This window comes from Eubacterium sp. (assembly GCF_057858645.1).
The window spans coordinates 1-57,671 of the sequence record NZ_DBLZZO010000010.1 but is presented as its reverse complement, the minus strand read 5'-3'; the positions used below and the strand labels follow the sequence as shown (position 1 = coordinate 57,671).

General features: G+C 33.4%; 55 protein-coding genes (1 of these 55 running past the window's edge). 53 read left to right on the top strand and 2 right to left on the bottom strand.

The window, feature by feature from the left end:
* The 13 genes from ACZM4J_RS04975 to ACZM4J_RS04915 form a co-directional block, all read left to right on the top strand.
* On the top strand, positions 1-490 hold the 3' end of the coding sequence (locus tag ACZM4J_RS04975) for an ABC transporter ATP-binding protein (protein WP_412336095.1). Its footprint begins 1,289 nt before the window's first position; the window shows 490 of its 1,779 coding nt (coding positions 1,290-1,779); its start codon lies beyond the left edge, outside the window; its stop codon occupies positions 488-490.
* Between the two features lies 1 nt (position 491).
* Positions 492-2,276, top strand: coding sequence for an ABC transporter ATP-binding protein (locus tag ACZM4J_RS04970; protein ID WP_022164917.1), 1,785 nt, complete (start codon positions 492-494; stop codon positions 2,274-2,276).
* 121 nt (positions 2,277-2,397) lie between these two features.
* The gene (locus ACZM4J_RS04965) at positions 2,398-4,380 is read left to right on the top strand and encodes a leucine-rich repeat domain-containing protein (RefSeq protein ID WP_489485702.1); all 1,983 of its coding nucleotides are present in this window, start codon (positions 2,398-2,400) and stop codon (positions 4,378-4,380) included.
* A 103-nt stretch (positions 4,381-4,483) separates the two neighbouring features.
* Positions 4,484-4,654, top strand: a complete 171-nt coding sequence (locus tag ACZM4J_RS04960; protein ID WP_022164919.1) for a hypothetical protein — start codon at positions 4,484-4,486, stop codon at positions 4,652-4,654.
* Positions 4,655-4,978: 324 nt separating this feature from the next.
* Positions 4,979-6,220 carry an ammonium transporter gene (locus ACZM4J_RS04955; RefSeq protein ID WP_022164920.1) on the top strand — a complete coding sequence of 414 codons (1,242 nt, stop codon included), beginning with the start codon at positions 4,979-4,981 and terminating at the stop codon, positions 6,218-6,220.
* Between the two features lie 56 nt (positions 6,221-6,276).
* Positions 6,277-6,633, top strand: a complete 357-nt coding sequence (locus ACZM4J_RS04950) for a P-II family nitrogen regulator (RefSeq protein ID WP_117999935.1) — start codon at positions 6,277-6,279, stop codon at positions 6,631-6,633.
* 20 nt (positions 6,634-6,653) lie between these two features.
* Complete coding sequence (locus ACZM4J_RS04945; protein ID WP_022164922.1) at positions 6,654-7,010, top strand: P-II family nitrogen regulator; 357 nt, start codon at positions 6,654-6,656, stop codon at positions 7,008-7,010.
* 375 nt (positions 7,011-7,385) lie between these two features.
* Positions 7,386-9,035 (top strand): fibronectin type III domain-containing protein, encoded by a 1,650-nt coding sequence (locus ACZM4J_RS04940; RefSeq protein WP_489485700.1) that lies wholly within the window; start codon positions 7,386-7,388, stop codon positions 9,033-9,035.
* Positions 9,036-9,144: 109 nt separating this feature from the next.
* Positions 9,145-10,032 carry a DegV family protein gene (locus ACZM4J_RS04935; protein WP_022165240.1) on the top strand — a complete coding sequence of 296 codons (888 nt, stop codon included), beginning with the start codon at positions 9,145-9,147 and terminating at the stop codon, positions 10,030-10,032.
* A 33-nt stretch (positions 10,033-10,065) separates the two neighbouring features.
* On the top strand, positions 10,066-10,941 hold the full coding sequence (locus ACZM4J_RS04930; RefSeq protein WP_412336105.1) for a DegV family protein: 876 nt from the start codon (positions 10,066-10,068) through the stop codon (positions 10,939-10,941).
* A 2-nt stretch (positions 10,942-10,943) separates the two neighbouring features.
* Positions 10,944-11,177, top strand: coding sequence for a cysteine-rich small domain-containing protein (locus tag ACZM4J_RS04925; RefSeq protein ID WP_022165243.1), 234 nt, complete (start codon positions 10,944-10,946; stop codon positions 11,175-11,177).
* A gap of 241 nt (positions 11,178-11,418) precedes the next feature.
* On the top strand, positions 11,419-12,129 hold the full coding sequence (locus tag ACZM4J_RS04920) for an ABC transporter ATP-binding protein (RefSeq protein WP_022165244.1): 711 nt from the start codon (positions 11,419-11,421) through the stop codon (positions 12,127-12,129).
* A 47-nt stretch (positions 12,130-12,176) separates the two neighbouring features.
* Positions 12,177-13,724: a hypothetical protein gene (locus ACZM4J_RS04915; protein WP_489485699.1), complete on the top strand. Its 1,548-nt coding sequence runs from the start codon at positions 12,177-12,179 to the stop codon at positions 13,722-13,724.
* 127 nt (positions 13,725-13,851) lie between these two features.
* On the opposite strand, the gene ACZM4J_RS04910 is transcribed toward ACZM4J_RS04915, so the two are convergent.
* The gene (locus ACZM4J_RS04910; RefSeq protein ID WP_428245104.1) at positions 13,852-15,513 is read right to left on the bottom strand and encodes a ComEC/Rec2 family competence protein; all 1,662 of its coding nucleotides are present in this window, start codon (positions 15,511-15,513) and stop codon (positions 13,852-13,854) included.
* Positions 15,514-15,636: 123 nt separating this feature from the next.
* A complete protein-coding gene (locus ACZM4J_RS04905; RefSeq protein WP_022165247.1) occupies positions 15,637-16,440 on the bottom strand; it encodes a hypothetical protein in 804 nt (267 codons plus the stop codon).
* A 194-nt stretch (positions 16,441-16,634) separates the two neighbouring features.
* Between ACZM4J_RS04905 and ACZM4J_RS04900 the strand changes: the two genes are divergently transcribed.
* The 40 genes from ACZM4J_RS04900 to ACZM4J_RS04705 all read left to right on the top strand — a co-directional run bounded on the left by ACZM4J_RS04900 (position 16,635) and on the right by ACZM4J_RS04705 (position 57,624).
* Positions 16,635-18,068 carry a L,D-transpeptidase family protein gene (locus ACZM4J_RS04900; RefSeq protein WP_412622925.1) on the top strand — a complete coding sequence of 478 codons (1,434 nt, stop codon included), beginning with the start codon at positions 16,635-16,637 and terminating at the stop codon, positions 18,066-18,068.
* A gap of 16 nt (positions 18,069-18,084) precedes the next feature.
* A complete protein-coding gene (locus ACZM4J_RS04895; protein WP_022165250.1) occupies positions 18,085-18,792 on the top strand; it encodes an acyl-[acyl-carrier-protein] thioesterase in 708 nt (235 codons plus the stop codon).
* Positions 18,793-18,850: 58 nt separating this feature from the next.
* Positions 18,851-19,675 carry a CvfB family protein gene (locus ACZM4J_RS04890; RefSeq protein WP_022165251.1) on the top strand — a complete coding sequence of 275 codons (825 nt, stop codon included), beginning with the start codon at positions 18,851-18,853 and terminating at the stop codon, positions 19,673-19,675.
* 134 nt (positions 19,676-19,809) lie between these two features.
* A complete protein-coding gene (locus tag ACZM4J_RS04885) occupies positions 19,810-20,928 on the top strand; it encodes an ABC transporter ATP-binding protein (RefSeq protein WP_022165252.1) in 1,119 nt (372 codons plus the stop codon).
* Between the two features lie 152 nt (positions 20,929-21,080).
* The gene (locus ACZM4J_RS04880; RefSeq protein ID WP_022165253.1) at positions 21,081-22,169 is read left to right on the top strand and encodes a PucR family transcriptional regulator; all 1,089 of its coding nucleotides are present in this window, start codon (positions 21,081-21,083) and stop codon (positions 22,167-22,169) included.
* 433 nt (positions 22,170-22,602) lie between these two features.
* On the top strand, positions 22,603-23,274 hold the full coding sequence (ftsE, locus tag ACZM4J_RS04875; protein ID WP_117999921.1) for a cell division ATP-binding protein FtsE: 672 nt from the start codon (positions 22,603-22,605) through the stop codon (positions 23,272-23,274).
* On the top strand, positions 23,275-24,183 hold the full coding sequence (gene ftsX, locus ACZM4J_RS04870; RefSeq protein WP_022165255.1) for a permease-like cell division protein FtsX: 909 nt from the start codon (positions 23,275-23,277) through the stop codon (positions 24,181-24,183).
* A gap of 16 nt (positions 24,184-24,199) precedes the next feature.
* A complete protein-coding gene (locus ACZM4J_RS04865; protein ID WP_022165256.1) occupies positions 24,200-25,456 on the top strand; it encodes a murein hydrolase activator EnvC family protein in 1,257 nt (418 codons plus the stop codon).
* Between the two features lie 241 nt (positions 25,457-25,697).
* On the top strand, positions 25,698-26,915 hold the full coding sequence (locus ACZM4J_RS04860) for a S41 family peptidase (RefSeq protein WP_489485695.1): 1,218 nt from the start codon (positions 25,698-25,700) through the stop codon (positions 26,913-26,915).
* Between the two features lie 562 nt (positions 26,916-27,477).
* Positions 27,478-29,457 (top strand): excinuclease ABC subunit UvrB, encoded by a 1,980-nt coding sequence (gene uvrB / locus ACZM4J_RS04855; protein ID WP_117999917.1) that lies wholly within the window; start codon positions 27,478-27,480, stop codon positions 29,455-29,457.
* A gap of 25 nt (positions 29,458-29,482) precedes the next feature.
* Complete coding sequence (gene uvrA / locus ACZM4J_RS04850) at positions 29,483-32,323, top strand: excinuclease ABC subunit UvrA (RefSeq protein WP_022165160.1); 2,841 nt, start codon at positions 29,483-29,485, stop codon at positions 32,321-32,323.
* An 864-nt stretch (positions 32,324-33,187) separates the two neighbouring features.
* Positions 33,188-34,732 carry a glutamine-hydrolyzing GMP synthase gene (gene guaA / locus ACZM4J_RS04845; protein WP_022165159.1) on the top strand — a complete coding sequence of 515 codons (1,545 nt, stop codon included), beginning with the start codon at positions 33,188-33,190 and terminating at the stop codon, positions 34,730-34,732.
* Positions 34,733-35,076: 344 nt separating this feature from the next.
* Positions 35,077-35,259 (top strand): hypothetical protein, encoded by a 183-nt coding sequence (locus tag ACZM4J_RS04840; protein ID WP_489485694.1) that lies wholly within the window; start codon positions 35,077-35,079, stop codon positions 35,257-35,259.
* A gap of 9 nt (positions 35,260-35,268) precedes the next feature.
* Positions 35,269-36,354 carry a site-specific integrase gene (locus ACZM4J_RS04835; RefSeq protein ID WP_489485693.1) on the top strand — a complete coding sequence of 362 codons (1,086 nt, stop codon included), beginning with the start codon at positions 35,269-35,271 and terminating at the stop codon, positions 36,352-36,354.
* Positions 36,347-36,799 (top strand): plasmid mobilization protein, encoded by a 453-nt coding sequence (locus tag ACZM4J_RS04830; protein ID WP_302668945.1) that lies wholly within the window; start codon positions 36,347-36,349, stop codon positions 36,797-36,799. Before ACZM4J_RS04835 ends, ACZM4J_RS04830 begins: the two co-directional genes overlap by 8 nt.
* On the top strand, positions 36,792-37,589 hold the full coding sequence (locus tag ACZM4J_RS04825; RefSeq protein ID WP_489485692.1) for a ParA family protein: 798 nt from the start codon (positions 36,792-36,794) through the stop codon (positions 37,587-37,589). The genes ACZM4J_RS04830 and ACZM4J_RS04825 overlap by 8 nt, the downstream gene beginning before the upstream one ends.
* A complete protein-coding gene (locus ACZM4J_RS04820) occupies positions 37,567-38,430 on the top strand; it encodes a ParB/RepB/Spo0J family partition protein (protein WP_489485691.1) in 864 nt (287 codons plus the stop codon). The genes ACZM4J_RS04825 and ACZM4J_RS04820 overlap by 23 nt, the downstream gene beginning before the upstream one ends.
* A 3-nt stretch (positions 38,431-38,433) precedes the next feature.
* Positions 38,434-39,531: a DUF6017 domain-containing protein gene (locus ACZM4J_RS04815; RefSeq protein ID WP_178516034.1), complete on the top strand. Its 1,098-nt coding sequence runs from the start codon at positions 38,434-38,436 to the stop codon at positions 39,529-39,531.
* 4 nt (positions 39,532-39,535) lie between these two features.
* On the top strand, positions 39,536-39,700 hold the full coding sequence (locus ACZM4J_RS04810; RefSeq protein ID WP_178516037.1) for a hypothetical protein: 165 nt from the start codon (positions 39,536-39,538) through the stop codon (positions 39,698-39,700).
* A gap of 33 nt (positions 39,701-39,733) precedes the next feature.
* Positions 39,734-40,660 (top strand): CAP domain-containing protein, encoded by a 927-nt coding sequence (locus ACZM4J_RS04805; RefSeq protein WP_489485688.1) that lies wholly within the window; start codon positions 39,734-39,736, stop codon positions 40,658-40,660.
* 236 nt (positions 40,661-40,896) lie between these two features.
* A complete protein-coding gene (locus ACZM4J_RS04800) occupies positions 40,897-45,210 on the top strand; it encodes a SpaA isopeptide-forming pilin-related protein (RefSeq protein ID WP_489485687.1) in 4,314 nt (1,437 codons plus the stop codon).
* Entirely contained in the window at positions 45,194-45,904 is a 711-nt protein-coding gene (locus ACZM4J_RS04795) for a class B sortase (RefSeq protein ID WP_489485686.1), read from the top strand. Before ACZM4J_RS04800 ends, ACZM4J_RS04795 begins: the two co-directional genes overlap by 17 nt.
* A gap of 106 nt (positions 45,905-46,010) precedes the next feature.
* A complete protein-coding gene (locus ACZM4J_RS04790; protein WP_489485685.1) occupies positions 46,011-46,481 on the top strand; it encodes a helix-turn-helix domain-containing protein in 471 nt (156 codons plus the stop codon).
* Between the two features lie 88 nt (positions 46,482-46,569).
* Positions 46,570-47,484, top strand: coding sequence for an HD domain-containing protein (locus ACZM4J_RS04785; RefSeq protein ID WP_296963559.1), 915 nt, complete (start codon positions 46,570-46,572; stop codon positions 47,482-47,484).
* 157 nt (positions 47,485-47,641) lie between these two features.
* Positions 47,642-47,974 (top strand): inorganic pyrophosphatase, encoded by a 333-nt coding sequence (locus ACZM4J_RS04780; protein ID WP_301956127.1) that lies wholly within the window; start codon positions 47,642-47,644, stop codon positions 47,972-47,974.
* Positions 47,959-48,168: a hypothetical protein gene (locus ACZM4J_RS04775; protein WP_412189952.1), complete on the top strand. Its 210-nt coding sequence runs from the start codon at positions 47,959-47,961 to the stop codon at positions 48,166-48,168. Before ACZM4J_RS04780 ends, ACZM4J_RS04775 begins: the two co-directional genes overlap by 16 nt.
* A complete protein-coding gene (locus ACZM4J_RS04770) occupies positions 48,128-48,619 on the top strand; it encodes an NUDIX hydrolase (RefSeq protein WP_321192293.1) in 492 nt (163 codons plus the stop codon). Before ACZM4J_RS04775 ends, ACZM4J_RS04770 begins: the two co-directional genes overlap by 41 nt.
* Before the next feature lie 69 nt (positions 48,620-48,688).
* The gene (locus ACZM4J_RS04765; protein WP_428245123.1) at positions 48,689-49,105 is read left to right on the top strand and encodes a GNAT family N-acetyltransferase; all 417 of its coding nucleotides are present in this window, start codon (positions 48,689-48,691) and stop codon (positions 49,103-49,105) included.
* Positions 49,106-49,134: 29 nt separating this feature from the next.
* Positions 49,135-50,010, top strand: coding sequence for an NAD-dependent epimerase/dehydratase family protein (locus ACZM4J_RS04760; RefSeq protein WP_117814307.1), 876 nt, complete (start codon positions 49,135-49,137; stop codon positions 50,008-50,010).
* Between the two features lie 35 nt (positions 50,011-50,045).
* Positions 50,046-50,525, top strand: coding sequence for a dihydrofolate reductase (locus ACZM4J_RS04755; RefSeq protein WP_117814305.1), 480 nt, complete (start codon positions 50,046-50,048; stop codon positions 50,523-50,525).
* A gap of 52 nt (positions 50,526-50,577) precedes the next feature.
* The gene (locus tag ACZM4J_RS04750; RefSeq protein WP_301956126.1) at positions 50,578-51,042 is read left to right on the top strand and encodes a hypothetical protein; all 465 of its coding nucleotides are present in this window, start codon (positions 50,578-50,580) and stop codon (positions 51,040-51,042) included.
* Positions 51,036-51,635 (top strand): AAA family ATPase, encoded by a 600-nt coding sequence (locus ACZM4J_RS04745; RefSeq protein ID WP_296963549.1) that lies wholly within the window; start codon positions 51,036-51,038, stop codon positions 51,633-51,635. Before ACZM4J_RS04750 ends, ACZM4J_RS04745 begins: the two co-directional genes overlap by 7 nt.
* A gap of 497 nt (positions 51,636-52,132) precedes the next feature.
* Positions 52,133-53,149 (top strand): DUF5688 family protein, encoded by a 1,017-nt coding sequence (locus tag ACZM4J_RS04740; protein WP_489485684.1) that lies wholly within the window; start codon positions 52,133-52,135, stop codon positions 53,147-53,149.
* Between the two features lie 4 nt (positions 53,150-53,153).
* Positions 53,154-53,291: a hypothetical protein gene (locus tag ACZM4J_RS04735; RefSeq protein WP_158574472.1), complete on the top strand. Its 138-nt coding sequence runs from the start codon at positions 53,154-53,156 to the stop codon at positions 53,289-53,291.
* A complete protein-coding gene (locus ACZM4J_RS04730; RefSeq protein ID WP_118024851.1) occupies positions 53,269-53,817 on the top strand; it encodes a JAB domain-containing protein in 549 nt (182 codons plus the stop codon). Before ACZM4J_RS04735 ends, ACZM4J_RS04730 begins: the two co-directional genes overlap by 23 nt.
* Positions 53,818-54,009: 192 nt before the next feature.
* On the top strand, positions 54,010-54,357 hold the full coding sequence (locus ACZM4J_RS04725) for a plasmid mobilization protein (protein ID WP_178516053.1): 348 nt from the start codon (positions 54,010-54,012) through the stop codon (positions 54,355-54,357).
* The gene (locus ACZM4J_RS04720; protein WP_489485683.1) at positions 54,329-55,756 is read left to right on the top strand and encodes a relaxase/mobilization nuclease domain-containing protein; all 1,428 of its coding nucleotides are present in this window, start codon (positions 54,329-54,331) and stop codon (positions 55,754-55,756) included. The genes ACZM4J_RS04725 and ACZM4J_RS04720 overlap by 29 nt, the downstream gene beginning before the upstream one ends.
* A gap of 50 nt (positions 55,757-55,806) precedes the next feature.
* Positions 55,807-56,148 (top strand): hypothetical protein, encoded by a 342-nt coding sequence (locus ACZM4J_RS04715; RefSeq protein ID WP_489485682.1) that lies wholly within the window; start codon positions 55,807-55,809, stop codon positions 56,146-56,148.
* Positions 56,148-57,074, top strand: coding sequence for a PcfB family protein (locus ACZM4J_RS04710; protein WP_489485681.1), 927 nt, complete (start codon positions 56,148-56,150; stop codon positions 57,072-57,074). The genes ACZM4J_RS04715 and ACZM4J_RS04710 overlap by 1 nt, the downstream gene beginning before the upstream one ends.
* Positions 57,075-57,078: 4 nt before the next feature.
* Entirely contained in the window at positions 57,079-57,624 is a 546-nt protein-coding gene (locus ACZM4J_RS04705; protein WP_215715517.1) for a type IV secretory system conjugative DNA transfer family protein, read from the top strand.
* The last annotated feature ends 47 nt before the right edge of the window (positions 57,625-57,671 follow it).

Below are 57,671 nucleotides of genomic sequence, written 5' to 3'. Positions count from 1 at the left end.
TTTGTTCTCAGGAACAATTGAGAGCAACGTAGGTTACGGTGAAGCAGAAGTTAATATGGATGATATAGAAAAGGCTGTTGAAATAGCCCAGGCAAAAGAATTTGTGGAAAATCAGCCGGGTGAATATGACGGTATGGTTGCTCAGGGAGGTAGAAACTTCTCTGGTGGTCAGAAACAGCGTTTATCAATAGCAAGAGCAATTGCAAAGCAACCTGAAATTCTTGTATTTGACGATTCATTTTCAGCTCTTGATTATAAAACTGACAGAGTTCTAAGAGAAACAATTAAGAAGGAAATTGCAGATACAACAAATATTATTGTTGCTCAGAGAATTGGTACAATAAAAGACGCAGACAGAATTTTAGTTATAGAAGATGGAGCAATTGTTGGCAACGGAACTCACAGTGAATTAATGAAGAATTGTCCACTTTATCAGGAAATAGCGTACTCACAGTTATCAAAAGAAGAATTGGAAAAGGAGGAAGTGTAAAATGCATGGTAGAAGAATGACTTATGAAAAACCAACAGGTAACACCTTCCAATCTCTTGGAAAATTAGTGAAATATTGTAAACCATATTGGGCAGTAATGATTATTGCGGTTATATGCGACATGTTAGGTGTAGTTACAAAATTAATCGGCCCAAACAAAATAAGCGACATTACAAATAAAATCTCAGCAGGCCTAACAGGAAAAATGGACATTGACGGTATAGTGTCAATTTGTGTTTTCTTGATAGTTTTGTATTTAGTGGGAACAGTTCTAAGTTATATTACATCGCTGATAATGACTATTGTCACCCAGAAATTAAACAAGGGACTTAGAACAAATATTTCTAAAAAAATTAACAATCTGCCAATTGGTTATTTTCATAAAACCACAACAGGTGACGTGTTATCAAGAGTAACAAATGATGTGGATACAATTGGTACAACAATGCAAAGTAGTATTACCACACTGGTTTCTGCAGTTACCATGTTTGTAGGTTCAATTGTGATGATGGTATATACTAATGTGGTTATGGCAATAACAGCAATTCTTGCATCAGTAATTGGATTTATTTTAATGTTCTTAATAATGGGCCATTCACAGAAATACTTTGCAGCTAAGCAAAAATGGTTAGGGGCAATGAATGGTCACATTGAGGAGGTTTACTCAGGTCATAACATTGTAAAATTATTTAATGGAGAAGCAAAGGAAAAAGAGAAGTTTATTAAATTAAATGAAAAAATGTGCGAAAGCGATTGGAAGTCACAGTTTTTCTCAGGCTTAATGCAACCAATTATGGCATTTATAGGAAATTTTGCTTATGTTGCAGTTTGTGTAATGGGTGCATATTTGGTAATGAACGACTATACAACTTTCGGTACAATTGTTGCCTTCATGATTTATGTAAGATTATTTACAAATCCTTTGGCGCAAATGGCACAGGCGGCTACACAGCTTCAGTCCACAGCAGCAGCTTCAGGAAGAGTTTTCGAATTTCTTGAGTCTGAAGAAATGGAAGATGAAAGCCATAAGGTTGAAAGTCTGCCAAAAAGCATTAAAGGTGATGTGGAATTTGACCATGTTAAGTTTGGCTATACAAAGGATAAAGTTATCATACATGATTTTAATGAACATGTTAAACCGGGACAGAAGGTTGCCATTGTAGGCCCTACAGGTGCAGGAAAGAGTACATTAGTAAATCTTTTAATGAGATTTTATGAAGTTGATTCAGGCGACATAAAAATCGATGGCATTTCAACTAAGGATTTAACAAGAGAGAATATACATGATTTATTTGGCATGGTATTACAGGATACATGGACTTTTGAGGGAACTATCAGAGAAAATCTTGCTTATGGAAAAGAAAATGTTACTGATGAACAGCTTGATAAAGTATGTAAGGCAGCAGGGTTAAGTCATTTTATTAAGTCCTTACCAAAAGGTTATGACACAATACTTGATGAAAAGTTAAATATGTCAGCGGGACAAAAGCAGCTTCTTACAATTGCAAGGGCAATGGTTGAGGATGCTCCAATGATGATTTTGGATGAGGCTACAAGCTCTGTTGATACAAGAACAGAAATTAAAATACAGGAAGCAATGGACAAATTAACAAAAGGCAGAACTTCTTTTGTTATAGCTCACAGACTTTCAACAATTAAGAACGCTGATATAATTCTTGTTTTAAAAGACGGCGATATAATTGAAAGTGGAAATCATCAGCAGTTAATGGAGCAAAAAGGATTCTATGCTGACCTGTATAATAGCCAGTTTGAACAGGTGTCATAAGAAATATATTGTACAAAATTAGTATAATTTTATAGGATAGCAGAAAAGGGCTATTTTTCATCATAATTTTAGGGTAGAATGGGTATGTTTGGAAAATTGGGAACATAAGAAGGGAAAAACTATGACTAAAAAAATGATAAGGAAAATAGCCCTTGTTTTGGCTATTGCAATGATTACACAATGTGGGTTTGGCTTAAAATTATTTTCTATAGATGTAAAAGCTTCCACAGGGACAGCTAATACGGTAACAGAAATAGAAGCCGGTAGCATTGAAGTTACTACAGGTCAAAATGAAAATACAGGTAGCGGTGACTTAGGAGAAGTGGTCCCTACAGGAAGTGGCGGAGAGACAGTTGAAACAGCTACAGATGAAACATCATCTGATTTACCTGCAGAGACACCAACGGAAACACCATCAGAAACAGAAACACCAACAGAGCCTGTTACAACACAAAGTAGTGAAATAATTGACGGTTTATATAGAGTAAAAAAGGGTGTGCTTGTAGAGTATGTGGGAGACAAAGAGGACAAGACAATAACAACTCTTACAATTCCTGCAAAAGTAACAACTATTAATGAATATGTATTTGAAGACTGCAAGTATATTAAAACATTAAAATTTGCAGACAACAGCAAAATTGCAACAATTTATCAATATGCATTTAAGGGTTGTGATGCTTTAAAAACAGTTACATTACCAGGCACATTGAAGACAATAGGTTACAAGGCATTTGCATCATGTTCGGCACTTAAAAAACTGACAATTCCAAGTTCCGTTACATATGGAAATCAGATTTTAGGTTCAAAATCTAATGTTACCTCAGTTACTTTTAAGAAGGGTATGAAAACAATTCCTTCAAATATTTTAAAGAACGCTAACAGCGTTGAGACTGTTTCAATATCATCAACAACAGTAACAGTTGGCGCAAGAGCTTTTTATGGTTGCTCATCTTTAAAAAAAGTATCGCTTCCAAGCACTACAACAACTATTAATACATACGCGTTTTATGGCTGTAAAAACATGACAAGTTTTACAATGTCAAGTAACATTAAAACCATTGGTAAATACGCATTTAAAAATTGCTCAAAGGTTAAAAAGATAACACTTTACAAAACTATTGTTTCAATTGGTGACGGTGCTTTTACAAATGACAGTAAATTAACACTGCTTGTATATGCAAACTCAAAAGGAAAGGCTTATGCAAGAGCAAAGAAGTTAAAGTGGGATTACACTAATTCAGAAAAGAAAAGAAGAGCAGCAAATCAGACAATTTACGACAATTATCTGGCAAAAGTAACTGCCGGTGACAAGAATAAATACAAATTAAAATATTTATCAGACTATGTACCCCAGGGGACCTGTGTTCTTGGAAAATATGTAATAGTTTCCATGTATCATAAGCATTTGGCAAAGCGTTCAATACTGGTTGTTTACAGTAAGTACACCGGAAAATTTGTAAAAAATATTGTCTTGCCTAATTATGATCATGTTGGCGCAATTACCAATGTAAAAGGAAGACTTGTTGTTTCCTTAAATAACATATCAACACCTGATTATGGAGCTGTGTACAGTTACAGCAAGATAAAGAAAGCAAAGCATGGAAAAGTATTAAAACCTGGCTATCGTGTGAGATTCTCAGGAGATGCAGACTTTGCAATTTTTGACGGGACTTATTTTTGGGCAGGTAAAAGTGCTAATACAAACTATGCAACAATGCAGGGCTACAAAGTTAAAATTAAAAAGAAAAAATTAACGTTCACAAGAAAGTTCAGTTATTATGTTCCGGCTAACAGTCAGGGACTAATTGTTCAGAAAATAAGTAAAACAAATAGAAGATTTATATTTGCTCAGTCTTATGGCAGATTAAAGAACTCATCCTTAATTACATACAAGAAAAAAGTAAGCAAGGCTGGTGGACTTGGCAGTCCTGTAAAAACAGAAACCTTGCCATGTATGCTTGAGGGAATTTGTATGAGCAGGAATAAGTACATATTCTTCACATTTGAATCAGGTGCATCGCTATATTGCGGAAATCCTGACAATACAAGTGAATTACAGATAAAATTTGTTTGTAGAATAAGTAAAAGCAAAATGGGATTTTAAAATTATAATCAATAAACATGGAACTCCTTTGATTAGTAGGTTAGAACTATTAATCGAAGGAGTTTTTTTTTGCCTGCCGTGTAAAACGTCATTGACATCAGCAATGGCATCATCAACAATTACAGTTGACGGTACACCTGTATCAAAGGATACAAATATTGCTTTAGGTAAAAATGTTCAGGTTTCATCAGCGGAAAATGCAACTGTTGGTGGAGACAAGATTGTAGATAATGATACAAGCACAAGATGGTCTTCAAAATCCTCAGATGATTAGTGGTTTGTAGTTGATTTAGGAAAGAGTTATACAATTAACAAGGTTACATTTAACTGGGAAGCAGCCTACGCAAAATAAGCAAAACTTATAAAATATTGTAAATGTTTAATAAATAAAGAAAAAAGTTAATAAAATTAACAAAACACTAAATTTACTTGTGTTTTTTACATTCAAATGATAAACTTTGCAATGAACAAGGACGTTCGACAATTATTTGTCGCACGTCCTTGTTTTGCTTTTTGGGACATTTTAACCCCCCCTTTTTAAGTAAAATGTCTTAATTGGAGATTAGGAAAATATGTATAGGAAATGGAGGTACTTGTTATGAACTCAGGAGACACAGGGTTTATACTCATTTGCTCTGCGTTGGTGTTTTTTATGACACCGGGGCTGGCATTCTTTTATGGAGGTTTAGTTAGGAGAAAAAATGTGGTCAACACCATGATGGCAATTGTTATGATTATGGGACTGGCAACAGTTATGTGGGCTTTGTTCGGTTATTCATTGGCATTTGGCGGAAATCATGGAGGCATTATTGGTGACTTTAGATGGTTTGGATTAGAAGGTATAGGTTGGAATGTAGGACCGTATGCAGATTCAATACCAAATCTTGTATTTTGTGCATTTCAGATGATGTTTGCCATTATTACACCAGCTCTTATAACAGGAGCAGTAGTAGGCAGAATGAGATTCAAGGCTTTGTTTATTTTTATAGCATTATGGTCTTTGGTGATTTATTATCCATTGGCTCATATGGTATGGGGCCAGGGCGGACTTCTTGCTGAATTAGGTTCAGTAGACTTTGCAGGAGGTGACGTTGTACATATTAGTTCAGGTGTAACAGCCCTTGTACTCGCAATTGTTCTTGGAAGAAGAAAAGGTTACGAGCGAATGACATATAGAATCCACAACATACCGTTTGTTGTATTAGGAGCTACAATTCTTTGGTTTGGATGGTTTGGATTCAATGCAGGTAGTGCTTTAAAAGCAGATGGGCTTGCAGCCCATGCATTTATGACTTCGGCAATATCATCGGCAGCAGCCCTTTTGTCATGGATGTTTATTGATATGGTAAATGATAAGAAAACAACTTTGGTTGGTGCATCAACAGGTTTGGTACTTGGTTTGGTTGCCATTACACCGGGAGCTGGATTTGTACCAATTTGGGCATCATTTATTATTGGAGCATTAGTTAGCCCAATATGTTATTATGGCGTTATTTTAGTAAAGAAAAAATTAAAAATTGACGATGCACTTGATGCATTTGGATGCCATGGCATTGGTGGTATCTGGGGCGGCATCGCAACAGGAATTTTCGGTAAAAGTTCTATTAATTCAGTAGCAAAATGGGATGGCCTTGTATATGGCGAGTGGAGATTGTTTGCAGCACAGATTGAAGGAATTCTCATTACAATAGCAATAGCTGTAGTGGGTACACTTATATGTGTTGGAATTGTAAGAATATTTACACCTCTTAGAGTAACAGACCGTGAAGAAAAATTAGGACTTGATATTTCCCAGCATGGAGAAAGTGCATATCCAAGTTTCAACGGTATGGACCAGTAAATTGTGGAGTAGAAATATTTATATTGGAAATAGTTGATTATTAGGAGGATTAAATCATGATAATGAAAATAGATGCCATTGTCAGAGAAGAAAAGTTTGAAGATGTAAAAAACGCTTTGATGGACATAGAAGTAAATGGTCTTACTGTTTCACAGGTTATGGGCTGTGGATTACAGCGAGGCTACAAAGAAATTGTAAGAGGTATGGAAGTTGAACCTCAAATGCAACCTAAAATTAAATTTGAAATAGTTGTTTCATCTGAAGAGTGGGCAGATAAAACTATAGATGCCATAAAAAAAGCTGCTTACACAGGAGAGTACGGAGACGGTAAGATTTTCTGCTATCCTGTAGAAAAAGCTGTAAAAATAAGAACAGGTGAAACCGGCTATGACGCCATTCAGCGTCAGGAATAAAAAGTAAGGAGATGTGTAAAATGATTATTAAGGTAGAAGCAATTGTCAGAGAAGAAAAAGCAGAGGACGTTATTGCAGCATTAGATAACATTCAGGTAAATGGTGTTACAGTAACAAAAGTTGAAGGTTACGGCGCACAGAGAGGTGCTGATAACTGGGTTAAAGGCATGAAACTTGAAACAAAAGTAAGACCTAAAGTTAAAGTCGATGTAATTGTATCATCTGAAGATTGGGCAGACTTAACAGTAAGAGCCATTCAGAAAGCTGCCTACACAGGAGACTATGGAGATGGAAAGATTTTTACTTATGAAGTAAGAAGCGCACAGAAAATCCGTACAGGTGAGACAGGTTATGATGCAATACAGCAGCAGGAATAATTTAGGTATATAAATAAATAAAAGCACAGTAGCTTTATTGAAAAGCAGACAATGAAACTCATTAAAAAATGGACTATATATGTAATTGATCGTGGTAATATGAAATTCGTATAAGTATTACGACAAACTTTAAAGTCTTACATTTAGTGAGAAAGATTGTCTGCTTTTTATATGTAATTTCTTATTACATATAAACGTTCTACTGGAGATACATTCTGGCACGAAAGGAAAAATATTGCTAAAGAAACACGTGCTTAGGGCGTAAATATAAATAAAAAATATTTTTATACAAAAAGTGCATTGACTAAAACATAATAAAATGTTACAAAATATATGAGAAAGGCGAAAGCCGTAAAAAGAAGGAGATTATATAAAATGAGAAAACTTAAGGACAAACTATTAGAATTAAGCCACAATAAAGGTTTAATCAAAGTAAGAAACTACAAAAAAGGATATGTGAGAAAAGGAATAACTGCCTTATTTTTAGCATTAACCCTTACAGTATCATCTTTGGGAGGTGGAGATTTGTATGCTGTAAAAGCAGGTAGCAGTTGGCTTGATAGTAATATTTATGATGACGAAGATGAAAATCAGGAAATTACTATTGTAAATAAGGGTGAACTTAAAGAAGATATGGAAGTGAAGCTTATAGGACCGGAAAACTGTATGTACAGATATTCTTTTGTCCCAAAGGAAACAGCCATATACACTTTCTATACAGTAGGTAGTTCAGCTACTTATGTTCGTTTGTATGACTCAAATGGAACACAAATACAAAGTGGCGGGAATAGTAGCAAGGTATTTCGTTTAAACTGTTGCATAAGTAAGAAGTTAATTGGAGGGGAGATGTGTTATTTTGATTTACAGGAGAGTAATTTTCACTCAATTGCATGTAATGTAATAGTTAAACAAATGGATATGGATGAGACATATGGCTGTACCAAAGATATTGATAACTATGGATTACATGATCAGGAAATACAGTTTGAACCGGTGCTATATAATATTATTGGTGAGGAAATAAAAAATCCAAAAAACATGACATATTTATGGTATAAAGGGGACGTTGATGAGGATGAAAAAGACGACAATATATGTTTAGGCACAGATAAGAAATTTAAGACAAAATGTGATGGATATGCCGATTGCCGTGAATATTCAGCATTGGTGTATAAAAATGAAAAGTTCTTTGAAAAAGTATATTGCCAGACAAAGGTAATAGAGTACAAATATACAATGAACCAAGGAGAAAAGTTGGAAGATTTAGACGAGTATACAACATTATTAGAGTTTACTCCCGAAAAATCAGGTTATTATAAGCTATATACAACAGGACTTAATACAGGAACCTTGCGTTTGTACAAAGACAAAGACTACACAAAAAATTGCAAAAATTACGTTGCAATGGCAGAAGAAAATGCAGAAGACTGTAAAAATGTCACCATAGAATATTATTTAAAAGCAGGGGAAACATATTCTTTTATAATGGAATATTTTTATTATAATGTAAGGATGTCAGTAGCCATTAATTTTGTAGGAGATGAAACCTCAACTACAGAAAAGAATTCAGAAGAAGATGTAATAACAAGTAATGAAATAACAACAAATGCAACTCAAACAACAGATAATGGAGTTTTAGACAATTCTCAAACATCAAAAAATGAAACTGGCATTTCAGAGAGAACAGATTCTCAGGCTTGTCCTACAACCGGAAACGTAACAGTAAAAGCACCGGTAAAAGTGAAAATCAAAAAAGCATATAAAAAGAAAAATAAAAATAAAAATAAAACTAAAATTTGTTTACTATTTAATAAAGTAGGAAATGCAAATAAATATGAGATTAAAATAAGCGACAACAAGAAATTTAAAAAGAAAAAAACTAAAACAAAATTAAGTAGGAAAACAAGTTACACATTTAGCGGATTGGCAAAAAGTAAAAAGTATTACATAAAAGTAAGAGCTGTTAAAGTAGTAGGTAAAAATAAAAAATATGGCAAGTGGAGTAAAGTTTATATTGTAAAATAATACAAATTATTAATATCCATTATTTATGGCGGATTGCTTAAAAATTCTATAAATGTTATAATGTCTAAAATATGGCTTAGTGTTTGCTAGTTTGAAAGGAAAGTATGATATGAAGGATTATATTATTAGTTGTTGTTCAACTGCGGATTTAACAGAAGAGCATTTTAAGGACAGGGATATTGAGTGTGTTTTCTTTCATTATGAACTTGATGGAAAAGAATATTTAGATGATTTGGGAAAATCAATGAGTTTAGATGATTTTTATCAGGCAATGGTTGATGGAGCAGAAACCAAAACATCTCAGGTAAATGCAGAAGAATACGAGGCACATTTTAGGAAATTTTTAGAACAGGGACTTGATGTATTGCATGTAACATTGTCATCAGGAATTTCAGGCACAATTAACTCTGCATTAGTTGCGAAGGCTAATTTGGAAGAAGAATTTCCTAACAGAAAAATTTATGTTGTTGATTCATTGGCAGCATCATCCGGGTTCGGTTTATTAATGGACAAGTTGGCTGATTTAAGAGATCAGGGAAAAACAATAGATGAAGTATATCAGTGGGCTGAAGAAAACAAAAGAAGAGTAAATCATTGGTTCTTTTCTACTGATTTAACATTCTACATTAAAGGTGGAAGGGTTTCAAAAACTTCCGGTATTGTAGGCGGTATACTTGGTATATGTCCATTGCTTAATGTGAATTCCGAAGGAAAATTAATTCCAAGAGCAAAGATTAAGGGCAAGAAAAAAGTATACAAGGCTATTGTGAAAAAGATGGAAGAATTTGCTGACAATAGATTAGAATATAATGATAAAGTTTATATAAGTAACTCAGCTTGTATGGAAGATGCTAAGGCTGTTGCAAACTTAATAGAAGAGAAATTTCCGAATACAAAAGGGAAAATTGAAATATACAATATAGGAACAACAATTGGCAGTCATACAGGTCCGGGAACAGTAGCATTGTTCTTCTGGGGCGACGAAAGAGTTGATTAAGTGCATTTATAGATTTTAAGAATGGAGAAAATAATGAAGATAGCAATTTTAACAGATAGTAATGCTGGAATTGATATAAATGAGGCAAAGGAACTTGGTGTACATTTAGCTTACACACCAATAGTTATCGAAGAGGAAACTTTTTATCAGGAAGATGGTTTGACTAAGGAAAAATTTTACGCAGAATTGAAATCAGATAAAAACATAACAACATCTATGCCTTCTCCAGGGGATATAATGGATAGATGGGATAAGTTATTAGATGAAGGTTATGAGCAGATAGTTTATATTCCACTATCAAGTGGCTTGAGCAATTCATGCCATGCGGCAATTCAGTTATCTGAGGAATATGATGGCAAAGTTCAGGTAGTGGATAACCATAGAATTTCTGTTACTATGCGTCAGGCTGTTTTAGATGCAATCTGGATGGCTGATAATGGAAAAGATGCAAAGGAAATCAAAGAAGCACTTGAGGCAAATGCCTTTGATTCAATAATATATCTTACTGTTGATGATTTAAAATATTTAAAGAAAGGTGGACGAGTTACACCGGCAGCGGCAGCTCTTGGAGCAGTTTTAAATATTAAACCTGTCTTAAGAACTGTTGGAGAAAATTTTGACGCAGTAGATAAGGTTAGAGGTAGCAAGCGTGCAATTTCAAAAATGCTTGATTATACAGAAGAATATGTAAACAAACTTTTAGAAAATAATGATACATCTAAGATTCGAATTGGTGCAGCAGGAACTTTTGAAAAAGAAGAAGACGCTAACAACTGGCTTGAACAGGTAAAAGAAAGATTTCCTAACATACCTGATATTTATTATGATCCGTTATCACTTGTTGTTGGGGTTCATACAGGTCCTGAAGCAGCAGGAATTGGCGTAAGTTTAATTTTGAGAGAAGAATAATAATGAGTTATAAATTTTTTTCAAACAAAGAGTGTGAGTATTATCCATGTCACAAAATAGCAGAAGGAGAAGAATTTAACTGCTTATTTTGTTTTTGCCCGTTGTACTCAATGGGAGAAAAGTGTGGCGGAAACTTTACAATTCTTAGCAACAACATAAAGGATTGCAGTAATTGTACTTTCCCACATAGAAAAGATAATTATGACAAGGTAATTGAAAAATTATCAGGCAATTAATTACAGGAAATATAATACGAAAAACATAAATAAATGTTTCACTAGGAATACACCCTGGTGCAAAAAGAATATAGTTGCGTGGCAACACGCACTCAGTACTTAGAATGTCGCTTGCGACATTCTTTTCTTTTAATAAAAATGACAAAATTTCAATAATGTATAAAAATATATATTTTATACATAAAATAGAGTATACTAATAAACAGTGACAAATTAATAATAATACAAAGGGGAGGGGAAAATGTTAAGAATTGAAAATTTAACAAAGAAGTTTGGAGACAAGAAGGCAGTTGATAGTCTTTCTTTACATATTGAGCCTGGTGAGATTTATGGCTTTATTGGTCATAATGGTGCAGGTAAAACAACAACTATTAAGTCGATAGTAGGAATTTTGAAATTTGATGAAGGTGAAATTCTTGTGGATGGTATGTCTGTGAAAGAGAGCCCAATTGAATGCAAGAAAAAAATAGCGTACATACCTGATAATCCGGATTTATATGAATTTATGACAGGTATCAGTTATTTGAATTTTATTGCAGATATTTATAATGTAAGTTCACAAGACAGAACTGAAAGAATTAAGAAATATGGTGATTTGTTAGAATTAACTGATGATTTAGCACAGCCTATTAGTGCCTATTCTCATGGAATGAAACAAAAACTGGCAATTATTTCAGCCTGGATTCACAATCCAAAACTAATAATAATGGATGAACCATTTGTAGGTTTAGATCCAAAATCTTCTCATATTTTAAAAGAAATGATGAGGGATGTGTGTGACAAAGGTGGGGCAATTTTCTTTTCAACTCATGTGTTGGAAGTGGCTGAAAAATTGTGCGATAAAATTGCAATTATAAAAAATGGCCAGTTAATTAAATCCGGCACAATGGAAGAAGTGAAGGGTGACGAATCTTTAGAGGCAGTATTCCTAGAAATGGAGGCTGAACAATAATGATAAAAGCCCTATTAAAAAAGCAACTTAGGGAAGTTATATCTCTAATGTTTCGAAATAAGAGAAATGAACAGAAAATGTCAAAAACAAAAATGGCATCATACATAATTGTATACACAGTTTTGTTTGCAATTGTAGCTGTAGTGTTTTTTAGTATGGCAAATATATTCTGCAAGCCATTTTTACAGGTAGGATTAGATTGGCTGTACTTTGTTATAATGGGAATGGTGGCGATTACATTTGGAGTAATTGGAAGTGTATTTAACACTTATGCAAGCTTGTATCAGGCAAAAGACAATGATTTGCTAATGTCACTTCCAATCCCGGCACCATATATATTGCTAATTAGAGTTGCCGGAGTGTATATTGTAGGTTTGTTTTATCAGTTGTTAGTAATGATACCAACGGCAATAGTATACTTTTTTAATGCAGACATAACTGTGGGAAGAATTATCGGTTGTATTGTAATTACAATAATGAATTCACTGTTTTTACTGGCAATGTCATGTATATTAGGCTGGATAGTGGCAGAGGTTAGTTCAAGATTGAAATTCAAAAATCTGGTGACAATAATCGTGTCCGTGGCATTCTTCGGAATTTACTATTATATATCGTATAAAGCTTATGATGTAATGCAGGGGGTAATTGCTCAGGCGGCAGTTGTTGGAGAAAAAATAAAAGGGGCAGCATATCCGTTGTATGCAATGGGTAAGGGAGCTACCGGTAATGTGAAATATATGGCAATATTTTCGCTAATGGTTCTAATTTTGCTGGCAGTTGTAATTTTTGTTTTGGCAAAAAGTTTTTTCAACATAGCTACTGAAAACAAAGGCGAAAAGAAAAAGGTTTATAAAATAAAAACTGAAAAGCAAAAAAGCGTCTCCAAAGCATTACTGTTTAGGGAGTTAAAAAGATTTACTTCAAGCGCAGTGTATATGTTAAATTGCGCACTAGGCTGTTTATTTATAATAGTCATAACAGTAGCAGTAGTAATAAAAATAGATGAAATAAACAGGCTCATAAGCCTTACAGGCATCAGAAGTGTATATCTTAGTTTTGGCATAACTTTGATGATTTGTGCAGTTATGTCAATGAACGATATTACCGCACCATCAATTTCTCTAGAAGGAAAAAATATATGGATTGCGAAAACATTGCCTGTGGACACTTGGCAGATTTTGAGAGCAAAATTAAAACTTCATAATATAATAACAATCACACCTATGGTTATATGTAGTGTGATACTGGGCATTGCATTTAAACTATCAATATTGCAGATAATATTAGTTACAGTTGTTCCCGTTATTTTCGTAATGCTTAATGGTGCGTTGGGCCTGGTAATTAATTTGAAAATGCCAAATTTAAACTGGGTTACTGAGGCGGCAGCTGTAAAACAAAGCTTTGGTGTATTTCTTGCAATACTTTTAGCATGGGCAATGATTGCAGTAATGGCAGTGGTGTATTTGAAAGTATGTGTAGATTGGATAGGTGCGGATACATATTTAGGCATTCTAGTATTAGTGCTGCTATGCTTACTACTTATTGCATATAAGTGGTTAAAAGATAAGGGGACAGAAATATTTAGAAATCTTTAGTTTACATAGAAATATTATTAAAAAAGAACCTGTATACAATTTTATGTTAAGTCTTTACCGGATTACAAAAATCAGTAAGGAGAGTAGTATATAAAAATTGTATACAGGTTCTTTAATATTTAAATAATTAATCAGCAAATTTTACTTTTTTAACTTTGCTCCACTTGCCGTCGCAGTATTTATTGTAGCCTTTTACTCTAATGTAGTAGTCTTTTGTTTTTGGTTTCTTCTTCAATTTAAAAGAATTTTTTGAAGCTTTCTTAATAGTTACAGTTTCAACATCATCCTTAAATTTTTTGTCAGGTGAATATTGAATCATATAGCCTGCGTTATATTTGGAAGATTGTTTTTTCCACTGTAATTTTATGCTCTTTGTCTTTTCAATTATCTCAGTAAAAAATCCTTTTGTAGGAATCGGTAATTTTTCTGTTTTAAGAGAAATTGTTTTACTCCACTTGCCGTCTCCAATATTGCTTTTAAAAGCACGAACAGAGAAATAATATTTCTTATTAAAAGAAAGACCTTTTATCGTAGTGTTTAAATTCTTTTCGTTATTAAAAATTTTGTATTTAACATTTTTCTTAAAACTTTTACTAGTTGAGTATTTCAAATAATAACCGGTAACATTTTTTTGACCTTCCCAGCCAAGTTTGATTTTGTTAAGTTTAACAGTCTTAGTTTTTATGGTTTCCTTTTTAGGAAGAATCATAAATGTGGTTGTGCAGGTACCGACAAACTTTTTATCTAATCCCGTAAGTTTAACTTTGGCAACACCGGGATTTTTATTTGAAGAATATTTAATCTTATATTCGGAAGGGAAAACTACCTTGCCATTTACAACTAAAGAAACACTAGGAGTAATTGCTTTTCCCTTTGATCTGAAGACCTTGGAAGATAAAGCAATGGTTCCGTTCTTTATACATGTGTACTTGATACTTTCCTTATTAGGTGTTGAAATTTTTCCGTCTATAAAATTAAATACAACATCCTTATCGGTTGTTCTGTAAACCTTAACGAACTGCAAAGCAAGTCTTTTTAAAACAGAAGCTCTTGGAAGTCTTGCTGTTGAAGCTCTTGAAGAAGAAATTATTGCGTATTGCGGCTGAACGGCCCTTATAAAAGCGGTACAGGATGATGAACCGGCACCATGGTGACCAACTTTTAAGACGTCAGCCTTAAAATTATACCCTTTAGCAAGTAACTGCTTTTCCATTGTTGAAGGCAAATCGCCTGTAAGCAAAAGGGATTTACCACCACAGGTTACTCTTAGAACAATACTGCATTCATTGTAAGTTGTTCCCTGAAAACCATCATAAACAACAGTTACAGTCGCATCTCCAAGCTTCCAAGATTCTCCATCAATAGGATTTCTGTAAGGACAGCCCTTTTCCTTTACGCTATTAATGAATTTTGAATAAGTTTTGTTACCTTTAACGCAAGGCGAATAGAAAACCTGTCCAACTTCATATTTCTCAAAAATTTTATTGAAGTTACCAACATGGTCTCCGTCAGGATGAGTGGCAACTACATAATCTATTTTATTATCAGGTATATTTAATTTGCTAATATAATTGGCAACTAACTTAGATGCACTTGGTGGACCTGAATCAACAATCATGTAATGTCCCTTGCTCTCAACTACAAGGGCATCACCTGAGCCAACATAAATAGAATGAAATGTCATTTCGTTGTCGTTAGCCGATACGTGCATAGCGTAAAAACATGTTGAACATAATAATATGGCTAACACAAATAAAAGTTTTTTTAAAGTTACATAAGCTGTTTTCATTTTTCTTTTTTATTACCATTTAATAAGTAAGAAAATCTTATAAAAGCATTTCATCAGAAAAATACCATAAGTATAAATCAAATATTCATGACCATTAAAATTGAAAAATCAATTTAACATAAATTATGCATTAACGGTTTTTTCATAAGATTGTTCTAAATAGTAATATACCCTCCTTAAAATTATCCAAAAAATTAGAATATCAATTACTAAAAGTCCTTCAGAAAATTTGCCTAAAGACTGTAAAGCACTATAGTCTGAACCAATCCAAAATACAAAAGTATTTAGGACTATAAGTACCATAGACACAAACCATGTGATTTTTCCCCATTTTCTTTCGTCTCTGCAACATACATCAGGACACATTGCAAATAACCCGCCTGTAAATAAAAAGGTGGTTAAAATAATTGAACACATATAAGCTATTCCAATAAACATGGCTAAATTACATAATAACAAACCATTGAAAACAAAAGGAAGTGCTTTTAATAGTATGTGCAATATTAAGCCACAAAATGTACTTAAAGAACCATAACTGAATTTTTTATTTACTTTTTTTAATAAAAAACATGCAATAAAAATTAAGATAAATCCAAGTCCATCATTGAAAATGTCAATATGTACAGCTCCAAAATATACTTTGTCGATTACCTTTGTCTGGGTTGTGCCTGTAGAATCCGTAGTGCCGGAAACCAAAGGTGTTTTTTCTAAGGCTGAACCAGAAGAACCTGAAGTATCAATAAGCTTATAAGTACATTTAGCACCATAGTTTGATGCAATATTGTAGTATTGAAATTCTCCAATAACATTATTGGAATTACTATAGTCATGTGGATACTTGACGCCTGTAGATACATCCACATCAAGTGCTAACAAAATAAATCCTATAGCCAATAGTATAAAGGCTAATTTAAACTTTGATTTCATTAATAATACCTCCGCCGTAGTATTTTAATTACAAAAAACGTTCCAAAACTCTAATGTATGTAATTATATATTAAATATAGGTAGAAAAGCAACATTATTACATTGTAAAAAAGGAAGAATGTAGTATAATTAAGAAGATTTTAAGTAAAAAACTAGCTTTAAAAATTAAAATGCAATGAGCAGGAGGAAATGAAATGAAGAAAATAATGACAAAAAGTTTATCATTATTCTTAGCAGTAGTTATGGTACTTAGTTGCATAACTATAACAAAACCTAACAAGGTTAGCGCTGACAGTACAGCCTATACAATTAAAGTTAATTTGGGAACAAACTGTACAACAGTTTACAAAAACGGAAAAGCCATCAAGGCAATGATTTGTTCTCCAAGTAATGAAACACCAACAGGAACATTCTATGTACCTGTAAAATACAGATGGCATGAAATGATTGGAAACTGCTATGCACAGTATTGTACAAGAATCACAACTTCAATTTTATTCCATTCAGTATGGTATTACAAAAATGGTGACAAGTCTTCAATGTCTGTTAAGGCTTACAATGTAATGGGTCAGAAGGCTTCTCATGGATGCGTAAGACTTTTATGCAAAGACTCAAAATGGATTTATGACCATTGTGCAGTTGGAACAAAAGTAGTAATTTTCTGGGGCAAAAAAAGTGATGATCCAATAAAACGTCCATCATTTACACCAATTACAAACGGAAAATTCACAGATTGGGATCCAACTGATCCAGATCCAAAGAACCCATACAAGAAAAAAGTTCCTACGGTCAAAGCTAATAAGACTAAAATCGAATTTGGTACAAAAGTAAAATTAAAGAATTTAGTATCAGCAAAAGACAGTGCAGGAAATGCAATTGCCAAGAAGAAAATTAAGACAAAAGGAAAAATAAACACAAACAAGCTTGGTACATACAAAGTTAAATATACTGTAAAAGATTCTCTTGGAAACAAGGTTACAAAAACATTTAAGTTTAAGGTTGTAGATACAAAGGCACCTGTAATTAGCGGTGCAGCAGATAATAAAGACGTTGCTCAGGGTAGCAAAGCTAACGTTTTAACCGGTGTTACAGCAAAGAGTGTACCGGGAAAAAATTTAACATCAAAGATTAAAGTTTCTGTTAAATATAAGAACAAAAAAGTTTCTGTAAAGAAAGGTAGCGTAAAATTCTCAAATACAGGAACATATAATATTACATATAGTGTAAAAGGCAGAAACAAAAAAGAAGCTAAGAAAACTGTTAAATATAAAGTAAAAAGTCATAAAGTTAAGCTTACATTAACAGCTTCAAAGGTAACTTTAGTTCAGGGTACAAATGCAGAATTTGGTTATACTTATGTTAAGAGCTTAAAGACTTATGATAACAAAGATTTGAAAATCAAGAAATATGTTACATACACAGGAAAAGTTGACATGAACAAGCCTGGTAAATATGTAATTACATACAAGGCTCAGTACAAAAATCAGACTTACACAGCAGTAACAAAGAAGCTTACAGTCACAGTTAAGGCAAAACCGGCAACACCTGAACAGCCAACAACACCGGAACAGCCAACAACACCTGAAACAACAACTACAGCTCCTGAAACAACAACTCAGGCAAAGTAGGCGTAAAGAGGTAAATATGTATTCTTATAAAAAAAGAGTAAGTTTTAGTGAAATTGGAAAAGACGGTATAGTTCCTTATTATGGAATATTGTATAATTTGCAAGATTGTAGCACATTTCAGTCAGAGGATTTAGGAATTGGCATTAGCTACTTAAAAAAACACCACAGGGCATGGGTACTTTTAGCTTACAAAATACAGATTTTTAAGGATTTAAGATTTGGTGAAGAAGTTGAAGTTGGCACAAGTCCGTTAAATTTTGACAAGGTAATGGCAACAAGACAGTTCTGGATTAAGGATGCAAATGGCGGGTACATTGTAAAGGCTGAATCTATTTGGAGTCTGCTTGATACAGAAAAGCGCATGCCCGTAAGAATAACTGAAGTTGACATTTCCAAGTACCAATTAGGTGAGGCTTTTGACTCACTTAAAGTGTCAAGAAAATTAAAGTTTCAGGGAGAAAGAGAAGTTCTTGGAACAACAAAGGTTTTCAAAAGTTTCATAGACACAAATGGTCATTTAAACAATGCAGACTATATGCGGATTGTTGAACAGTTTCTGCCAAAGGGAAAAAAATACAATCAGATTGAAATTGTATACAAAAAGGAAGCTTTAATAGATGAAGAAATAGTGTGTGTGGCTTACAATAATCAGGATTATCTTGGCATAAATCTTGAAAGTGCTGACGGTCAAATACATGGACAAATAAAATTAAAAAATATTTAGGTAAGAAACAGTTTGCAGATGTCTGTAAACTGTTTCCTGCCCCTTGGAGGAGAATCTAATGGAATTAGGAAAGACATTAAAATTAAAAGTGGTAAAGAAAACAGATTTTGGTATTTATTTAGGAACTGAGTATGATAAGGTTCTTTTACCAAAAAACGAGGTGCCACAGGGAACGGAGCTTGGAGATACTGTAGAAGTTTTTATTTGCAGGGACTCAAAAGACCGATTGATTGCTACAATTCATAAGCCGGTAGCAGAAGTTGGAGAAACTGCTTATGTTGAAGTAAAGGAAATAACTAAGTTTGGGGCGTTTCTTGACTGGGGCCTTGGAAAAGATTTGTTTCTGCCTTATAAGGAACAGACAACAAACATTAAAGCAGGCGACAAAATTTTAGTGGGCATCTATACAGATAAAAGTGACAGATTATGCGCCACAATGAAAGTGTACAACTACCTAAGCTGCAATTCCACATACCAGGAAGAAGATATTGTAAAAGGCGTTGTATATAATTACAATCCAAACTATGGAGCCTTTGTTGCGGTTAATAATAAATACCACGGTCTGATTCAGACAAAAGAACTTACAATGAAAGTTCATGTAGGAATGGAAGTGGAAGCCAGAGTTAAAAGTGTTCGTCCTGATGGCAAGCTGGATTTGGCTCTTAGAAAAAAATCATATTTACAAATAGAAGAAGATGCTGAAAAAATATTGCAGTTTATGAAAGAAAATGGCGGAAAAATTGACTACACAGACAAGGCATCTCCAGAGGTTATTAAGCGTGATTTTAACATGAGCAAAAGTGAATTTAAGAGAGCTATTGGCAGATTGCTCAAAGAACACCAAGTAATTATTGGTGAAAATAACATATTTATAGAGAAATAGCAGTAGCCATATGCAAAATATACAAAGATTTTTTTGTTATTTTGTTTATTTGCCATATAGTATTTTCCTACGATGTGATTTAGAATATCAACATACAAAAGGTAGTGAGAACTATTTCTAGGAGGAAAAGATATATGGCAAGTTTATCATTAAGAAATATCTGCAAAGTTTATCCAAACGGATTTGCAGCAGTTAAGGATTTTAACCTTGAAATTAAGGACAAGGAATTCATCATCTTCGTAGGACCATCAGGTTGTGGTAAGTCTACAACACTTAGAATGATCGCAGGTCTTGAAGAAATTTCATCAGGGGAATTATACATTGGGGATAAGTTAGTAAATGACGTAGAACCTAAAGATAGAGATATCGCAATGGTATTCCAGAACTACGCATTATATCCACATATGACAGTATATGATAACATGGCATTTGGTCTTAAGTTAAGAAAAGTACCAAAGGCTGAACAGGAAAGATTAGTTAAAGATGCAGCTAAGATTCTTGACCTTGAACAGTTACTTGACAGAAAGCCAAAGGCTTTATCAGGTGGTCAGAGACAGAGAGTTGCTATGGGACGTGCAATCGTTCGTAATCCTAAGGTATTCCTTATGGACGAACCTCTTTCAAACTTGGATGCTAAGTTAAGAGTTCAGATGCGTGTTGAAATTGCAAAGATCCATAAGAGATTAGGTGCTACAATCATCTACGTAACACATGACCAGACAGAAGCTATGACACTTGGTACAAGAATCGTAGTTATGAAAGATGGTGTTGTACAGCAGGTTGATTCACCTAAGAACTTATATGACAAGCCAGTAAACTTATTTGTAGCAGGATTCATGGGTTCTCCACAGATGAACTTCATCGATGCTGAAGTTGAAAAGGTTGGAACAGATATCAAGTTACATGTTGGCCAGGCTAGAACATACATTACAGTTCCAGCTGAACAGGCTAAGAAGCTTGAAGAAGGCGGTTATGTTGGTAAGACAGTTGTTATGGGTATCAGACCAGAAGATATTCATGATGAAGAAAGCTTCATTGCAAAATCACCTGAAAGTGTATTTACAACAACTATCAGAATTTACGAATTACTTGGTGCAGAAGTTTACTTATACTTCGATGTTGAAGGATTTGATTGTACTGCAAGAGTAAATGCCCGTACAGAAGCAAGAGTTGGTGATGAAGTTAAATTCGCTATGGACTTATCAAAATTACACATCTTCGATAAGGACACAGAAAAGGTAATTACAAACTAATTAGATTAGATAAATAAAATTATGAAAAAGCACTTTGTTTGGAAACAAACAGGGTGCTTTTTCACTTGTATTTTACAGTAAACTGGTTTAAAATATAACTTGAATAATTGTTTATATACACAAATGCAGTTAAAAAAAGCAAGGAGAATTATATGATTTCAAATCAAATTTTACAGAACACAATTGAAGGAATTAAGAGTATCTCAAGAGTAGATTTACATGTGACAGATACAGATGGAAAGGTTGTAGCCTCAACATCACATACAAGTGAACAGTTTGAAAATTCAGTTTTGGCATTTGTAGCATCCCCAGCAGACAGCCAGTCAGTACAGGATTACCAGTTTTTTAAGGTATATGATGAAAATCAGTTAGAGTTGATTTTGATTGCTCAGGGAACAAGCGATGATGTGTTTATGGTTGGAAAGATGGCTGCTTTTCAGATTCAAAACTTACTTGTTGCATACAAAGAAAGATATGATAAGGACAATTTTATTAAGAATCTTCTTTTAGACAATCTCCTCCTTGTAGATATATATAATAGAGCAAAGAAATTACATGTAGATGTGGATGCAAGAAGATGTGTCTGCATTATTGAAACAAAAAATGAAAAAGACAGTGTTGCACTTGAAACAGTTAGAACATTGTTTGCAGGTAGCAAAAAAGATTTTATTACAGCAGTAGATGAAAAGAGTATTATCCTTGTAAAAAAAGTTGATGACAATCAGGGATATGAAGAAGTTGAACATATTGCCAACACAATAGTTGATATGTTGAATACAGAAGCTATGGTTAGGGCAAACGTAGCTTATGGAACAATCGTTAAGGAAATCAAAGAAGTTTCACGTTCATACAAGGAAGCAAGAATGGCACTTGATGTTGGAAAGATTTTCTTTAGTACAAAGAATGTTGTTGCATATAACAATCTTGGAATTGGTCGTTTGATTTATCAGTTACCTATTCCACTATGTAAGATGTTTATTAATGAAATTTTTGATGGCAAGTCACCAGATGAATTCGATGATGAAACATTAACAACAATTAACAAGTTCTTTGAAAATAGTTTAAATGTTTCAGAAACATCAAGACAGTTATATATTCATAGAAACACATTAGTATATAGATTAGACAAGCTTCAGAAGACAACAGGTTTGGACATTAGAGTGTTTGAAGATGCCATTACATTTAAGATTGCATTAATGGTTGTTAAATATATGAAGTACATGGGTAATACTGAATTTTAGTAATATTGAATTTTGATCTATTTATTAAAGACTTAATATGATATTTAATAGAAGGACATTCATACATTGTTTAAGTGCTGCTTTAAGTACAGAAATTTAAATATTTCTAAATATTACATATAAAAAGGACACAGAATTTTAACAAATTGCTATTTTAATATATAAGTGGACAGGCTGGGTAAGCATTGGTGCTGATTCAGTGATGTTGGGACTTATATTAATGAACTAATATAATAATCATATTTAAATAATAATCATATTTTACTTTTATGGAAGAAATAGAACATAAAAGAAATTAAAAAATTATATTCGACAAATTTTTATTACATTTGCGTAATATAATTTTTTGGTGTGTAAAAAAATAAGATTGCGATAATGTATAACATTTAATGTGAAAGATTAGTTCATTACACATATGTTAAGGAGTAGACAAATGATTAGTATAAAAGGTGTAAGTAAATCTTATGGAAACGGCGCACCTGCTCTTAGCAATTTAAATTTAGAAATTGAAGATGGCGAGTTTGTATTCGTTGTTGGAGCCAGTGGTTCAGGAAAATCTACTTTTATTAAATTGCTTTTGAAGGAACTTAATCCAACAGAAGGAATGATAACAGTAGGTAACATTAAATTATCTAAATTAAAATCAAGAGGAGTGGCTAAGTATCGTAGAAAACTTGGCGTAGTTTTCCAGGATTTTAGATTACTACAGGACAGAGATGTATATTCAAACATTGCTTTCGCACAGCATGTTATTGGAGCGTCTCCAAGAGAAATAAAGAAGAATGTTGCAAGGGTACTTTCCTTGGTAGGTTTATCAGAAAAGTATCGTTCAAATCCTAATGAGCTATCAGGTGGTGAGCAGCAGAGAGTTGCTTTGGCAAGAGCGTTGGTAAACAAGCCTGACATATTACTTGCCGATGAACCTACAGGAAACCTTGATCCTGAAAACTCATGGGAAATTATGAAATTATTAGATAAAGTAAACAAACAGGGAACTACCGTTATTGTTGTTACGCACAACCTTGAAATTGTAGAGGCAATGAACAAGAGAGTAATTACAATGAAGAAAGGTGTAAAAGTCAGCGATAGCAAGGTGGTGGAATAAATGAATGGAAGAACAGTAGGATACTGCTTTAAACAGGGTGTCGTTAATATTAAGAGAAATAAGTTGTTCTCAATTGCATCAATTTGTACAATTGCTGCCTGTATTTTTCTTATTGGAATTATACTTTCTATTATTATTAACGTTAATTCTGTGGAGAAGCAGGTAGAGCAAAACGTTGGTGTTACTGTATTTTTTGATAAAGGTTTAAAAAAGGAACAGATTGATGCTATTGGTGCAACAATAAAAGCTGATAAGCATGTTGAAAAATACAAATACACATCAGCAGAGGAAGCTTGGAAGGAATTCCAGGGAGATTACTTCGCAGAAGATCCTGAATTGGCAAAGGCATTTGCAAATGATAATCCATTAGCTGATTCAGCATCATATACAGTTTTCCTGAAAAACATTGATGAACAGGATGCTTTTGTAAATAGCATCTCAAAAGTTCAGGGTGTTAGAAAGGTTAAACATTCAGAGCAGGCAAAAGAAACATTAAGTAAGTTTTCAAAACTTTTAGGATATGTATCAATAGCTTTGATAGTAATTTTATTAGGCGTGGGAATTTTCTTAATCAGTAATACAGTTATGATTGGTATAACCGTTAGAAGACATGAAATTAAAATCATGAAATTGATTGGTTCAACAAACGGCTTTGTTAGAGCACCGTTTATTATAGAAGGTGTTATAATCGGTCTTGTTGGTTCAGCTATACCTCTTGTTATTTTAAGAGTGATTTATGAAAGATTAATATCTTTTGTAATGTCAAAGGTAGGAGTTATGGCAAGTTCAATTTCTTTTGCAACAGTAGGTGAAATATTTGGAGTGCTTGTTCCATTAGGACTTGGAATTGGAGCCGGAATTGGTTTAGTTGGTTCATTCCTTTCAATTAGAAAGCACTTAAAAGTTTAATGGAGGAGATAAACAGATGAAAAAGAATTTTTCGAGAATATTAAGTTTATTACTTTCCGCAACATTAGTTTTATCAATGGCAGGAACATCATTTGCCAGCGTTTCAAGTGAGAAAAGCAAGCTGTCAGATTTAAATAGCCAGAAAATTAAGAAAAATGCAGAAAAGAAAAAACTTCAGGCTTCAAAAAGTGAAGTCGAAGCTTATATTGAAGAAGTTGATAAAAAATTAACTGATTTATCAACACAGATATATAAAACACAGCAGGAATTAGATAAGACAGAAGTTAATATTAAGAAAACAGAGAAGAAATTAAAAGCAGCAGAAGAAAGCATTAAGGCTCAGTATGCTGACATGAAGTTAAGAATTAAGTATATGTACGAAAATGGTGATACAGAATTACTTGACTTAATTTTAAATTCAAAGAGCATTACAGAATTCTTAAACAAAGCTGAATATATTACAGAATTATCTCAGTATGATAGAAAAATGCTTAACAAGTTAAAGCAGACAAGAAAGACAATTTCTGATTCAAAAACTTCTTTGGAGAAAGATAAGAAGAACCTTGTAACAATGCAGACAAAGCAGAAGACAGATAAGTCACAGCTTGAAAGTACAGTTGCATCAAAGCAGTCAGAATTATCTGAATATGAAGATTTGCTTGAGCAGAATGAGGCTTCTTCAGATGCACTTGATCGGGAAATTAAGGCACAGGAAGAAAAAGTAGCCCAGGCTAAGATCGCAGCACAGGCAACACAGGCTCCAACTCAGGCAGCTACAAAAGCACAGACAAATACAAACAATAATACAAATAACAACACAAATAATAATACTAATAACAATACTAATACAAATACAAACCCAACACCAAGCAAATCCAGCGGTTGGATTTATCCGGTACCGGGACACACATCAGTTTCATCAGATTATGGATACAGAAAAGATCCATTCTCAGGTAGTAGCACATTCCACAACGGAATTGACTTCCCTGCACCAGGTGGAACTCCTGTAGTAGCAGTAGCAGACGGTACTGTAGTTTGGGCAAATTATAATGCCACAGCAGGAAACTGGACAGGTATTAAACACTCAAATGGTGTAACATCAGTTTACATGCATCAGTCATCAATTTTAGTAAGTGTTGGTCAGCATGTAAGTCAGGGACAGACAATTGGTTTAGTTGGTACAACAGGTTCATCAACAGGTAACCATTTACATCTTGGAGCAACAAGTGGAACAACACCAGGTAACTGGGTAAATCCATGGAGTTACTTCTAAACAGAATGAAACATAATATTTTATAAATAGTAAAGAATGAAAAATTAATTATTTAGTTTTTCATTCTTTATTGTTATAAAAGAAAAAATAGTTTAATATACATAAGTAGTATGATTCGCAAGGAGAAAGTTCTGTTAAAAAGTTCATAAAAGTGATTATGTTATTATGCAAATTTGAACTATAATTTATTTGAACATACTTAAATGAAAAGGTTATAGTGTAAAGCGAGGAAGAGATTGATATGGAAAAAATAAATGTAAAGAAAATTAATAAAAAAATCGAGAAAAAGAAAACTAAAACAAAATTTGTACCTGGCTTTCTTTTAGGTATGTTTGCAATGTTGGTTTTGGGAGTAGCAGTTGGCGTTGGACTGCATTTTTCTCAGGATAGCGTAAAAACAGATGCTACATATGCTGTGGACAAGGCAGAATCAAAGATCAAATCTTTAGAGGCATTAATCAACTTAAAATATTTGAAGAATGTGGATCAGGAAGATTTGGAAAACGGTTTATATAAGGGACTTTTAGAAGGATTGGGAGATCCTTATTCAGTTTATTACACGAAAGAAGAGTACACAAAGTTAATAGAAAGCACTTCCGGTGAATATTGCGGGATTGGAGCTTATGTTTCACAGAACACAGAAACAAAAGTAATAACAATAACAAAAGCTTTTAAGAATGGCCCGGCAGACAAAGCCGGAGTAAAAGATGGTGACGTTATTACAAAGGTTGATGGAAAAGATGTATCTTCAGAAGATGTTGATAAAGTGGTTAGCATGATGAAAGGGGATAAAGGAACAAAAGTTAAGTTAACAGTATATCGTCAATCGGTTAAGAAATATGTGGACGTTACAATTACAAGAGGAGAAGTAAAAGTACCTACTGTAGCACACAAAATGCTTGATAAGAAGAACAAAATCGGTTACATACAGATTTCTGAATTTGATACGGTAACCGCTGATCAGTTTTCATCAGCTTTAAGTTCTTTGAAAAAGCAGGGCATGAAAAAAGTAATTTTTGACTTAAGAAATAATCCAGGTGGTTCTTATGAAGGCGCTTGCAAAATATTAGATGAAATCTTACCGGAAGGAACGATTGTTTATACTAAAGACAAATACGGAAACGAGGAAAAGCAGACTTCTGACGCAAAATGTTTAGATATGCTGATTGTCGTTTTACAAAATAAAAACAGTGCCAGCGCATCTGAAATTTTTGCCGGAGCCATACAGGACTTTGGTGTAGGAACAATTGTAGGAACACAGTCTTTTGGCAAAGGAATCGTACAACAAATTATTCCATTAACAGACGGTTCAGCAGTTAAAATTACAATTGAAGACTACTATACACCAAGTGGCAAAAACATTCATGGAAAAGGAATTACACCAGATGTAAAGATTGAGGCAAACGGAAAAACAGATGTACAGCTAAATAAAGCATTAGAAGTTTTAAAGAAAAAATAGATTATAAAAATAAATTAGAAGCAATGTGACGTTTAAAAACTCAAAGTAATATTTTTTTAAAAACAGAAAATCCATTACGGAAATTGTAGTCTATTAAAAAATATATTAGGAAGGTTTATATTATCAATTTTTATGAGGAAAATAAAACTATGATAATAGGTTTGAATTAGATATGTAGTAATAGGTAAAATATAAAGCAGGATGCTAAAGGATAAATGTAATCCAAAGGCACCTGCTTTTATGCTGAGAGAAACAGAAAATGTAAGTTAGAAAACGCATAGGTGAGCTGGAAATAGTTTGATTTTAAAAATATATGATATATAAAGTAATAATGAGTATAAATAAAAAAGTGTAGAGTAAAAAAGACATATATACAAATAAAAAGAACATAAGTTCGAAAATGCTATATACTTTTTTCAGGCTTTTTGTTATAATTTGTTTATGCAGTTGTCGAAAAGAAATGAGACATTTATATGTTGCTGAAAAGAAAACAAATATTATGTGTCATTGGAATTAGTTAAGTATTTATAGATGGTTAGAAATAGATTTATAGGAGATTTGTATGGATCATTTTGAATTACATTCAGAATATCAGCCAACCGGGGATCAACCTCAGGCTATTAAGCAGTTGGTTGAAGGTTTTAAGAAAGGAAATCAGTTTGAAACATTGCTTGGTGTAACAGGTTCTGGAAAGACTTTTACTATGGCAAATGTTATTGCACAAATGAATAAACCAACGTTAATTATTGCTCATAATAAGACTTTGGCGGCACAGCTTTATGGGGAGTTTAAAGAATTTTTTCCTAATAACGCTGTGGAATACTTTGTTTCTTATTATGATTATTATCAGCCGGAAGCTTATGTGCCAAGTACAGACACATATATTGAGAAGGATTCTGCAATAAATGATGAAATAGATAAATTACGACATTCGGCTACTATGGCGTTAATAGAGCGAAAGGATGTTATTATTATATCTTCGGTTTCGTGTATTTACGGTTTAGGTGATCCAATAGATTACAAAAACATGGTAGTGTCCCTTAGACCGGGAACTATTAGAGATAGAGACGATATTATTCATAAGCTAATAGAGATTCAGTATGACAGAAATGATATGGATTTTAAACGAGGAACTTTTAGGGTAAGAGGGGAGAATCTGGAAGTATTTCCTGCATCATACACAGATAGTGCCATACGAGTTGAATTTTTTGATGATGAAATAGAAAGAATAACAGAGATTGATTCTTTGACAGGCGAAGTGCGTCACGAATTAGAACATGTGGCTATTTTCCCCAATTCACATTATGTAGTTAATCCGGAGAAATTAGAGAGAGCTATTAAGGATATAGAAGCAGAGTTGGCAGAACAGGTGGCTTATTTTAAATCAGAGGATAAGCTGATTGAGGCACAGCGAATAGCAGAGAGAACTAATTTCGATATGGAAATGCTTAGGGAAACAGGGATATGTTCAGGAATCGAGAACTATTCCCGCCATATGGCAGGACTGGCTCCCGGAGCAACACCACATACGTTAATGGAGTATTTTGGTGATGAATTCCTTATAATGATTGATGAAAGCCATATTACAATACCGCAAATTCGTGGAATGTATAATGGGGATCAGGCAAGAAAAAGCACATTGGTGGATTATGGTTTTAGACTGCCATCGGCAAAAGATAACAGACCGCTTAGGTTTGATGAATTTGAGGGGATGATTGACCAGATGCTTTTTGTTTCAGCTACACCTAATACTTATGAAGAGGAACATGAGTTACTTAGAGCTGAACAAATTATCAGACCAACAGGTTTGCTGGATCCTGAAATTAGTGTAAGACCAATTGAAGGTCAGATAGATGACCTTATTACTGAAATCAATAAAGAAGTTGAGAAGAAAAATAAAGTTCTGGTTACTACTTTAACAAAGAGAATGGCAGAAGATTTGACGGATTATATGAGAGATGTAGGAATTAGGGTTAAGTACCTTCACTCTGATATTGATACATTAGAGAGAACAGAAATTATCAGGGATATGCGTTTGGATGTTTTTGATGTTTTAGTAGGTATTAATCTTTTAAGAGAGGGACTTGATATACCGGAAATCAGTCTGGTTGCAATTTTAGATGCAGACAAGGAAGGATTCCTCCGTTCAGAGACATCTTTGATACAGACTATAGGTCGTGCGGCCAGAAACTCAGAAGGTCACGTAATAATGTATGCTGACAATATTACTGAGTCAATGGATAAGGCTATTACTGAAACTAACAGACGTAGAAAACTTCAGCAGGAATATAATAAGGAACATGGAATTACTCCAACTACAATTAAAAAGGCTGTTAGAGAACTTATTAGTATTTCTAAAGAAGTTGACAGAAAAATTAATGATATTGAGAAAGATCCTGAGTCAATGGATTCAAAAGAATTGAAGAAGTTAATTGACAAGGTTGAAAAGAGAATGCAGAAAGCAGCAGCAGAACTTGATTTTGAGACTGCTATTGAAATGCGTGAAAAACTGGCAGAACTTAAGAAAAAATATAGAGAATAATGATAATTAATGGAGAGTGAAAGTAATGTCGGACAAGAAAAAGTACATTAAAATAAAAGGGGCTAATGAGCATAACTTGAAGAATATTGATATTGAAATTCCAAGAGACGAATTTACAGTAGTTACAGGTTTAAGTGGTTCGGGAAAATCGTCTTTGGCATTTGATACAATTTATGCAGAAGGACAGAGAAGGTATATGGAATCTTTGTCATCCTATGCTAGACAATTCTTGGGACAAATGGAGAAACCCCAGGTGGAAAGTATTGAAGGTTTACCACCGGCAATTTCAATAGACCAGAAATCTACAAACAGAAACCCACGTTCAACAGTTGGAACAGTTACAGAAATATATGATTATATGAGATTACTATATGCCAGAGCAGGTGTACCTCACTGTCCAAAATGTGGCAAAGAAATCAAGAAACAGTCAGTAGATGAAATTGTTGACAGAATTTTAGAATTACCGGAACGCACTAAGTTCCAAATACTTGCTCCTATTGTAAGAGGCAAGAAAGGTCGTCACGAGAAGGTTTTTGAAAGTGCAAAGAAAAGTGGTTATGTACGTGTAATTGTTGATGGAAACATGTATCAGCTAACAGAGGAAATAACTCTTGATAAGAATATAAAACATAATATAGAAATTGTTGTAGACAGATTAAGTATAAGAGAAGGAATTGAGAAACGTCTTACAGATTCCATAGAGAATGCGTTGAAGTTAGGTAACGGTTTGATGAATCTGGATGTAATTGGTGGAGAGACAATAACATTTAGTCAGAACTTTGCATGTACTGATTGTGGAATTAGTATAGACGAAATTCAGCCACGAAGCTTCTCATTTAATAATCCTTTTGGTGCATGTCCAGATTGTTACGGTTTAGGATATAAGATGGAATTTGACGTTGACTTAATGATTCCTAATCAAAGTCTTAGCATAAATCAGGGGGCAATTGTAGTTTTAGGCTGGCAAAGTGCTAAGGATAAAAAGAGCTTTACCAATGCTATTTTACAGGCACTATGTAAGAAATATAAGTTTGATTTGGATACTCCGTTTGAAAAATATCCTAAGAAAATTAAAGATATTCTGATTTATGGAACTAATGGTGAAAGTGTGCCTGTACATTATACAGGCCAGCGTGGACAAGGGATATATGATATTGCCTTTGAAGGTTTGATTCGTAACGTAGAAAGACGTTACAGAGAAACAAGTGCCGAATCTACCAAGGCAGAGTATGAGTCATATATGAGAATAACACCTTGTAGCACATGTCATGGTCAGAGACTTAAGAAAGAATCTTTAGCTGTAACAATTGGCGATAAAAATATTATTGATATGACAGAAATGTCAGTTAGAGACTTGAGAAAGTTTTTAGATGAAGTTCAATTAACAACTACACAGATGGCTATAGGTAAAGAAATTCTGAAAGAAATAAAAGGTCGTCTTCAGTTTTTAATTGATGTAGGTTTGGATTATTTAAGCTTATCACGAGCAACAGGTACCTTGTCAGGTGGTGAAGCTCAGCGTATTAGGCTTGCTACCCAAATAGGTTCAGGTCTTGTTGGGGTTGCCTATATAATGGATGAACCTAGTATCGGTTTACATCAGAATGATAATGAAAAGTTATTAAAGACATTGAAGCATCTTAGAGATTTAGGTAATACTTTAGTAGTTGTTGAACATGACGAAGACACTATGCTTGCAGCAGATTACGTGGTAGACATTGGCCCCGGTGCAGGTGAACATGGTGGAGAAGTAGTGGCAAAGGGTACTGCTAAGGAAATAATGAAGAACAAAAACTCTATTACAGGAAAATATCTAAGTGGCAAATTGAGAGTCCCTGTTCCTGAAAAAAGAAGAAAGCCAACAGGTTATCTTAAGGTAAAAGGAGCAAAGGAAAACAATTTAAAGAATATTAATGTAAAAATTCCACTTGGTGTATTTACATGTGTAACAGGTGTTTCAGGCTCAGGAAAGAGTTCTTTAGTTAATGAAATAATTTATAAAAGCCTAGCAAGAGAGTTGAATAGAGCTAGAACAATTCCCGGAAAATTTAAAGAAATCCAAGGAATTGAACAGTTAGATAAAGTTATAAACATTGATCAGTCACCAATAGGAAGAACTCCTAGAAGTAATCCTGCAACCTACACAGGTATGTTTGATATTATTAGAGATTTATTTGCAGCCACAATGGATGCAAAGGAGCGTGGATACAAGAAAGGAAGATTCAGCTTTAATGTAAAAGGTGGACGTTGCGAAGCATGTTCAGGTGATGGAATACTTAAGGTTGAAATGCATTTCCTGCCGGATGTGTATGTGCCTTGCGAAGTATGTGGAGGAAAGCGATATAACAGAGAGACTTTAGAAGTTAAATATAAGGGCAAAAATATTTATGACGTTCTTGAGATGACGGTGGAAGAAGCTATGGAATTCTTTAAGAATGTTCCAAGAATATATAATAAGGTTAAGACGCTTTATGATGTGGGCTTAGGATACATCAGATTAGGTCAGCCAAGTACACAGTTGTCAGGTGGTGAAGCTCAACGAATTAAACTGGCAACTGAGCTAAGTAAAAGAAGTACAGGTAAGACAATCTATGTTTTAGACGAACCTACAACAGGGCTTCATTTTGCCGATGTTCACAAACTTGTGGAAATTCTTCAGAGATTAACTGATGAGGGAAATACAGTTTTAGTTATTGAACACAATTTGGATGTAATAAAGGCTGCAGATTATATTATTGATATGGGACCTGACGGCGGAGACCGAGGTGGTACGGTAGTAGTTGCAGGAACACCGGAACAGGTGGCAGAACATCCTACAAGTTACACAGCCAAGTTTGTAAAACAGAAGTTGGAAGAGGCAAAATAGAAGAAAAATAGTCATTTTTAATAAGAAAACGATTCATAAAAATGTTTAAATAAAAACACTTTTATGCAACACTTACAAACTTAAAAAAGTATAAGAAAAATGCTTTTAATTTGTGTAAAAATATGCTACATTAGAGTTACAAAATAAATAAGCATTAAGCACCTGGAACGACTTATACAGTGCATTTAACAACCACCTTGTTATTAGATGTCAACCTAATAGCAACAGTATCTAAGATAAGAGGTGAAAGAAATTTTACCCAATGATATCTGCTGACATGGCAATCAACGGAAGATTGTTTTAGTAGTAATTATTGGATAAGATGTTACATTGAAACGGAAAGGATAGGAAGTATTCAAAACGAAGAATCAATGGGCAATAACATCTTATGGTTAGAGTAGATAAGGAAGTTAAAGCAGGACAAATGAGAGGAATGATACACATAATATTGTAAATAATTACAATAAGTATAGTAGTAGATTCAAAGAAGATTTGTGAAGGAGAAAAGTACCTGCGGTTGAGAATGTAGTTGTAAAGTTAAGGTGTTGAAATAGTGAAGCATCTGTTATATGAAATGTAGCAGGTGCTTCTTTTAATATGTAATAAAAAAATCTTCCAGAATTTTAATTTAGTCTTAAATAGTTTACTATGAATGAAAACTCGCGCAAAAAATCAGTTGCGAATAGGCATGCACTTGAAGTAAAAAATGTGGTAAGCCGTTCTTTGCTCTGGAAGAGAGAATTATGTGGAAATCTTTGTTGAAGGATTACATATAACTTCCTTGTACATTTAAGAAAAATAGAGTAAAATAACAGAAGTGCAGGTTTTTTATTGTTCCTGCAATACGGATATACAGGAGGAAACATGGATAGAGAGTTAGTTATCGTAATAGATTTCGGCGGACAGTACAACCAGCTTGTTGCCAGACGAGTTCGTGAATGTAATGTTTACTGTGAAATTTATTCATATAAAACAGATATCGAAAAGATAAAAGAAATGAATCCAAAAGGAATTATTTTAACAGGTGGACCAAACAGTTGTTACGAAGAAGGCGCACCAACTTATACTAAAGAGTTATTTGAACTTGGAATTCCTGTACTTGGATTATGTTATGGAGCTCAATTAATGCAGCACATTCTTGGTGGTAAAGTTGAAAAAGCTCCTGTAAGAGAATATGGAAAGACAGAAGTACATGTAGATACAACTTCAAAATTATTTACAGGTATTGAAGAAGATACAGTTTGTTGGATGAGCCATTTTGACTACATTTCACAGGCTGCACCAGGATTCAAAATTACAGGTCACACAAGCGATTGCCCTGTAGCCGTTGCAGAATGTGAAGAAAAGAAGCTTTATGCAATTCAGTTCCATCCGGAAGTGTTACATACAGTTCGCGGAAAAGAAATTTTAAGCAACTATGTATATAAGGTATGTGGTTGTGCCGGTGACTGGAAGATGGACTCATTCGTTGAAAATTCAATAAAAGCAATTCGTGAAAAAGTAGGCGATGGAAAGGTGCTTTGTGCTTTGTCAGGTGGTGTTGATTCATCAGTGGCAGCTGTACTTTTGGCAAAGGCAATTGGAAACCAGCTTACATGCGTATTTGTAGACCACGGTCTTTTAAGAAAGAATGAAGGCGACGAAGTTGAAGCTGTATTTGGCCCTAATGGTGATTATGACTTAAACTTTATTCGTGTAAATGCACAGGATAGATTTTACGAAAAACTTGCAGGAGTTGAAGAACCTGAAGCAAAACGTAAAATAATCGGAGAAGAATTCATCCGCGTATTTGAGGAAGAGGCAAAGAAAATCGGAGCAGTTGACTATTTGGTTCAGGGAACGATTTACCCTGACGTTGTAGAAAGCGGTCTGGGCGGAGAATCAGCAGTAATCAAATCTCACCACAATGTAGGTGGATTGCCTGACTATGTTGATTTCAAGGAAATCATCGAACCACTTCGCGACCTTTTCAAAGATGAAGTTCGTAAGGCAGGACTTGAACTTGGAATACCGGAATATTTAGTATTCCGTCAGCCATTTCCAGGTCCGGGACTTGGAATCAGAATCATCGGTGAAGTAACAGCCGAAAAAGTGAAAATTGTTCAGGATGCAGATGCAATCTATCGTGAAGAAATTGCAAACGCAGGTCTTGATAAAGAAATAAACCAGTATTTCGCAGCATTAACAAATATGCGCTCAGTAGGTGTTATGGGAGACGAGAGAACATACGACTACGCAGTAGCCCTCAGAGCCGTAAAGACAATCGACTTTATGACAGCCGAATCTGCTGAAATACCATACGAAGTATTGAACAAGGTAATGAACAGAATAATAAACGAGGTGAAAGGAGTCAATCGAGTAATGTACGATTTGACAAGTAAGCCACCTGGAACTATAGAGTTTGAATAAGTGAACACACGTTCGAATACCTTGTAAACAAAGGGAAAGCACCGAATATAAGTCTCTTATGAGAACATTTTGAGAACAAAATCAAGAATAAGAAGAGTTATTTTGACTAATAAGTTGAAATAGCTCTTCTTTTTTTGCTTGAAAAGCCGATAAATAAAGGGAATTGGAACTTTAAGCCTGATAAAAAAACAAATTTGTTTAACGTTGGTTACAAGAGAAAGAAGAAGTTGATTAAAGGAAAAGGTATAGTGCCACTAACTCCTATTTGGAAAGTAAAAGGACTAAAGTAGAACTACGGTCAAACAAGAATAATTTAATCAAAAGAGAGAAAGGAGATTACAAATATGACAGACAAGATGTTTATGGAAGTTCATGATGTAACAGAGATGCTAAATGTTTCAGAAGGAAAGGCATATGAAATCATAAGAATGCTTAATGCTGAACTAAAAGAAAAAGGATATATCGTAGTTCGAGGAAAAGTAAACACAAAGTATTTTTTTAAGAAACTTATTTACAACGAGGAGTAGGAGGAAAAAATGTCAGTTTACAAAGATGAAAAAAGAAACAGTTGGTATGTAAAGTTTCGTTATGTTGATTATTACGGAGTAAAGAAACAGACAACTAAACGTGGATTTGCAACAAAGAGAGAAGCAAGTGAATGGGAAACTGCTGAAAAGATGAAAAGAAATTTTAATCTTGATATGACATTTTTAAATTTTTATGAAATCTACGAGGCCGATGTAAGGCATAGGGTTAAGGAGACAACCTGGGAAAACAAGGAAACAATGGTAAAAACAAAAATCATACCATTCTTTGGAGAAAGAAAAATGATAGATATATCTGCAAAGGATGTAAGACATTGGCAGAAAGAAATGATTGAGTATAGGGATGAAAAAGGAAAGTCATATTCCCAGTCATATCTTGCAACATTACACGCACAGTTAAGCGCAATATTCAACCATGCTGTAAAATTTTATGATTTGAAAAACAATCCTGCAAAGATTGCCGGCAGTATGGGAAGTAAAAGAGGAGGCAACATAATGTTTTGGACACAGGAACAATATAAAGCATTTATTGAATGTGTGATGGACAAGCCATTATCATTTTATGGATTTGAAATGCTTTATTGGTGTGGATTAAGAATTGGAGAATTATTAGCACTAACTCCGGAAGATTTTGACTTTGAAAAGAAGACGGTTTCCATTACTAAAAATTATCAGGTGGTAAGAGGTGAAAAGCTAATATTAACTCCTAAAACTGCAAAAAGTGTAAGAACAATATATATGCCGGAGTTTTTAAATGAAGAAATGGAAGACCTGATTAATAGTATGTATGAGCCTGATGGAAAAGAAAGAATATTTCCATTATCAAAAAGATATTTTCAACATGAAATGGAAAGAGGCAGTGAAATGTCAGGAGTACCAAAAATCAGATTGCATGATTTAAGACACAGTCATGTTTCACTTCTTATAAATATGGGATTTTCAGCACTGGAGATTGCAGAACGAATGGGGCATGAAAGTGTAAGAATTACATATCACTATGCGCATTTGTTCCCATCAAAGCAGTTGGAGATGATTAATAAACTAGATGAAATTAAAGGAGAATTAGGAGATGTCTGATAGAAAATTGGATAGCAAAGGAAGATGGCGCAGCAGAGTAGTTGCATTTAGAGTTTCTGATGAAGAAGCAGAGTTATTAAACAGACTTGTAGACATATCAGGACTTACAAAGCAGGATTATTTAATAAAGAGAACAACAGACCATAAAGTAGTTGTAAAGGGTTCCATTCGCGTGTTTGGAGCCCTTAAGGCGCAACTTACATATGTATATGAAGAATTAAAAAGGCTGGATAAAGTTACACCTAAAAATGATGAATTAATGGAATTGATTAAAGTAATTTCAATGATTCTTTTAAAGATAGAAGAAAATGAGAATCTAAAAGAGCAGCAGAGGGTGGAGAACTTTGAAAAGAAAATGGCAGAACAAAAAAGGCTTAAAAACAGCAGTATGGGAAACAGAAAGTTAAAAAGTTTTAGAGACGAAGGAGAGAAAACAAATGAGTAAAATAATAGCAATAGCAAATCAAAAGGGTGGAGTAGGAAAGACTACAACAACATTAAATTTGGGAGTGGGTTTGGCAAGAGAAGGGAAGAAGGTCCTTTTAATAGATGCGGATCCTCAGGGAAGTTTGACAATTAGTGTGGGAATAAATGAACCGGATCAGTTAGATTATACCCTTGCAAATGTGCTTATGGATATAGTAAACGAAGAAGAATTGCCAGAAAATAGAGGAATAGTTAAACACGAAGAAGGAATAGACATATTGCCATCAAATATTGAATTATCAGGAATAGAAGTTTCTTTGGTAAATGTTATGAGTAGAGAACTGTTAATGAGAGAGTTTATAGAAAAGGTAGAAGATGATTACGATTATATTTTAATTGACTGTATGCCTAGTCTTGGAATCATTACAATCAATGCCCTTGCGTGTGCAGATACAGTATTAATACCGGTGCAGGTTTCATATTTACCGGTAAAAGGCTTGCAGCAGTTAATAAAGACAATCGCAAGAGTAAAAAGACAGATTAATCCTAAATTGGAGATTGAAGGAATTTTACTTACAATGGTGGACAATAGGACAAATTACGCAAAGGATATTTCAACAGCAATCTATGAAACATATGCATCAGATATTCCAATGTTTAATAGTAAAGTGCCAATGTCTGTAAGAGCAGCGGAAACATCAATTAAAGGTACAAGTATATTTAAACATGATCCTAAAGGAAAGGTAGCACAAAGCTATATGAAAGTTACAGAGGAGGTTTTAGAACATGGCAACAAGAGAGAAAATTAAATTAACAAGTTACAATGAATTACTTGGTGTAAACAACGATATGATTAGTGAAATAGATATAAACAAATTACATCAATTTAAAAATCACCCATTCAGTGTGGTTGATAACGAAAAAATGTTAGAGCTGGCTAAATCAATAGAGAACAATGGAATATTATCACCTTTATTGGTAAGACCTTTGGGCAATGGTGAATATGAAATAATTTCAGGGCACAGAAGAAAGAGAGCCTGTGAAATTACAGGAAAGGAAAAAGTTTCGGCAATTATAAAAGATATAAGTCATGAAGAGGCAATACCACTTATGGTTGATGCAAACTTTCAAAGAGAAGATACATTACCAAGTGAAAAAGCAAAAGCTTATAAAATGAAAATGGAAGCCTTAGCACATCAGGGAAAAAGTTCAGATGAAATGTCATCGGCAAAACAGATAGGACAGTTGGCAGGAATTTCAGACAGACAGGTTCAAAGATATATAAGACTTACGGAACTAATACCAGAGTTAAGCAAATTGGTGGATGATAAACAAATAACATTTGTACTAGGTGTAGAGATTTCATTTTTGAAAACAGAATATCAACAATTAATTTATGAAAACATTTGTAAAGGTAAAAAGGTAAGTAAAGACAATGTACGGATAATTAGAGAAAATCAGGAAAATTTGTCATTCGAAGAGGTAAGTCAAATACTCTTTGCTGACAAGGCAAAGGTACAAAAAAAGATATGCAATGTGACGCTTAAAGAAAACAAGTTGTCTGAATTTTTTGATTCGACTTACACGAAAAAAGAAATGGAGAAAGTAATCTATTCATTGCTAAAGGAATGGAAGAAAGGAAAGGATTAGTGTATGGCATTTGAATATTATTATGGAAAACAAGCCGACCAATATAGTTTCATAAAAGTACCTAAATTGTTAGTACATGATAAGGCTTTCATTGGATTATCAGTGGACGCTAAGATGCTATATGGTTTGCTTTTAGACAGAATGAGTTTATCTATGAAAAATGGATGGCTGGATGAAGAAAATAGGGTTTATATTATTTATCAGATAAAAGATATTATGAGCGATATGAATATGGCAAGAGCAACAGCTGTGAAATATCTGCAGGAGCTGGTAGATTTTGGATTAGTTGAAAAAAAGAAAAGAGGTTTGGGGCTTCCAAACATATTATATGTTAAAAGTTTTCTTGTGGAAAAAGAAAGCACAGAACAAGAAAAAACTTTGGGTGGAAGGTATACAAATACACCAGAAACACCGAAGAATACACAGAAGTTCAACAATTATACTTCAAGAAGTTCAAAAATTGAAACTCAGGAAGTTCAGAAATTGAACTACAAGGAGTTCAATAATTATACTTCCGGCAGTTCAGAAAATGAAATTCAAGAGGTTCAAGAATTAGACCCTAATAATACTAATATAAATAATACTAAAAATATTAATACTAATATCTTATCTTATCCGCTAACAGAAGGCGAAGAGCCAGATATGACAGGTGCAGATAATTGGACGCATAAAAAAGGGCTTAGTATAACTATGCCTAAAGCAGATAGGATGGGATGCGATAAGAAAAAATCTGAATATGAACTTTATATGGATTTAATCAAAGACAATATTGAATACGATGCATTAAAAGAACGTTATCCACTTGATGCAGAACTTATAGATGGAATAGTTGAAATGATGACAGAAGTTACAGTTAGCACGAATGATTATATTGTCATAGCGAGCAATTCGTTTCCGAAGGAAGTTGTAAAATCAAGATTTCTTAAACTTAATTTTTCACATTTAGAGTATGTTATGAGTTGCTTTAAATCAAATACAACTAAAGTGAAAAATATCAAAAAATATTTGCTGGCATCATTGTTTAATGCACCATCAACAATGAATGGGTATTATACAGCAGAAGTAAATCATGATATGCCACAGTATGCATCTAGGAGGTAAGGCTATGGATAGAGCAAAAAGTTTAGTGAAATACATAATAGCAATTATAATGTTTATATGCAGAGTGACAATTGCGGTACTGGGAAGTTTACTAAAGATATTTTTAGTATTGACTATAGCAGTATTTAAAATTGTGTTTTCTTTAATAAGAGTTGTAGAGTATAATTAAAGACAGTTATTTATAACTTGGGAGGTTTGCCAAATGATAAAAAAATTAAAAAGAACGCTTATAATTGTGGAAATATTTGTATTGATGATGGGAATTGGCACAAATATTCAGGTAAAGGCTGATACTTTGGGACAAGTAAAATCAATAAAAACAAAAACTAATTATAAGTATTATAAAGGCATAGTTAGTGCCAAGGATATGAGAAAAAAGAAAATTAAATACAAATATGGAATTAAAGCTTCATGGAAAAAGGTGAAGAATGCAAATGGATATGAGATATATGTTTACGGTGTTGCATCAAAGAAGTGGAGAAAAATTAAAGATACAAAAAAGACAAGTTATGTATTCACCAATTTATTAGAAAAGGACAAATTTAAATTTAAAGTACGGGCTTATAGGAAAATAAATGGAGAAAGAGTTTACGGTAACTGGTCAAAAAAGAAGACAATAAAAACAAATTCGGCACTTTATAAGATAAATAACAACTTTAAATTGCCGGGAAAATATTATGATAGATATGCAGCAGAACAGGCTTTTGTATTGCAGAATGAATATAGAAAAAGTGCTGGAAAACAAAGTATTGTTTGGTCAGATGTTTTATATGAAATATGTAAAGTAAGGGCAAAGGAACTTGTTAATGATTTCAGTCATAATAAATTTATAAGTACATCGACAGAGTTATTAGAAAAAAAGTATGGACTAAAAGATGGTGGAATACCATATGAGGGAGACGATGGTTATATACATTATCATATGTATGCAAATGCAGAAAATATTGCAATGGGGTATTACACATATAAGTCTGCTATGGAAGGATGGAAAAGTAGTCCGGGACATTATAGAAACCTCATAGACGAAGAACATAGAGCAGGTGCCATTGCTTGCTATAAACAAGGTGGAAAAACATATTGGGTAGCAATATTTGGTGGAGTGGATTTAGATAAGGAAATAAAAAAGTAATTAAAAATAACTTTGCGACATAATGTCGTGAAGTTATTTTTTGCTTTTACACTCCTGCTGAAATATAAATTTAATTTTAACAGCATGACTTTTAGGTAAAGTAGATAATCAATGTTAAAATATAATTGTCAGTAACCGGGAATGACAAAAAACAAATTAATAGATTAACGCCAAGATGAACTCATTATATGTGAGTTTTAGTCTTGGCGTTTTTTATTTTATCAGGAGGAAAGTAAATGTTAGGTAAATTAAAAAGAATTACAGCAACAATATTAGCAATTGCAACGGTAGTAACATCAATTCCTATAATTAATGTTGCAGCAGCAGGCAATGGAGAGAAGAAGCAGGCAGGTATAGTAACTCTTGGGAAACTTGGAACAGTAAATATCGGATCAAAAAGTGAAAGTGGAACATGGGTAAAAACATTAGTGGATGGAAATGATGTGTTTTGCTTAGATTTAGGAAAGGCATGTCATACCGGATACACCTACATTGCATCCAACAGTACAATATCAAGTGATAGTTCTAATAAGAAAAATGCTTTGGAGGCTAAAATAGGATATTGGTATGATCAAACAAAAACGCGTTCAAACAAGGCATGGGTGTATGCACAGTGTCTTATATGGGCTGTTGAAGAAGGCATTACAAGTGAAACCGGATTAAAGGATATCATTAAACAAGTTAAAAACAATACAGGATATTATGCAAATGATAGCCTTTATGCTGATATTTTTGAAGGGACAAGCGTAGTTAAGTGTACAATTACAAAATGGAAATATAGTGGAAAAACTGATAGTGATGAAGTTCAGGAACTAATGGAAATTGTAGGAAATACAAAAGAATACAAGTATACACCTATTAGTAAAAAAGATTACTACCGTCAGAGAATTACATTACAAAAGTGTGATGAAGATGGAAAAGAACTTCCACAGGTCACTTTTAGATTTACAGCAAAGAATATAAAACAGTTATATTCTTATCAGTACAATGGCTGGGGAGATTCTGTTAAGGAAGATGTAGATGATGATGCTAACAAATTTAGTCAGGAAGTAAAAACAGATTCCAAAGGAAAAATCGTATTTCGTTTTACATACGAACTAAATTCTAAGAGTTATTATTATGTGGCAGATGAAGAGTTAAAGGATATGTCATCAAGTGATAAAAAACAAATTAAGGACGAATTAGATGATAAGGGATATGATTATGCATCAGATTTGTCAAAAGCAGGAGCAGAAAAGTTAATAAAGAATGACATCAATGATCAGATGGATGATATCTCAAACAATTACGTAATAGAAGAAATCTCATCAGGCAATGACAACATCTTAAATTCATTTGTTGTTGATTCAGGTTCAAACAAGATTACAAGCCAGTCATCAAACAAGGTTACAGTAACACTTACAAAGGCTGATTCATGGAAGAAGAACAGTGATGGAAAGTGGCCCGAGACTGCAGAAGAGTCATACAGTAATTACAAGCTTGCATACAAGCCTGTTCTTAAGGACAAATACAAGAAAGTAAAAATGACTGTGTGGAAAAAGGATTCTGAAACAGGCAGTACACCACAGGGAGATGCAACATTGGAAGGCGCAGTGTATGGAGTATATTCAGATGTAGCATGCACAAAACTTGTAAAGTCATACAAGACCAATGCCAAGGGTACATTTGAAACAGACTATTACAGATGTGGTGTAAACATGTACTTAAAGGAAATTACACCGCCTGAAGGCTACCTTAAAAATGACAAGGTATACACAATCACAAAGGATGGTCAGCAGTTTACCAACGAATACAATTCGGCAGAAACACAGGTTGATGACGACGTGGTAAAAGGTGACGTATCAATTATTAAGGGAATGGGAAATGGTCTTGCAGGTATTGTTGCACCTGAAAACAAGGCACAGTTTCAGATTTACCTTGCAAGTGCAGGTTCATATGACAAGGCAAAGGCAACAGAAAGAGACATTCTTACAACAGATTTAACAGGTTATGCAAAGTCAAAGAAGATGCCATATGGAACATATGTGGTTCATCAGACTGTTGGAGCTACAAACACTGAAAAGTGTCTTGACTTTTACGTGAATGTGAAGGAAAACGGAAAGACATACAAGTATCTTTTAAACAATCCTGAATTCAATGCATATCTAAAGATTGTAAAGAAGGATTCAAAGACACATCAGACAGTTTTAAAGGCAGGAACAACATACCAGATTTATAAGGTAAATGAGGATGGCAGTGAAACTCTTGTTACACAGACATACAGCAATGGAAATGCAATTGAGGTTGTGGACAGATTTGTAACAGATGAAACAGGAGAAATCATTACTTACGAAAAATTAAAAGCCGGTACATACAAGGTTTATGAAATTGAAGGCCCGGAAGGATACAAGGTAAACAAACAGCCGGTGATGGTTGAGATTAACAGTAACTCATACAAGACAATGGTGGACAAGCTTGGTAAGGAATATCTGTATGCAGAGTGTGAATATTATAATGATGTGACTTACGGAAAATTTACAATAAATAAAATTGGTCCTGAATTATGCAAGAAGGACGATGAAGGTGATTCAGAAGAAAGTAAGGCAGATAAAGATGGAGAAATCAATAATTTAGTTAACACAGAAAAGAATGGTGCAAAGGGAAGTAATGCAGAGAATGGTGAAAATGAAACAACATCAGACTTATTTAATCCATTTAACTACAAGGACACATTGCTAAATGGTGTTGTATTTGAACTTACTGCAAGAGAAGACATCATGTCACAGGATAATCAGGGAACGGTATTGTTTAAGAAGGATTCAGTTGTTGCAAAAATTACAACAGGTGAAAAGGCAGAGTTTACAAATGATTGCAATGGTATCTGTAATTTTGTGTTAAACGATGACGGAACAATGACACTTAATGTTCCACTTGGAGAATACACTTTAAAGGAAGTAAAGACAAAGTATGGTTATGTTCTTCCAGAACAGTCATCCTGGGAGTTAAGTTTTAAATGGAATAACAAGGATGATGAGTATGTGTTTGACATTTCTGAAAACTCAAAAGATGGAAATATTGATATACACAATGACATGGTAAAGACAGACATTACACTTGAAAAGCAGGATTCAAAAACAAATGAACCTGTTGGAAATGCAAAATTTGGATTTTTTTCAAGGGATAATATTTACGACAAGAATGGAAATGTGATTGTTGCTGCAGGTGAAAAGATTGCAACAGTAACAACTGACAAGGAAGGAAAGGCGAAAATCCCATTTGATGTGCCTGTAATGGATGAAGGTTATGGAAAGACGGAAGGCAACTTAAATTCAGGAGATTATTATTTCCTTGAAGAAAGTGTTAGCGACAGTTATTACATTAACAGGGAAAAACATCAGGTACATCTTGAATACAAGGATCAGGAAACTGCAGTTGTATCAGCAAAGGCAGTGGTTAAGGAAGAACAGACTGAAACTGTAATCAGCAAAAGGATGATTGCATCATCAGTTGAGATTAAGGACTGCCATTTGAAAATCAGTGATGAAAACGGTAATGAAATCGTAAGCTGGATTACAGGTGACATTTCATCAGTTAAGTTAAATGAAAAGATTGGTGAGATGGGATATGATAACGTTCGTGTAGAAAACGGTGACGGTTATGCAGTTAAGATATACGGATTGCTTCATGACAGGGAATACACATTAACAGAAACAAAGCCGGCAGACGGTTTTGCAACTGCAAATGACATTACATTTAAACTTGTGGAAAGTGATGATGAAAATGCAAAGACAAAAGTACTTGTTAAGAATGGAGACAGTTTCACGGAGAATGTTGACAATCAGGTGATAATGTATGATGACACAACAAAGATTGAATTTTCAAAGACAGACATTACCAACGGAAAGGAACTTCCGGGATGCCACATGCAGGTAACTGAAAAGGATACAGGAAAGGTAATGGATGAATGGGTTTCATCAAGACAAAGTCATGTGATTGAAGGAAAGTATGCCGTGGGAAAAACTTATATTTTAACAGAAACAAAACCAAGATACGGATACGCAACAGCAACAAGTATTGAGTTTGCAGTAGCAGACAATGGAGATATCCAGAAAGTAAATATGGTTGATGACACAATCAAGGTTGAATTCAACAAGATTGCATCAGACACAAAAAAACAGCTTGGTGGTGCAAAGTACAAGGTATACGACAGCAAGGGCAAGAAGGTATATGAGTTTACAACCGGAAAGAAAGCTGAATTCATAGAAGGAATGTTTAAGGCAGGAGAAACTTATAAATTCAAGGAAGTGGATGCACCAGAACATTACAAGGTTGCAAAGGATAAGAAAATAAAAATTAAGGATACGGGAAAGGTTCAGAAACTTACAGTTACAGATGAAAGAATCCCTGTGGTACCTGACACACCACAGACAGGCATTAATGGAAGGACTGCAGGAATGGCAATTTCATTTATTTCATTATTGCTTGCACTTGGATGTTTTGCATGCGTAAGAGCAAAGGACAAGTCAAAATACAATTTCAAAAAGGAGAAGGACGATGAAGAGGATAATTAAAATATCTCTGATACTTCTTTTAGTGGGGATGGCTGTGATTGCAGCTGTCCCTTTTTTAAAGGAAAAAAGAGCAAAGAGAAAGTATGAGAATGATTTTAAGAAGATATGGGAGAGCGTGACAGAAAAGAAGTTTGATGTAAATGATCTTGTAAAGAAAAACAAGGACTGCATAGGATATGTGGAAATACCGGGAACAACCATAAATTACCCTGTTATGCAGACAAAGGATAATCCAGATTTTTATTTAAATCATGATTTTAACAGGAATTACAGTTTTTATGGAACACCTTATTTAAGTGCATACTGTGATGTGAAAAAATCAGACAGCCTGATTATTTACGGACATAACATAAACGGAGGAAAAATGTTTGGAGCATTGGAACAGTATAAGAATAAAGAGTTTTTTTACAAGCACAAGAAGATATATTTTACAACGGATAAAAAGAGGGAGTATGAAGTGTTTGCAGTGATGAGTGTTAACATACATGAGTTTGAATACTGGAAATTTGTAATGGCAAGGAATAAGGAAGAGCATGATGAGTTTGTTGACAAGGTGGAGAAGCAAAGTTTGTGGAGACAGGGGAATAAACCTAAGTATGGGGAGCAGATGCTGATGTTGTCTACTTGTGATAATGGGAAAGGGGATGATTGGAGAATTGTGGTTATAGGAAAAAGAAATATGGCATTATGGTAATAGGGATGTTTAGTAATAATAGAATTTATATTATAATAAAAGTACGCTCGTCTGCGTACAATGATAATAAAAAAATATGCTATAATTATTTTGGAGGTACGAATTATTGAAAGAATTTGCAAACAACTTAAAGAAACTTAGAAAAGAAAGAAATATGAGCCAAGTCCAGTTAGCTAATATATTTGGCATTTCAGTTAAAACAATACAGAATTATGAACAAGATAGAAATGGTATGGCCCCTACACTTCCCAATCTTATGATGTTGGCAGATATTTTCAGTGTTACGCCTAGCTATTTATATTATGGAGGAGATAAAGAGATGTATATGGATGATTTATTATTTGAACTTGCACAGTTGTCTACTGAATCAATAAAAGAGATTCATGACAGTGAAGCAAGCGGGGGTAGTTTACCAAAACTATCTATTTCTAACGCTATTATCAATAAAATTACATATAAATGGAATAAAGATGTAGTTTTACCTAAAAGAGGATTTTATAAATCTTATGTAGAGCAAACTATTATAAGATATGCACAAAACCGGAAGTTTTGGAAAGAAAAATTTGAATTAATTTAAGCCATATATTTAGAGCAACATTGGAAAAGCAAATATCCATTCAAGATGATATTTTTATTATATCATTTAATTACAAGAGGTAAGACATATGGATAGGAAAACAATAATAGCAGAAAGTCTTAACTATATCGAGAACAACATAAAGAATAAAATAACCATTGAGGAAATAGCTGGTAATATAGGTTATACGAAATTTTATTTTTCAAGACTATTTAAACAAGAAATGAAAGTTTCTGTTATGGAATATGTCAGGGAAAGGAAAATGATATATGCAACCAGAGAAATATTAAATGGAACCAAAATTCTCGATGTGGCAATTGAATATGGTTGGGAATCGCACGGTGGATTTATTAAAGCTTTCAAAAGTTATTATGGTTTTTCACCTTCACTCTTGTATGCAATGAAATTAGAAATAATGCATTTTGGAGGTGGAGATATGAACAATTGTAACTTTTATAAAATAATGGATGGACATTTATCAAAAGAAGAACTGTTCAAAGTATTGCACGAAAAAATAATAGAACATGGATATGATAATCAAAAACTAAATAATATTTATAATTTCTGTCAGAGTATATATGGAGGCAGAAAAAGATATTCGGGTGATGATTATGTAACGCATTTATTAAATGTATCTTTGTTGCTAGTGCAAATGGAAGCGGAAGAAAGTGTCATTTATGCAGGAATGTTTTGCGATGTTTTTAGAAAAACTAATGTAGCAATTGATGAGTTAAAGGAAAATTTGCCTCATAGTGTGGTGCAGATTTTAATAAGATTAAAGGACTACGATATTGAAAAAGTAGGTCTTGAAGATGAACAATGTGCTGTTATAAAGATTGCAGAACGACTTCATAACATGAGAACTATAGAGTATATGGAAGAACGAGAAAGACAAAAAAGAGCAAAAGAAACAATAGCAATATTTATGCCTATTGTAAAGAAATTGCAAGATGACAAATTAATAAGTGAGTTAAATGAGATTTCGATAAATTGTTTAAAATAGGAATTATATGCAAGTCGGTTTTGTGAATTCAAAACCGGCTTTTTCTTTCAATAGCTAAATGTATATGATAATATTATAAAAGAATAAGAGTTGTGAATCTAAAAATAAGCAGAATTGCATAGTATTTGCAATATCGAATACTATTTGGAGAAATAATATGTTAGGAAAGATTGTAAAAGTTACGGTTGATAGACCAATGGGGACATATCACCCAAAGCATAAAGATATTTATTATCCGATAAATTATGGATATATCGAAGGCATAATGGCATCTGATGGAGAAGAACAAGATGCTTATATATTGGGTGTAAATAAACCGGTTGAAGAATTTACAGGGGAAGTAATTGCGATAATTCATAGGTTAAATGATGTTGAAGATAAATGGGTTGTGGCACCAGAAGATGAACTATATTCTAAAGAACAGATAGAAGAACAGGTACAGTTTCAGGAGAAATATTTTGAGTATGAAATAGAATGTGCGGAAGAGTAATTCGTAAAGGAAATTTGTACAGATTACATCAAGAAATATATCTGTCTGATGCAAGAAAGATTGTCTCGGAAAAATGGAAAACGGTTATTAGACATCCTATGAAAAAAGATTTAGATAAATTACATATAGTCATTAAATTAGAGGAGAAAGAATATGCAGAATATGCAAGATTGTGGATTTACAAGAGAAAATAAATGGTTTAGATATCGTGCAGCAGCAATAATAATTGAAGAAGATTGTGTGCTATTTGCAGGAAATGAAATAGACGATTATTATTACTCAATCGGTGGTGGAGTTCATATGGGAGAAACATCTGAGCAGGCAGTAAAAAGAGAAGTGCTTGAGGAGACCGGTGTAGAATATGAAATCGACCGTCTTGCAGTTATTCACGAAAATTTCTTCAATGAAAATCAGGGAAGTTTAAAAGGAATGGATTGCCATGAAATATCAATGTACTATTTGATGAAGCCTAGAGGAATAAAACAGCTTAATAGTGATAGTTATAGCCAGGGAGTAAGAGAAACAATGCATTGGATACCAATAAAAGATTTGGATAAATATAAAGCGTTTCCAACTTTTTTGAAGGAATATCTTAGTAAGGAACATATAGGAATTGAACATATAATTACGGATGAAAGAAAATAATATATTTTCAAAAATAGTCAGAAATCAATAGGCATTAGTACAGAAAAAGATTTCTTACAGTTAGCTCATATGAGATGGGAACATAAAAAAGAAGATGATGCTATATATGGGGAGGATAATATCAAAGGAATAGAGAGTGATGAATTTATAAAAGAATATATAAATTTCTTAAAAACAGAGAGCGTATATAAAATATTTGTAATGGAAAAGAACAAACAAATAATTGCAACAATGTTTGTAACAATGATTAGAAAAGTTCCAAAACCCAATAAAAAAGAATCGTATATAGCATATTTGACAAATGTATACACTTTAAAAGAGTACAGAAATCAGCGAGTAGGAACAGAAATGTTATCTTACATAAAAAATTACCTGAAACAAAACAGATGTGAAAATATAATTGTGTGGCCAAGCGATAAAGCTATTGAATGGTATGTAAGAAATGAGTTTAAATCGGAAAATGAAATTTTAGAATGTGAATTATAGTATGGTTGTATAAGTCAGGGAGAAAGAAAATGAACATATTAGTAATAGGTGGAACAAGGTATTTTGGAATACATATGGTTAATAAACTTTTAGAGCAAGGTTATAATATAACAATAGCAACAAGGGGGAAAACACCTGATTCATACGGGGACAGAGTAAAGCGCATCATCATTGAAAGAACAAATGAAGAGAGTATGCGAAAGGTATTACAGGGAAAATATTTTGATGTGGTTATTGATAAGATTGCATATTGCTCGGATGATATCAGGTATGTTATGGATTATGTTGATTGTGATAAATACATATATATGTCTAGTACATCAGTTTATAATCCAAAACATATGAATACTGTAGAATCAGATTTTAATGGATACTCTAATGATTTTGTGTGGTGTAACAGATTTGAATTTCCATATGAGGAGATAAAGAGACAGGCAGAGTATGCATTATGGCAAAAATATTCAGATAAAAAATGGATTGCTGTCAGATATCCGTTTGCAATAGGAAAAGATGATTATACGAAAAGACTTCTATTTTATGTAGAGCATATGATGAAATCAGAGCCTATGTACATAGATAATATAGATTATCAAATGAGTTATATCCGTTCGGATGAAGCAGGAGAGTTTATCGCATATTTGGTAGATAAAGATATTGATGGTGCAATTAATGGAAGTTCTATAGGAACTATTTCACTTCGGGAGATAATTGATTATGTGGAAGAAAATACAGGAAAGCATGCGATTTTAAGTGATGATGGAGAAGCTGCACCCTATAATGGGGAACCTGAATATAGCATAAATACGGAAAAAGCAGAGAAGATAGGATATCATTTTTCTAATTTAAAAGAGTGGATATATCAATTATTGGATTATTACATTGAAAAGGTAAACATGGGAAATTAGTCTCGTAAAAACTTTTATATAAGGAGAAAATTTATATGATAGGTTTAATAGTAGCCCGTTCAAAAAATAATGTTATTGGAAAAAATGGAAAAATTCCGTGGAAAATAAAGGGAGAACAAAAACAATTCAAGGAACTTACAACAGGAAATGTTGTAATAATGGGACGAAATTCATACGATGAAATTGGTCGCCCGCTTCCAAATAGAGAAACGATAGTTATTTCGAATACTAAAAAATATATAGGTGAAAATCTTCATACAGCATCTAGTGTAAAAGAGGCTATAGAATTTGCAAAAGGAAAAGATGTATATATAGCCGGTGGTTATGGAGTATACAAAGAAGCCATACCACTAGTGGACGTAATGTACATTACTGAGATTAATATAAATGTAGAGCAAGGGGATGTCTTTTTCCCAGAATTTGATGACAATAATTTTAATATATCTATTGTAGAAACATCTGAAAATAATGAACAGTTTATAAGAAAAATTTATAGAAGAAAGAATAAGCAATAGTAACTTCCAGTTTTATTAACGATAATAAGGAATTAGACGGGTAAATTTTAAAATGTTAGAAGAGATGGAAAATATTAAATATGGAAATTTAGAAACTGCAATGGAATATTGTAAGAGAAATCGAACAGAGGAATGGATACAACAATTCCTTCGTTGTGATGGACATAATGTTGCGTTAGCAGATGGATTGTTAATAGAAGAACGATTCTATACAGGAATAGTTCAGTTTGATATTACTTTATTACATAATATTAAAGAAGGCGCTCCAGAGTATTTAAGTAAAAAAGATGATATGGATTATTTTTTTAGTATAGTTGATGAGATGGTCGAGTCTACAGCTTATTGGAATCCACCACCACTTATTATTGAGTTTAGAAGTGACAATGGTTTTTATGTATGCGATGGAAGACATCGATTGGAAATGTTTAGACAAAAGAATGTAAAAGTTATTCCGGCAATTGTGTGGACAACAGGAAAAGATGATTATGAGAAATTAAAGGAGATTATAAAATGTTAGAAATTTGTTCTAAGTGTGGAAATCATGAATGGGATAAGGAGGTTGATGGAAATACAATAAAATGTCCCAAATGTGGTTATAAATGGAAATTTGAAAAGCTACCCATATATTTTTTGACTGGTTGTAGTGGAGTTGGAAAAACAACCACAGCAATTGAATTACAAAAATTAACAGATGAATATGTTATTTTGGATGTAGATTGGCTGCGTAATGTTGCCTGGCCACAAAATGATGAAGAAGAAAATAATTTGATAGAGCAGATTTTTTATTTGACAAAGGATATTTCTCAAAGTAAAAAAGCAGTAGTATGGACAATGGCTGGTGGCTTAGATAGGCTTTCTCGCGCTTATGGAAAAAGATTTTTTTCGGAAATAAAAGTTTTAGCACTTACGGCAGAATCAGAAACTATTAGAAAGAGAATGACTGAAGGAAGAGGTATAGATGATGCCGGTTGGATTCAGAGTTCAGTAGATTATAATAATTATTTCAGAACCCATGATATTCTGGATGATACAAAGTATGACACGTTAGATTGTACTAATGGAACTCCTGCAGAAATTGCACGGAAAGTCCTTGAATGGTTAAGAAAGTAGTCGCTGAAGATGTAAATTTTATCGCTGAAAAGAAATCAATAAAATCCAAATTTCAGGGACGTAAAAGTCGGAATTTGTAGAAGGGTGCATGTTACAAACAATAATGATATTTCCAGAGCTTGACAATATTGATTAACCCACATATTACGGTTGGCAAGTTAGACGATGCACAATCACTTAATAAAGTTTTTGAATATATTAGAGAGTCATATTAGAAACGTAGATGACAACTTCTAGATAATATTATTTGTAACAGTATAGTAAATCTTATGAAGCATTATTTTATCATCCTAACTGTAATTTCCCACAAAATTTAACACTCCTACTTTTAGGTAATTACCCATCTCCATGATATTATATATCTATCAGAAGCCTAGGACTGATACATAACAATTTAATAAGCAAATTAAGAAACGCCAAGAATGAACTTAGTGAGTTAAGTTCATTCATTGGCGTTTTTCTTTTTGCAAAATTCATATTAGCAGGAGGAAGACAAAATGATGAATTACGAAGAATTCAAACAGAAAGTTCAGAATGAATTTAAAAATTATCTTGGAGAGGAATACAAGGACGCAGAAGTATTTATTAGAGAAGTAACAAAGGTTAATATGCAGGTAGATCAGATGTCATTGTTAAATCTTCCGGGAAATGATTTTGCATCACCTTCAATATCATTACAGAGCATTTTTGAGAATTATGAAAAAACAGGTGACTTTGAAGGTGTTATGGAAGCATTAAGCGAAACTTTTAAGGAGGCTATTGAAGGCTTTGAAAAGTCACCATTAAACAATGGATTAGATTTTAGCAATGTAGATAAAAATATTATTTTTACATTAGTAAACGCAGAGCAGAACAAAGAACTTCTTGAAAATGTTCCACATAGGAAATTTGAAGATTTGGCAATTATATATCGTTGGAATGTAGGAGTTGACAGCAATGGTTTATACACCAACATAGTGACTAATGAATTTGCTGAGAAAATTGGAAAAAGTGAAGAAGAATTATATGGTCTTGCAAAGGAAAACACTAATAGGATTTTCCCGTCAGAAGTTAGAAATATGGCTGAGGTTATAAGTGAAATTATTTTTGGAGAAGATGGTGAATTATTGCCGGAAGATGAAGAATTCAGAAATATGATGACAGAAACACCGGATGACAAATCAATGTACGTTATTACAAACAAGTCAAAATTGTTTGGTGCGGCAGCAATGCTTTATGAAGAAAATTTATATGAGTTATCACAGCAGCTTGATTCGGACCTTTATATATTGCCATCATCTACGCACGAGGTGATTGCTATTAGTGACAAGTTTGGAGATGCCAATGAGCTCGCAGATATGGTTTATGAAATCAATATGGATCAGGTAGACCTTAGTGACAGATTGTCAAATCAGGTTTACCACTATGATAAAGAAGCAAGAACATTAAGACTTGCAACAAACAAATTTGAAAGAACAATCTCTGATGATATTAAGGAAAAAACACCGGAAATTGAAGAGGGAAAGGCTAGGTAGAAAAATGGATAAAAAAATCGAGGTTAAAGAAATTGAAGATGTGATTGAAATAATTAAGAACACATTACAAGGCTTAAAGGAAGATGAGGAAGTATATATAAGCGTTGAGGTGATAAAACATGGAAAAAACAAAGTTGAATAAAGTATCTATTAGATTGATAAATGATGCACCACTTGTATCAGATGAACAACTTGATACGCCTAAAAAGGCAGCAAAAATTGTAGGTGATTTTATTAGAAATATGGATAGAGAAGTGCTTTGTGTTGTTAATTTTAACTCAAAATTGCAACCAATAAATTTTAATGTGGTAAGTGTTGGAACAGTCAATCAGTCATTGGCTGTTCCAAGGGATATATTAAAATCAGCAATACTTTCAAATGCAACAAACATAATGATTCTGCATAATCACCCAACAGGAATTTTAACTCCTTCAACAGAAGATATAAAAACAACTTCGAAACTGATTGATACTTGTGACATGATAGGAATTCCACTTTTGGACCACATTATTGTAGGTCCCAACAGAGATGAATTTTTCAGTATGAAAATGAAGGAAGTTGTTAAGTTTAACAAAAGTGTAAATTATGAGGTTAGTCTGGAATTCTTAAAATTTAAAGAACCTAATTTAAATCAGCTGACAGAGAAAAATAACAAATTAGCCAGATAGAGGTTTTAGGGTGCGGTCATCCTATGGATGACCCTGCGAAGCAGGAGCACGGACCGAGCCGATATGCGAGATGTAAAGGTTTTAGGATTTCTCCTAACAAGAATGCATTTGTAGCTACAAATGCGTATCTTGCAATATACATACCCACTACCTGTCTAGCTAATAATACAAAAAATGAAGAAGGTGATTGTATTGAAAAAGAACAACAAGGATATTACAAAGCGTGTACGTCTTACAGAAAATGAATGCAGAAAAATTATGAAGGAAGCTAAAAAGAAGAATATGAATTTTTCAGCTTATGTAAGATATGCTGCAAAGCTTGATAAGAATATGGATCCTGAATTTATAAAAGCAATTTATAAGTTGGCAAATGAAATCAACTATATAGGTCATAACATTAATCAGGTTGTAAAAAACAATAACAGTAAATTATATTCTGAAATTGACAAGGCAAGATTAATGGAATATATGAGAATTTTAAACGAAAAAGTAGAAAGTCTTTTAAAACAGAATGGCTATAAGCAAAATTCTTCATATTAATCCACATATGAATTCGGAAAGTTATCATTTAAAAACCGGATTAAATTACATTACAAAAAGTGAAAAGACTATGAATGGACTTTATGTGGGAGCTGTTAATTGTATGGTGGAAAATGCATATGAATGTATGCGAACTACCAAGGAGATATATGGCAAAACTGATAAGAGACAGGCATATCATCTTATCATTTCATTTGAAGAGGGAGAAACAAATCCTGAGACAGCATTTGAAATAATAAAAGAGTTTGTTAACAGGTATTTGGCAGATAATTATGAGGCTGTTTATTCAGTACATAATGATACCGACCACATTCATGGTCACATCATCTGGAACAGTGTGAGATTCACAGATGGTTACAAATACAGATACGAAAAGGGCGACTGGGAAAGACAGATTCAGCCGTTAGTGGATGAAATTTGTGAGAAATATGGACTTCACACACTGGAACAAAATAAAGCTAAAGATGATGAAAAGGAATGGGATGTTTCTAAAAATGGTCCGTTTGTTTGGAATGAGCAGATAAAAAAGGATGTTGATGAATGTATTATCGTGGCAGCAGACTTTGATATGTTCATACAGATGATGGAAGAAAAAGATTATACGATAAAGTATGGCAAGTATATTTCCGTAAAGCCAAAAGGAATGGAGAGGTTTAGAAGGCTTAAAACTGTGGGAGAAAACTATTCGGAGAAAATGATTAGGAAAAGAATATCACAGAAAAGTATAGCTGAATACAAACATATTGATATGCCAAAAGAACTAAGGATTAAAAGTTACAGAGGACATATTAGAAAGAAAAGACTCACAGGATTACAGAAACAGTATTTTGCCATACTGTATAAACTAAAAAAGATTAAGAAGCGTTCATATTCTAATAGCTATAAATATAAGGATGACATTAAGAAGTTGAATATATTGCAGAAACAATATCTATTTCTTTCAAATTATGACATAGAGACTATGGAGGATTTAGAAAAAGCACAGGAGTTAATAAAGGCTAAGATTCAGACAACCAATAAGGCAAAAAAGATTTTGATAGAGGAAAATAGTAAGCATGAAGAAATCTTCAAAGCAGTAAGAACGATTAAGAAAGAAAAGCAGGCAGCAGCATTTTATAAGCTGGGAGACAAAACGTTTGAAAAACAAAATAATCTTGTAGAAGAGGCAAGAAAAATTTTAAAATGCAAAGAACTTACTTACAAGGAAGCGGAAAAGTTAGAGGCATACTATCAATCGTTAATTGATGAATGCAATAGAACAATTAAGAAATTAAAAAAAGATATGAGAATATCTTACGGAATCTTAAAAGACATTAGATACAGAGAACAGAAAGAAACTTTACGACATGATGTCGCAAAGCAGGAAAAAATAACTTCACGACACGATGTCGCAAAGTAAAAGAAAATAACTTCCCGACATAATGTCGTAAAGTGTGAATGGAGGAAAAGATGGGACAGGAGTTTGAATGTGCATATAAGAATGCACAGAACGAGAGAAAGAAATCTGAAAGATTAAGGATTGAAAAAACGGAGGTACCCAAGAAAAAATTTGGATTATTAAAAAAGGTATTTTTATCAAAGAAATACAATGACAGTCTTGTAAGAAAATTGTCAGCAGGAGAACTTACTGTTGCACAATTAAAGCAAATTAATAGAGCAATCAAAAGTGGTCTTTCAGACAAGCAACTTAATTCTATTATAAATAGTAAAAAAGATGCTAGTATAATGTCTGTGATAATAGACATTGCTATAAATGTTAATAAGATGAATCAGAAAGAGGTGAAATGTTAATGGCAGATGAAATCATGGAAGCAATACAAATGTTAAGGTTTGGATATGATGGTATAAAGTTAGGATTAGATGTAACAGGTTTCTCAATAAGAGAGGCAAAAAATCTAACAATATTCATTGTTGGACTTTTAAATCATGAGAAAACACAAGGAAAAACAAGTCTTAAAAAGATGCTTAAAAATAGTGGTAATCTTCAGGTACTTCAAATAAAAGAAAAAGACGTAAAGGAATTTGAAAAACTGGCAGGGAAATATGGAATTTTGTATTCAAAAATGCCGGATATAAACAAAGGTGATGGCATGAAAGAATTTATCTTTCCGGTGGAGGCAACTCCAAGGATAAATGCATTGATAGAAAAACTAGGTAATGGCAAGCTTGAAGATATTGCAGAATATGTAAGAAATGGAGATGGAAACTGCAAGAATACAATGGACTATCTTAAGAAGAAAAAATTATTACCGGAAGCACCAGTATCTGTTACAGCAGAAAGAAAAAAAGAAATTGTAAATGCAGAAAAGAATATTAAGTATAACGAGAATATTAATGACCTTGAAAAAACAGATATTACAATTTCAAAGAATCTTGTTGAAAGTGAAAAAAGAGATTTATTCATAACAAGAGTACCGGGAACGTTTGGAGAAAATGTTAAATATCTTACTATAAAAAAGGAAGACATAATAACAATAAATGGAGGAAAGACATTTCTTACATTTTTAAACAAAAATCAGGAATATGAACTGCTTGATAAAAATAAGAAACCGGCAGGAAAAATGCGTGGTGAGGAATTAAGGGACAACTATTATGACAAAGTTGGAGAAGAGATAAGAAAGAGAGCGAATAAGCAAAGGGACAAAGAAAGACAGAAAAAAGAAAAAGTGAAGAAACATCAGGAAAGGGAAAGTAAGCCTATTGCAAAAAAGAAATAACAAGATGTTAGTTCCTTTTCTTATTGCAGGAGAACTTTTTGTCTTATTTATTTCATACATTATAAGTGGTGTATGGAAAGAAGGAATGGATGTAATAACTTTACTTAACAAGGTGAATGAAGCATTAGGTCATCCATTTAAAATTTATTGGACTGGACATAGTTTAAAGGCTATGATAGTCGGAACACTTATTTATGCAATGGCAGTACTTTTGTATATTACAAGCAGGAGAAATTTAATGCATGGTAAGGAGTATGGTACTGCAAGTTTCGCAAACATAGATCAGGTAAATAAGTCTATCAGTGATAAGTCTGATGAGAAAAATCGAATACTTAGCAAACACGTAAGGATGAGTACAGATACTAAAGTTACAAAGCTAAACAACAATATGCTTGTAATCGGTGGTTCAGGTGCAGGTAAAACATTTTATATTGTAAAGCCAAACATAATGCAAATGTTACCTAAGGGTTCGTTTATCGCAACAGATCCAAAGGGTGGTGCGAAACGTTCCATAGTGAAAAGCTATGGCACGATTGCAACTAATAATTGAATAAAAAAAATAGTAGTAAATCGGAGAACTAAACACACGATATGTCG

Bases quoted from the DNA above. Each gene is read 5' to 3' on its own strand.
- ACZM4J_RS04970 (WP_022164917.1), top strand. From the start codon at position 492: ATGCATGGTAGAAGAATGACTTATGAAAAACCAACAGGTAACACCTTC.
- ACZM4J_RS04965 (WP_489485702.1), top strand. From the start codon at position 2,398: ATGACTAAAAAAATGATAAGGAAAATAGCCCTTGTTTTGGCTATTGCA.
- ACZM4J_RS04960 (WP_022164919.1), top strand. From the start codon at position 4,484: ATGGCATCATCAACAATTACAGTTGACGGTACACCTGTATCAAAGGAT.
- ACZM4J_RS04955 (WP_022164920.1), top strand. From the start codon at position 4,979: ATGAACTCAGGAGACACAGGGTTTATACTCATTTGCTCTGCGTTGGTG.
- ACZM4J_RS04950 (WP_117999935.1), top strand. From the start codon at position 6,277: ATGATAATGAAAATAGATGCCATTGTCAGAGAAGAAAAGTTTGAAGAT.
- ACZM4J_RS04945 (WP_022164922.1), top strand. From the start codon at position 6,654: ATGATTATTAAGGTAGAAGCAATTGTCAGAGAAGAAAAAGCAGAGGAC.
- ACZM4J_RS04940 (WP_489485700.1), top strand. From the start codon at position 7,386: ATGAGAAAACTTAAGGACAAACTATTAGAATTAAGCCACAATAAAGGT.
- ACZM4J_RS04935 (WP_022165240.1), top strand. From the start codon at position 9,145: ATGAAGGATTATATTATTAGTTGTTGTTCAACTGCGGATTTAACAGAA.
- ACZM4J_RS04930 (WP_412336105.1), top strand. From the start codon at position 10,066: ATGAAGATAGCAATTTTAACAGATAGTAATGCTGGAATTGATATAAAT.
- ACZM4J_RS04925 (WP_022165243.1), top strand. From the start codon at position 10,944: ATGAGTTATAAATTTTTTTCAAACAAAGAGTGTGAGTATTATCCATGT.
- ACZM4J_RS04920 (WP_022165244.1), top strand. From the start codon at position 11,419: ATGTTAAGAATTGAAAATTTAACAAAGAAGTTTGGAGACAAGAAGGCA.
- ACZM4J_RS04915 (WP_489485699.1), top strand. From the start codon at position 12,177: ATGTTTCGAAATAAGAGAAATGAACAGAAAATGTCAAAAACAAAAATG.
- ACZM4J_RS04910 (WP_428245104.1), bottom strand. From the start codon at position 15,513: ATGAAAACAGCTTATGTAACTTTAAAAAAACTTTTATTTGTGTTAGCC.
- ACZM4J_RS04905 (WP_022165247.1), bottom strand. From the start codon at position 16,440: ATGAAATCAAAGTTTAAATTAGCCTTTATACTATTGGCTATAGGATTT.
- ACZM4J_RS04900 (WP_412622925.1), top strand. From the start codon at position 16,635: ATGAAGAAAATAATGACAAAAAGTTTATCATTATTCTTAGCAGTAGTT.
- ACZM4J_RS04895 (WP_022165250.1), top strand. From the start codon at position 18,085: ATGTATTCTTATAAAAAAAGAGTAAGTTTTAGTGAAATTGGAAAAGAC.
- ACZM4J_RS04890 (WP_022165251.1), top strand. From the start codon at position 18,851: ATGGAATTAGGAAAGACATTAAAATTAAAAGTGGTAAAGAAAACAGAT.
- ACZM4J_RS04885 (WP_022165252.1), top strand. From the start codon at position 19,810: ATGGCAAGTTTATCATTAAGAAATATCTGCAAAGTTTATCCAAACGGA.
- ACZM4J_RS04880 (WP_022165253.1), top strand. From the start codon at position 21,081: ATGATTTCAAATCAAATTTTACAGAACACAATTGAAGGAATTAAGAGT.
- ftsE (WP_117999921.1), top strand. From the start codon at position 22,603: ATGATTAGTATAAAAGGTGTAAGTAAATCTTATGGAAACGGCGCACCT.
- ftsX (WP_022165255.1), top strand. From the start codon at position 23,275: ATGAATGGAAGAACAGTAGGATACTGCTTTAAACAGGGTGTCGTTAAT.
- ACZM4J_RS04865 (WP_022165256.1), top strand. From the start codon at position 24,200: ATGAAAAAGAATTTTTCGAGAATATTAAGTTTATTACTTTCCGCAACA.
- ACZM4J_RS04860 (WP_489485695.1), top strand. From the start codon at position 25,698: ATGGAAAAAATAAATGTAAAGAAAATTAATAAAAAAATCGAGAAAAAG.
- uvrB (WP_117999917.1), top strand. From the start codon at position 27,478: ATGGATCATTTTGAATTACATTCAGAATATCAGCCAACCGGGGATCAA.
- uvrA (WP_022165160.1), top strand. From the start codon at position 29,483: ATGTCGGACAAGAAAAAGTACATTAAAATAAAAGGGGCTAATGAGCAT.
- guaA (WP_022165159.1), top strand. From the start codon at position 33,188: ATGGATAGAGAGTTAGTTATCGTAATAGATTTCGGCGGACAGTACAAC.
- ACZM4J_RS04840 (WP_489485694.1), top strand. From the start codon at position 35,077: ATGACAGACAAGATGTTTATGGAAGTTCATGATGTAACAGAGATGCTA.
- ACZM4J_RS04835 (WP_489485693.1), top strand. From the start codon at position 35,269: ATGTCAGTTTACAAAGATGAAAAAAGAAACAGTTGGTATGTAAAGTTT.
- ACZM4J_RS04830 (WP_302668945.1), top strand. From the start codon at position 36,347: ATGTCTGATAGAAAATTGGATAGCAAAGGAAGATGGCGCAGCAGAGTA.
- ACZM4J_RS04825 (WP_489485692.1), top strand. From the start codon at position 36,792: ATGAGTAAAATAATAGCAATAGCAAATCAAAAGGGTGGAGTAGGAAAG.
- ACZM4J_RS04820 (WP_489485691.1), top strand. From the start codon at position 37,567: ATGGCAACAAGAGAGAAAATTAAATTAACAAGTTACAATGAATTACTT.
- ACZM4J_RS04815 (WP_178516034.1), top strand. From the start codon at position 38,434: ATGGCATTTGAATATTATTATGGAAAACAAGCCGACCAATATAGTTTC.
- ACZM4J_RS04810 (WP_178516037.1), top strand. From the start codon at position 39,536: ATGGATAGAGCAAAAAGTTTAGTGAAATACATAATAGCAATTATAATG.
- ACZM4J_RS04805 (WP_489485688.1), top strand. From the start codon at position 39,734: ATGATAAAAAAATTAAAAAGAACGCTTATAATTGTGGAAATATTTGTA.
- ACZM4J_RS04800 (WP_489485687.1), top strand. From the start codon at position 40,897: ATGTTAGGTAAATTAAAAAGAATTACAGCAACAATATTAGCAATTGCA.
- ACZM4J_RS04795 (WP_489485686.1), top strand. From the start codon at position 45,194: ATGAAGAGGATAATTAAAATATCTCTGATACTTCTTTTAGTGGGGATG.
- ACZM4J_RS04785 (WP_296963559.1), top strand. From the start codon at position 46,570: ATGGATAGGAAAACAATAATAGCAGAAAGTCTTAACTATATCGAGAAC.
- ACZM4J_RS04780 (WP_301956127.1), top strand. From the start codon at position 47,642: ATGTTAGGAAAGATTGTAAAAGTTACGGTTGATAGACCAATGGGGACA.
- ACZM4J_RS04775 (WP_412189952.1), top strand. From the start codon at position 47,959: ATGTGCGGAAGAGTAATTCGTAAAGGAAATTTGTACAGATTACATCAA.
- ACZM4J_RS04770 (WP_321192293.1), top strand. From the start codon at position 48,128: ATGCAGAATATGCAAGATTGTGGATTTACAAGAGAAAATAAATGGTTT.
- ACZM4J_RS04765 (WP_428245123.1), top strand. From the start codon at position 48,689: ATGAGATGGGAACATAAAAAAGAAGATGATGCTATATATGGGGAGGAT.
- ACZM4J_RS04760 (WP_117814307.1), top strand. From the start codon at position 49,135: ATGAACATATTAGTAATAGGTGGAACAAGGTATTTTGGAATACATATG.
- ACZM4J_RS04755 (WP_117814305.1), top strand. From the start codon at position 50,046: ATGATAGGTTTAATAGTAGCCCGTTCAAAAAATAATGTTATTGGAAAA.
- ACZM4J_RS04750 (WP_301956126.1), top strand. From the start codon at position 50,578: ATGTTAGAAGAGATGGAAAATATTAAATATGGAAATTTAGAAACTGCA.
- ACZM4J_RS04745 (WP_296963549.1), top strand. From the start codon at position 51,036: ATGTTAGAAATTTGTTCTAAGTGTGGAAATCATGAATGGGATAAGGAG.
- ACZM4J_RS04740 (WP_489485684.1), top strand. From the start codon at position 52,133: ATGATGAATTACGAAGAATTCAAACAGAAAGTTCAGAATGAATTTAAA.
- ACZM4J_RS04735 (WP_158574472.1), top strand. From the start codon at position 53,154: ATGGATAAAAAAATCGAGGTTAAAGAAATTGAAGATGTGATTGAAATA.
- ACZM4J_RS04730 (WP_118024851.1), top strand. From the start codon at position 53,269: ATGGAAAAAACAAAGTTGAATAAAGTATCTATTAGATTGATAAATGAT.
- ACZM4J_RS04720 (WP_489485683.1), top strand. From the start codon at position 54,329: ATGGCTATAAGCAAAATTCTTCATATTAATCCACATATGAATTCGGAA.
- ACZM4J_RS04715 (WP_489485682.1), top strand. From the start codon at position 55,807: ATGGGACAGGAGTTTGAATGTGCATATAAGAATGCACAGAACGAGAGA.
- ACZM4J_RS04710 (WP_489485681.1), top strand. From the start codon at position 56,148: ATGGCAGATGAAATCATGGAAGCAATACAAATGTTAAGGTTTGGATAT.
- ACZM4J_RS04705 (WP_215715517.1), top strand. From the start codon at position 57,079: ATGTTAGTTCCTTTTCTTATTGCAGGAGAACTTTTTGTCTTATTTATT.